Source organism: bacterium (assembly GCA_013360215.1).
Lineage (GTDB): Bacteria > CLD3 > CLD3 > SB21 > SB21 > JABWCP01.
The window spans coordinates 1-57,186 of sequence record JABWCP010000007.1; the positions used below are offsets into that span (position 1 = coordinate 1).

General features: G+C 46.4%; 67 protein-coding genes. 43 read left to right on the forward strand and 24 right to left on the reverse strand.

Translation table 11 applies throughout. From position 1 onward, the window contains the following. The 24 genes from HUU58_06295 to panB form a co-directional block, all read left to right on the forward strand. Window positions 1–309, forward strand: a 309-nt coding sequence (locus tag HUU58_06295; protein NUN45275.1) for a M24 family metallopeptidase, incomplete at its 5' end; no start/stop codon positions are given. A 94-nt stretch (window positions 310–403) separates the two neighbouring features. Beyond that, complete coding sequence (gene infA, locus HUU58_06300) at window positions 404–622, forward strand: translation initiation factor IF-1 (protein ID NUN45276.1); 219 nt, start codon at window positions 404–406, stop codon at window positions 620–622. Between the two features lie 12 nt (window positions 623–634). Further along, window positions 635–748, forward strand: coding sequence for a 50S ribosomal protein L36 (gene rpmJ / locus HUU58_06305; protein NUN45277.1), 114 nt, complete (start codon window positions 635–637; stop codon window positions 746–748). Window positions 749–773: 25 nt separating this feature from the next. Beyond that, a complete protein-coding gene (gene rpsM / locus HUU58_06310) occupies window positions 774–1,157 on the forward strand; it encodes a 30S ribosomal protein S13 (GenBank protein NUN45278.1) in 384 nt (127 codons plus the stop codon). A gap of 27 nt (window positions 1,158–1,184) precedes the next feature. Further along, window positions 1,185–1,595 (forward strand): 30S ribosomal protein S11, encoded by a 411-nt coding sequence (rpsK, locus tag HUU58_06315; GenBank protein NUN45279.1) that lies wholly within the window; start codon window positions 1,185–1,187, stop codon window positions 1,593–1,595. 35 nt (window positions 1,596–1,630) lie between these two features. Further along, on the forward strand, window positions 1,631–2,254 hold the full coding sequence (gene rpsD, locus HUU58_06320; GenBank protein ID NUN45280.1) for a 30S ribosomal protein S4: 624 nt from the start codon (window positions 1,631–1,633) through the stop codon (window positions 2,252–2,254). Between the two features lie 63 nt (window positions 2,255–2,317). Then, window positions 2,318–3,310 carry a DNA-directed RNA polymerase subunit alpha gene (locus tag HUU58_06325; GenBank protein NUN45281.1) on the forward strand — a complete coding sequence of 331 codons (993 nt, stop codon included), beginning with the start codon at window positions 2,318–2,320 and terminating at the stop codon, window positions 3,308–3,310. A 24-nt stretch (window positions 3,311–3,334) separates the two neighbouring features. Next, entirely contained in the window at window positions 3,335–3,901 is a 567-nt protein-coding gene (gene rplQ / locus HUU58_06330) for a 50S ribosomal protein L17 (GenBank protein ID NUN45282.1), read from the forward strand. A gap of 19 nt (window positions 3,902–3,920) precedes the next feature. Next, window positions 3,921–4,247, forward strand: a complete 327-nt coding sequence (locus HUU58_06335) for a hypothetical protein (GenBank protein ID NUN45283.1) — start codon at window positions 3,921–3,923, stop codon at window positions 4,245–4,247. Window positions 4,248–4,526: 279 nt separating this feature from the next. Continuing rightward, window positions 4,527–5,507, forward strand: a complete 981-nt coding sequence (locus HUU58_06340) for a family 10 glycosylhydrolase (GenBank protein ID NUN45284.1) — start codon at window positions 4,527–4,529, stop codon at window positions 5,505–5,507. Window positions 5,508–5,518: 11 nt separating this feature from the next. Next, window positions 5,519–7,408 (forward strand): histidine kinase, encoded by a 1,890-nt coding sequence (locus HUU58_06345; GenBank protein NUN45285.1) that lies wholly within the window; start codon window positions 5,519–5,521, stop codon window positions 7,406–7,408. Beyond that, window positions 7,405–8,157: a response regulator transcription factor gene (locus tag HUU58_06350; protein NUN45286.1), complete on the forward strand. Its 753-nt coding sequence runs from the start codon at window positions 7,405–7,407 to the stop codon at window positions 8,155–8,157. The genes HUU58_06345 and HUU58_06350 overlap by 4 nt, the downstream gene beginning before the upstream one ends. A gap of 126 nt (window positions 8,158–8,283) precedes the next feature. Further along, window positions 8,284–8,970, forward strand: a complete 687-nt coding sequence (locus HUU58_06355) for a hypothetical protein (GenBank protein ID NUN45287.1) — start codon at window positions 8,284–8,286, stop codon at window positions 8,968–8,970. A gap of 9 nt (window positions 8,971–8,979) precedes the next feature. Then, a complete protein-coding gene (locus HUU58_06360) occupies window positions 8,980–9,330 on the forward strand; it encodes an STAS domain-containing protein (GenBank protein NUN45288.1) in 351 nt (116 codons plus the stop codon). Next, complete coding sequence (locus tag HUU58_06365) at window positions 9,327–10,268, forward strand: histone deacetylase (protein ID NUN45289.1); 942 nt, start codon at window positions 9,327–9,329, stop codon at window positions 10,266–10,268. Before HUU58_06360 ends, HUU58_06365 begins: the two co-directional genes overlap by 4 nt. Continuing rightward, complete coding sequence (locus tag HUU58_06370) at window positions 10,261–10,929, forward strand: hypothetical protein (protein ID NUN45290.1); 669 nt, start codon at window positions 10,261–10,263, stop codon at window positions 10,927–10,929. The genes HUU58_06365 and HUU58_06370 overlap by 8 nt, the downstream gene beginning before the upstream one ends. Before the next feature lie 33 nt (window positions 10,930–10,962). Then, window positions 10,963–11,871 carry a HAMP domain-containing histidine kinase gene (locus HUU58_06375; protein ID NUN45291.1) on the forward strand — a complete coding sequence of 303 codons (909 nt, stop codon included), beginning with the start codon at window positions 10,963–10,965 and terminating at the stop codon, window positions 11,869–11,871. Next, window positions 11,868–13,088: a hybrid sensor histidine kinase/response regulator gene (locus tag HUU58_06380; protein NUN45292.1), complete on the forward strand. Its 1,221-nt coding sequence runs from the start codon at window positions 11,868–11,870 to the stop codon at window positions 13,086–13,088. The genes HUU58_06375 and HUU58_06380 overlap by 4 nt, the downstream gene beginning before the upstream one ends. A gap of 15 nt (window positions 13,089–13,103) precedes the next feature. Next, complete coding sequence (locus tag HUU58_06385; GenBank protein NUN45293.1) at window positions 13,104–14,078, forward strand: radical SAM protein; 975 nt, start codon at window positions 13,104–13,106, stop codon at window positions 14,076–14,078. A 6-nt stretch (window positions 14,079–14,084) separates the two neighbouring features. Then, window positions 14,085–14,720 (forward strand): uracil phosphoribosyltransferase, encoded by a 636-nt coding sequence (upp, locus tag HUU58_06390; protein NUN45294.1) that lies wholly within the window; start codon window positions 14,085–14,087, stop codon window positions 14,718–14,720. Between the two features lie 15 nt (window positions 14,721–14,735). After that, window positions 14,736–15,191 (forward strand): ATP-binding protein, encoded by a 456-nt coding sequence (locus HUU58_06395; GenBank protein ID NUN45295.1) that lies wholly within the window; start codon window positions 14,736–14,738, stop codon window positions 15,189–15,191. Between the two features lie 20 nt (window positions 15,192–15,211). Continuing rightward, complete coding sequence (locus HUU58_06400) at window positions 15,212–15,844, forward strand: hypothetical protein (GenBank protein ID NUN45296.1); 633 nt, start codon at window positions 15,212–15,214, stop codon at window positions 15,842–15,844. Between the two features lie 17 nt (window positions 15,845–15,861). Then, complete coding sequence (gene mnmA / locus HUU58_06405; GenBank protein NUN45297.1) at window positions 15,862–16,992, forward strand: tRNA 2-thiouridine(34) synthase MnmA; 1,131 nt, start codon at window positions 15,862–15,864, stop codon at window positions 16,990–16,992. 6 nt (window positions 16,993–16,998) lie between these two features. Further along, entirely contained in the window at window positions 16,999–17,817 is an 819-nt protein-coding gene (gene panB / locus HUU58_06410) for a 3-methyl-2-oxobutanoate hydroxymethyltransferase (GenBank protein ID NUN45298.1), read from the forward strand. Window positions 17,818–17,905: 88 nt separating this feature from the next. On the opposite strand, the gene HUU58_06415 is transcribed toward panB, so the two are convergent. The 4 genes from HUU58_06415 to HUU58_06430 form a co-directional block, all read right to left on the reverse strand. Further along, window positions 17,906–20,281, reverse strand: a complete 2,376-nt coding sequence (locus tag HUU58_06415; GenBank protein NUN45299.1) for a carboxypeptidase-like regulatory domain-containing protein — start codon at window positions 20,279–20,281, stop codon at window positions 17,906–17,908. A gap of 138 nt (window positions 20,282–20,419) precedes the next feature. Then, window positions 20,420–21,679: a hypothetical protein gene (locus HUU58_06420; protein ID NUN45300.1), complete on the reverse strand. Its 1,260-nt coding sequence runs from the start codon at window positions 21,677–21,679 to the stop codon at window positions 20,420–20,422. An 83-nt stretch (window positions 21,680–21,762) separates the two neighbouring features. Further along, window positions 21,763–22,425, reverse strand: a complete 663-nt coding sequence (locus tag HUU58_06425; GenBank protein ID NUN45301.1) for a hypothetical protein — start codon at window positions 22,423–22,425, stop codon at window positions 21,763–21,765. Window positions 22,426–22,453: 28 nt separating this feature from the next. Further along, a complete protein-coding gene (locus tag HUU58_06430) occupies window positions 22,454–22,789 on the reverse strand; it encodes a hypothetical protein (GenBank protein ID NUN45302.1) in 336 nt (111 codons plus the stop codon). A gap of 161 nt (window positions 22,790–22,950) precedes the next feature. Here HUU58_06430 and HUU58_06435 point away from each other — a divergent pair, with 161 nt between their 5' ends. Together HUU58_06435 and HUU58_06440 are read left to right on the forward strand one after the other, a co-directional pair. Next, complete coding sequence (locus HUU58_06435) at window positions 22,951–23,553, forward strand: sigma-70 family RNA polymerase sigma factor (GenBank protein ID NUN45303.1); 603 nt, start codon at window positions 22,951–22,953, stop codon at window positions 23,551–23,553. Next, the gene (locus HUU58_06440; GenBank protein NUN45304.1) at window positions 23,550–24,050 is read left to right on the forward strand and encodes a hypothetical protein; all 501 of its coding nucleotides are present in this window, start codon (window positions 23,550–23,552) and stop codon (window positions 24,048–24,050) included. Before HUU58_06435 ends, HUU58_06440 begins: the two co-directional genes overlap by 4 nt. On the opposite strand, the gene HUU58_06445 is transcribed toward HUU58_06440, so the two are convergent. Next, window positions 24,047–24,862 (reverse strand): AraC family transcriptional regulator, encoded by an 816-nt coding sequence (locus tag HUU58_06445; protein NUN45305.1) that lies wholly within the window; start codon window positions 24,860–24,862, stop codon window positions 24,047–24,049. The genes HUU58_06440 and HUU58_06445 overlap by 4 nt on opposite strands. A gap of 88 nt (window positions 24,863–24,950) precedes the next feature. Between HUU58_06445 and HUU58_06450 the strand changes: the two genes are divergently transcribed. The 9 genes from HUU58_06450 (at window position 24,951) to HUU58_06490 (ending at window position 34,787) form a co-directional block, all read left to right on the forward strand. Next, the gene (locus tag HUU58_06450) at window positions 24,951–25,391 is read left to right on the forward strand and encodes an SRPBCC domain-containing protein (protein NUN45306.1); all 441 of its coding nucleotides are present in this window, start codon (window positions 24,951–24,953) and stop codon (window positions 25,389–25,391) included. 73 nt (window positions 25,392–25,464) lie between these two features. Further along, window positions 25,465–26,253, forward strand: coding sequence for a histidinol-phosphatase (locus HUU58_06455; GenBank protein NUN45307.1), 789 nt, complete (start codon window positions 25,465–25,467; stop codon window positions 26,251–26,253). A 130-nt stretch (window positions 26,254–26,383) separates the two neighbouring features. Further along, window positions 26,384–27,745, forward strand: coding sequence for a PFL family protein (locus tag HUU58_06460; protein NUN45308.1), 1,362 nt, complete (start codon window positions 26,384–26,386; stop codon window positions 27,743–27,745). A gap of 18 nt (window positions 27,746–27,763) precedes the next feature. Beyond that, window positions 27,764–28,417, forward strand: a complete 654-nt coding sequence (locus tag HUU58_06465) for a DedA family protein (GenBank protein ID NUN45309.1) — start codon at window positions 27,764–27,766, stop codon at window positions 28,415–28,417. A 51-nt stretch (window positions 28,418–28,468) separates the two neighbouring features. Then, a complete protein-coding gene (locus HUU58_06470) occupies window positions 28,469–29,614 on the forward strand; it encodes a glycosyl hydrolase (protein NUN45310.1) in 1,146 nt (381 codons plus the stop codon). A gap of 6 nt (window positions 29,615–29,620) precedes the next feature. Further along, window positions 29,621–29,878, forward strand: a complete 258-nt coding sequence (locus tag HUU58_06475) for a MoaD/ThiS family protein (protein NUN45311.1) — start codon at window positions 29,621–29,623, stop codon at window positions 29,876–29,878. 57 nt (window positions 29,879–29,935) lie between these two features. Continuing rightward, window positions 29,936–32,092: a hypothetical protein gene (locus HUU58_06480; GenBank protein ID NUN45312.1), complete on the forward strand. Its 2,157-nt coding sequence runs from the start codon at window positions 29,936–29,938 to the stop codon at window positions 32,090–32,092. Between the two features lies 1 nt (window position 32,093). Continuing rightward, the gene (locus tag HUU58_06485) at window positions 32,094–33,008 is read left to right on the forward strand and encodes a hypothetical protein (protein NUN45313.1); all 915 of its coding nucleotides are present in this window, start codon (window positions 32,094–32,096) and stop codon (window positions 33,006–33,008) included. A gap of 120 nt (window positions 33,009–33,128) precedes the next feature. Continuing rightward, a complete protein-coding gene (locus HUU58_06490; GenBank protein NUN45314.1) occupies window positions 33,129–34,787 on the forward strand; it encodes a DUF885 family protein in 1,659 nt (552 codons plus the stop codon). A gap of 9 nt (window positions 34,788–34,796) precedes the next feature. Here the strand turns inward: HUU58_06490 and HUU58_06495 are convergent, their stop codons facing one another. Next, entirely contained in the window at window positions 34,797–36,410 is a 1,614-nt protein-coding gene (locus tag HUU58_06495) for a response regulator (protein ID NUN45315.1), read from the reverse strand. An 82-nt stretch (window positions 36,411–36,492) separates the two neighbouring features. Between HUU58_06495 and HUU58_06500 the strand changes: the two genes are divergently transcribed. Next, window positions 36,493–36,879 (forward strand): RidA family protein, encoded by a 387-nt coding sequence (locus HUU58_06500; GenBank protein ID NUN45316.1) that lies wholly within the window; start codon window positions 36,493–36,495, stop codon window positions 36,877–36,879. Here the strand turns inward: HUU58_06500 and HUU58_06505 are convergent, their stop codons facing one another. The 14 genes from HUU58_06505 to HUU58_06570 form a co-directional block, all read right to left on the reverse strand. Beyond that, complete coding sequence (locus tag HUU58_06505; protein NUN45317.1) at window positions 36,880–38,088, reverse strand: thiolase family protein; 1,209 nt, start codon at window positions 38,086–38,088, stop codon at window positions 36,880–36,882. Then, window positions 38,085–38,354 (reverse strand): hypothetical protein, encoded by a 270-nt coding sequence (locus HUU58_06510; GenBank protein ID NUN45318.1) that lies wholly within the window; start codon window positions 38,352–38,354, stop codon window positions 38,085–38,087. Before HUU58_06510 ends, HUU58_06505 begins: the two co-directional genes overlap by 4 nt. After that, complete coding sequence (locus tag HUU58_06515; GenBank protein NUN45319.1) at window positions 38,347–38,949, reverse strand: hemerythrin domain-containing protein; 603 nt, start codon at window positions 38,947–38,949, stop codon at window positions 38,347–38,349. The genes HUU58_06510 and HUU58_06515 overlap by 8 nt, the downstream gene beginning before the upstream one ends. Next, complete coding sequence (locus HUU58_06520; protein NUN45320.1) at window positions 38,946–39,764, reverse strand: 2-hydroxyglutaryl-CoA dehydratase; 819 nt, start codon at window positions 39,762–39,764, stop codon at window positions 38,946–38,948. Before HUU58_06520 ends, HUU58_06515 begins: the two co-directional genes overlap by 4 nt. Further along, window positions 39,761–40,573 carry a 2-hydroxyglutaryl-CoA dehydratase gene (locus HUU58_06525; GenBank protein NUN45321.1) on the reverse strand — a complete coding sequence of 271 codons (813 nt, stop codon included), beginning with the start codon at window positions 40,571–40,573 and terminating at the stop codon, window positions 39,761–39,763. Before HUU58_06525 ends, HUU58_06520 begins: the two co-directional genes overlap by 4 nt. Window positions 40,574–40,596: 23 nt before the next feature. Next, complete coding sequence (locus tag HUU58_06530; protein NUN45322.1) at window positions 40,597–41,877, reverse strand: 2-hydroxyacyl-CoA dehydratase; 1,281 nt, start codon at window positions 41,875–41,877, stop codon at window positions 40,597–40,599. Between the two features lie 19 nt (window positions 41,878–41,896). Beyond that, window positions 41,897–43,054, reverse strand: coding sequence for a 2-hydroxyacyl-CoA dehydratase (locus HUU58_06535; protein ID NUN45323.1), 1,158 nt, complete (start codon window positions 43,052–43,054; stop codon window positions 41,897–41,899). A gap of 13 nt (window positions 43,055–43,067) precedes the next feature. Next, window positions 43,068–43,769: an SDR family oxidoreductase gene (locus tag HUU58_06540; protein ID NUN45324.1), complete on the reverse strand. Its 702-nt coding sequence runs from the start codon at window positions 43,767–43,769 to the stop codon at window positions 43,068–43,070. Window positions 43,770–43,774: 5 nt separating this feature from the next. Further along, complete coding sequence (locus HUU58_06545; GenBank protein ID NUN45325.1) at window positions 43,775–44,536, reverse strand: enoyl-CoA hydratase/isomerase family protein; 762 nt, start codon at window positions 44,534–44,536, stop codon at window positions 43,775–43,777. A gap of 17 nt (window positions 44,537–44,553) precedes the next feature. Then, window positions 44,554–45,642, reverse strand: a complete 1,089-nt coding sequence (oah, locus tag HUU58_06550) for a 6-oxocyclohex-1-ene-1-carbonyl-CoA hydratase (protein NUN45326.1) — start codon at window positions 45,640–45,642, stop codon at window positions 44,554–44,556. A 12-nt stretch (window positions 45,643–45,654) separates the two neighbouring features. Next, entirely contained in the window at window positions 45,655–46,743 is a 1,089-nt protein-coding gene (gene had / locus HUU58_06555; protein ID NUN45327.1) for a 6-hydroxycyclohex-1-ene-1-carbonyl-CoA dehydrogenase, read from the reverse strand. Between the two features lie 416 nt (window positions 46,744–47,159). Then, complete coding sequence (locus tag HUU58_06560) at window positions 47,160–47,357, reverse strand: hypothetical protein (protein ID NUN45328.1); 198 nt, start codon at window positions 47,355–47,357, stop codon at window positions 47,160–47,162. 1 nt (window position 47,358) lies between these two features. Continuing rightward, window positions 47,359–47,664 carry a rhodanese-like domain-containing protein gene (locus tag HUU58_06565; GenBank protein ID NUN45329.1) on the reverse strand — a complete coding sequence of 102 codons (306 nt, stop codon included), beginning with the start codon at window positions 47,662–47,664 and terminating at the stop codon, window positions 47,359–47,361. Between the two features lie 92 nt (window positions 47,665–47,756). Then, window positions 47,757–49,160, reverse strand: coding sequence for an MBL fold metallo-hydrolase (locus tag HUU58_06570; protein NUN45330.1), 1,404 nt, complete (start codon window positions 49,158–49,160; stop codon window positions 47,757–47,759). A 141-nt stretch (window positions 49,161–49,301) separates the two neighbouring features. Here HUU58_06570 and HUU58_06575 point away from each other — a divergent pair, with 141 nt between their 5' ends. The 4 genes from HUU58_06575 (at window position 49,302) to HUU58_06590 (ending at window position 51,616) form a co-directional block, all read left to right on the forward strand. Further along, on the forward strand, window positions 49,302–49,643 hold the full coding sequence (locus HUU58_06575) for a winged helix-turn-helix transcriptional regulator (protein NUN45331.1): 342 nt from the start codon (window positions 49,302–49,304) through the stop codon (window positions 49,641–49,643). Beyond that, window positions 49,643–50,023, forward strand: coding sequence for a rhodanese-like domain-containing protein (locus HUU58_06580; GenBank protein ID NUN45332.1), 381 nt, complete (start codon window positions 49,643–49,645; stop codon window positions 50,021–50,023). Before HUU58_06575 ends, HUU58_06580 begins: the two co-directional genes overlap by 1 nt. A gap of 145 nt (window positions 50,024–50,168) precedes the next feature. Beyond that, a complete protein-coding gene (locus tag HUU58_06585) occupies window positions 50,169–50,609 on the forward strand; it encodes a DUF3052 family protein (protein ID NUN45333.1) in 441 nt (146 codons plus the stop codon). A 20-nt stretch (window positions 50,610–50,629) separates the two neighbouring features. Beyond that, window positions 50,630–51,616, forward strand: a complete 987-nt coding sequence (locus tag HUU58_06590; protein ID NUN45334.1) for a cytochrome c — start codon at window positions 50,630–50,632, stop codon at window positions 51,614–51,616. 126 nt (window positions 51,617–51,742) lie between these two features. Here HUU58_06590 and HUU58_06595 read toward each other — a convergent pair whose 3' ends face one another. The 4 genes from HUU58_06595 to HUU58_06610 are packed head-to-tail and all read right to left on the reverse strand — an operon-like array spanning window position 51,743 to window position 55,396. After that, on the reverse strand, window positions 51,743–52,762 hold the full coding sequence (locus HUU58_06595; protein NUN45335.1) for an NAD-dependent isocitrate dehydrogenase: 1,020 nt from the start codon (window positions 52,760–52,762) through the stop codon (window positions 51,743–51,745). Window positions 52,763–52,790: 28 nt separating this feature from the next. Further along, window positions 52,791–53,531: an NTP transferase domain-containing protein gene (locus HUU58_06600; GenBank protein NUN45336.1), complete on the reverse strand. Its 741-nt coding sequence runs from the start codon at window positions 53,529–53,531 to the stop codon at window positions 52,791–52,793. A 6-nt stretch (window positions 53,532–53,537) separates the two neighbouring features. Continuing rightward, window positions 53,538–54,389 carry a pantoate--beta-alanine ligase gene (locus HUU58_06605; protein NUN45337.1) on the reverse strand — a complete coding sequence of 284 codons (852 nt, stop codon included), beginning with the start codon at window positions 54,387–54,389 and terminating at the stop codon, window positions 53,538–53,540. Beyond that, window positions 54,386–55,396, reverse strand: coding sequence for an asparaginase (locus HUU58_06610; protein NUN45338.1), 1,011 nt, complete (start codon window positions 55,394–55,396; stop codon window positions 54,386–54,388). The genes HUU58_06605 and HUU58_06610 overlap by 4 nt, the downstream gene beginning before the upstream one ends. A 33-nt stretch (window positions 55,397–55,429) precedes the next feature. On the opposite strand from HUU58_06610, the gene HUU58_06615 reads away from it, so the two are divergent. The 3 genes from HUU58_06615 to HUU58_06625 all read left to right on the forward strand — a co-directional run bounded on the left by HUU58_06615 (window position 55,430) and on the right by HUU58_06625 (window position 57,179). Then, a complete protein-coding gene (locus HUU58_06615; protein NUN45339.1) occupies window positions 55,430–55,603 on the forward strand; it encodes a hypothetical protein in 174 nt (57 codons plus the stop codon). An 11-nt stretch (window positions 55,604–55,614) separates the two neighbouring features. Continuing rightward, a complete protein-coding gene (locus HUU58_06620; GenBank protein ID NUN45340.1) occupies window positions 55,615–55,806 on the forward strand; it encodes a 50S ribosomal protein L28 in 192 nt (63 codons plus the stop codon). A gap of 242 nt (window positions 55,807–56,048) precedes the next feature. Continuing rightward, entirely contained in the window at window positions 56,049–57,179 is a 1,131-nt protein-coding gene (locus HUU58_06625) for a hypothetical protein (GenBank protein NUN45341.1), read from the forward strand. Window positions 57,180–57,186 lie beyond the last annotated feature (7 nt).

A 57,186-nucleotide genomic window follows, 5' to 3' on the forward strand; every position in this document is an offset into this window, starting at 1 on the left:
GTTCAAACGTACGTTGAACACCATGGTTTTTCAGTTGTACGCGAATTAGTCGGTCACGGGATAGGACGCGAATTACACGAAGATCCTCAGGTTCCAAATTTCGGCAAAGCCGGTACCGGAGCGCGGCTCAAAGAAGGTATGGTATTTTGTGTTGAGCCGATGGTCAATGCTGGAACTTATGAAGTGTATACAGCAAAAGATAACTGGACTATCCATACGAAAGACGGAAAACCGTCAGCGCATTTTGAACATACGGTAGTAGTAACATCAAACGGACCGGAAATTTTAACACAGTCCGATTTATTTTAAAAATATCTATTGATTTTTTAATTTTTTTTTATATATTGGTAGCCCATTTGTGGGATTGTTTTTACAATAACTTACGTTGGAACGGAGTTAAAACTTGGCAAAAGAAGGATTGATCAAAGTTGACGGGACGATACTTGAGACTTTGCCTAATGCCACGTTTATTGTAAAGCTTGAAAATGGTCACCAGGTTCATGCGCACATCAGTGGAAAAATGCGTATGAATTTTATTCGGATTCTGCCCGGCGATAAGGTAACGATTGAATTATCACCGTACGACTTATCCCGCGGGCGCATCACGTATCGCTATAAATAATGGAGTTACGATATGAAAGTCAGATCGTCCGTTCGTAAAATTTGTGTAAAGTGTAAGATCATCCGTCGCAAAGGTGTTGTTCGCGTGATTTGCGACAATAAAAAACACAAACAGCGTCAAGGTTAATATTTAAATTTTAGGGAGAACCGCTTTGGCCCGTATAGCAGGTATAGAATTACCCAAAGACAAACGCGCATTTGTTGCGTTGACGTACATCTACGGCATCGGCCGCACTACGGCAAAAGATATTTTGAAAAAAGCCGGTGTGGATGAGATGAAAAAGATCAAAGATCTTACGCCGGATGAAGAAAACAAGATCCGTACGATCATCAATGATAATATCAAAGTTGAAGGCGCACTGCGTTCAGAAAATGCGCTCAACATCAAACGTTTGATGGACATCGGTTCCTACCGCGGTCTGCGTCACCGTCGCGGTCTGCCCGCGCGTGGTCAACGTACACGTACCAATTCCCGTACGCGTAAAGGTAAACGTAAGACGATCGGCGGTCTCAAGAAAGTCGAAGCAAAGAAGTAATTGAATTTTTGATCCAAGGAGAGAACTTTGGCCAAGCAAAATCCGCAGCAGCAACAGGCTGCCGCATTGCCGCGTAAAAAGAAGAAACTGATCGAATCCACGGGCGTTGCCGTGATTCGTGCTACGTTTAACAACACGATCGTAACTTTGACCAACAGCCACGGTGAAGTGATTTCGTGGTGTACATCCGGAAAGATGGGTTTCCGCGGTTCCAAAAAGAGCACGCCTTTCGCCGCACAGGTTGCCGCTGAAACGGCCGCTAAAACGGCAATTGATATGGGATTGAAAAAAGTCGAAGTGCGCGTCAAAGGCCCCGGTGCCGGTCGTGAGTCAGCGATTCGTTCGCTGCAAGCGGCAGGTTTGGAGATTACGGCGATTCGCGACTTGACGCCTATCCCGCACAATGGATGCCGTCCGCCGAAGAAACGCCGCGTATAAAACACGACTGAAGATACAATTTTAGGAGATATTTAATGGCCAGATATACGGATGCCGTTTGCAAACTGTGCCGCCGCGAAGGCGAAAAGCTTTTTCTCAAAGGCACAAAATGCTTGACGGATAAATGCCCGATCGAACGCCGCAACTACCCTCCGGGTGAGCACGGCGACAAACGTTCTAAACCCTCGGGTTACAGCATTCAGCTGCGTGAAAAACAAAAACTGCGTCGTATTTACGGCGTATTGGAACGCCAATTCCGTCGCTATTTTGAAAAAGCCGAACGTGCCAAAGGTGTAACCGGTACGGCGTTGCTTCAAATTCTTGAAACACGTCTTGACAACATGGTATATCGCTTTGGTTTTGCTTCTTCACGTTCGCAAGCACGTCAGCTCGTACTGCACCGTCATGTCGAAGTTAACGGCAAACTCGTAACGGCGCCTTCGTATCAGGTCAAACCCGGCGACGATGTGTCTATTCGCGAGGGCAGCAAAAAAATGGCGTTGATCCACGGATCGCTGAAACGTCAAAAAGAAACATCCCTGAACTGGATTGATGTGGATAAAGCTTCGCTCAAAGGCAAATTTTTGAATATGCCTGAACGCGAACAGATCCCTGTGGATGTCAAAGAACAACTCATCGTTGAGTTGTACTCGAAGTAATTCAATAACGAATACGACGCTTTTTATATAAAACGTCTAATCTCTAAATGAGGAGATTCTATAGTGCAGAACTGGGCAGGACTTCAGATGCCGGAGCGCATCGAACTCGACGAGTCGTCCTACACGACTACATACGGTAAGTTTATTATTCAGCCTCTCGAACGCGGATTCGGCGTCACGATCGGCAATTCGCTTCGCCGTGTACTTTTGTCGTCGCTCCCGGGTGCCGCGATCACCGCCATCAAAATCGAAGGCGTGCTTCACGAACTCTCCACAATTCCCGGCGTTGCAGAAGACGTTGCGGAAATGGTGCTTAATCTCAAGGGTGTGCGCTTTAAATTGCACAATAAAAAACCGGATAAAGTTTCGATTCGCCTCAAAGGACCGCACAAATTTACGGCGGCTGATATCCAAAAAGCTTCCAACGGCATTGATTTTGAAGTACTCAATCCGGATCACGTCATTGCGACGCTCAGCAAAGAAGCAAATGTCGAAATGGAAATCCGTATCGGTCGCGGCAAAGGCTGGGTAACTGCGGAGGAAAATAAATTCCCCGACATGCCTATCGGCACGGTACCGATTGATTCGATTTTCAATCCGATCAAAAATGTACGTTTTACTATCGACAGTACACGCGTCGGTCAGCATACCGACTATGAAAAACTGACCCTCGAAGTCACGACGGACGGCAGCATTACACCGGATGATGCACTGACTATTGCCGCACGCTTATTCCGCGACCATATTCAACTTTTCATTAACTTTGAAATGGAAGATGAAAATGCCGACGGTGAAGTCGAAGATCAAGAAGCCGCGCGCATTCGTCAGCTCCTTAAGATGAGCGTTGATGAATTGGAATTGTCGGTGCGTTCGCATAATTGTTTACGTGCAGCGGGCATCAAGACTATCGGTGATCTTGTCAGCAAAAACGAATCGGAAATGCTTAAATATCGCAATTTTGGTCGTAAGTCGCTGACCGAGTTAACCAAGATTCTCGAAGAGCGCAATATGAGTTTCGGCATGGATGTCAGCAAATACTACAACGGTGAAGAATAATTTTAATTTGGCATTAGAGGAACGATGAGACACGGTAAGAAACAAATAAAGCTGAGCAAAACGGCAAGTCACCGTCAGGCTCTGATCAAAAGTTTGTGCAACGAACTTTTCCGTCATAAACGTATTGTGACGACTATTTCCAAGGCGAAAGCGGCTCGTATGACGGCTGAACGCTTGATCATGTTTGCCAAAAAAGGTGATCTGGCAGCGCGTCGTATATTGATTAGCCGCCTCGGTAACGCCCGATTGGTAACGGCGCATAAACATGTTACCGATAAAAAAGAACTTTCCAAGACCGTAATTCATGAACTCATCAACGAAATCGCACCGAAGATGAAGGAACTGGATGCTCAGCGTAAAGCTAAAAATGCATCTTATACCGGCGGCGGCTATACACGCGTTCTGCGTTTGGGTCTGCGTAAAGGTGATGCGACGGAAATGGCTGTTTTGGAATTAGTCGGTTATGAAACGGCTTCCATTGATAAACAAAACAAAGCCATCGAAGCCAAGGAAGCTAAAGCTCAACGCGCCAAATCGCTGGCTGAACGTATCAAAGCAAAAAAAGAAGAAGCTCAAAAAGAATCCAAGTAAGTTTTAGATAGAGGTAAAAATGCCCCGTACCAAAAAAGAAGCTGCGGACGAGAAAGAAACGAAAGCCCCGAAGAAAAAAGCGGCGGCTCCGCGTAAGAAAAAAGAAGAAGTCAAAACGGAAGCTAAAGCTACCGTAAGTAAAAAAACCGAAGCGGCTAGCGAAGTATTATTGCCTAAAATTCAATGCTTTGCACCGGGCAAAAAAACTATCTGCGCGCATCTAATGACCTCCGGTCATGCACACCAGTGCGCGGCTAAACGTTTGCCTAACGGAAAACTTTCAACTGTGCGTTCAGGTAAAAAGCGTCGTTGTGAGTTTTATCAGGAAACGGCCTACAACGGTTAATTAGATCTCGGAAATTTTTATAAGGCGTTCATATTTATGAACGCCTTTTTTGTTTTTGTAGTATGTAAAATGCATTCCAATATGTATAATAAACGATCATTGGAAATTAACCAAATAGCCGAATAGCGAATGAAATTATTGAGTAAATATTTATTTATTGGCTTTGTGCTGTTGTCATATGGATTGCCGTCCAACGTAACCGTAGCACAAGAGAAGGCGAGAATAAAAGCAATATGGGTAGTCCGAGATATTTTAAAATCTAAGATTGAAATTGATCGCATGTTGTCCTTTTGTGATCAAAACGGAATCACGGATGTTTTTTTGCAAGTACGCGGTCGCGGTGATGCATATTATAATTCCGATTTTGTGGTTAAAGCCGAAGGCCTTGATCCGGCGTTTGATCCATTGCAGTACGTGATCGAAAAGAACAGATTAAAAAAAATAAAAATTCATTTATGGCTGAATGTGTTTTATTTATGGTCATCCGAAAAAAATCCGGTCCATCCCGACCATCTTTTTTACACACAACCTGATTGGGCCGCTGTCAATGCTCAAGGACAGTCCATGTCGGTTGAAGGAACAAAAAAACTAATTGCCAAGCGACTCGAAGGCGTTTTTATCTCACCTGCAATCCAGGAGTTCCAAGATTATTTTTCAGCTGTAGTAAAAGAATTGATATCTAAGTATCCTGTTGACGGTATTCATTTTGACTATATCCGTTACCCTGAGGCGGACTATGATTATTCTACATCCATGCGTAGTCGCTTTATCTTAGAATATCATTGGGATCCTTTAGCCGAAACATTAAATGCCTGGCAGGACAGTATTTGGACGCGCTTTAGGAAAGGAATTATCGAAGATTATGTTGCCTGCTTATATACACAAATCAAAAAGGCCGATTCGTCCATTGCGGTTTCAGCGGCCGTATGGGCGTCACAAGACGATGCCCAAAATCGTGTCCTTCAAGATTGGCCGGAATGGATAAAGTCAAACTGTTTAGATTTTGCTGTGCCTATGAATTATGCGACGGATAACGGAGAATTTGAAAAACGTATCCGGGATGCGGTAATAAAATTAGGCGCATCCGATACCCAAAAAATCATTATGGGTGTTTCTTTGTATAATCAACCGGTAAAAAACGCCGAAGAGAAATTGAGAATATGTCGTAAATATGGTTTTGCCGGAGTATCATTTTTTTCTTATGAGACACTCCGTACGCAGAAAGAGTATAAAGCGCTTGTCAAAAATTTTAATCATTAACTTATAACATCATGCGCATCATTAATTCCTTATTCGTTATTACGGCTTTAATCCGGTGCGATCTTACTGCACAAGAAGTTGATGCCGATTCTTTGTTGCGCAAACTGCGCGCTTATCCAATCCGTGATTCAGCACGCGTGGAAATTTTGACAGATATCTGTGCCGCGTTGACATTCAAAGAGCCGGACAGCGTTTTGATATACGCTGAAGAGGCGCTGATCATTTCCAAAGAAATCGGATACGAGTACGGGATTGCAACAGCCATCAACTGCCGCGGTATGGCATACTATCAAAAGGGCGACCTGACGAAAGCGATGGAGAATTATTTGCAAGCGTCGGATTATGTCAAACAGCATCGCATTCGTAACCCGCGTCTGGATTACGCCGATTTTGTTATCCTAAATAACATAGCAATCGTCTACAACAATAAACAACTTGTAGACGAAGCGTTGGCTATTCACTTCCAACAGATCGAACTTTTGCCGCTGATTAGCGCTAACCCTATTCATTATGCAGCATTGTATACCAATATCGGCGGGTGTTATGGTAATAAGAAAATGTTTGCCGAAGGTATCCGTTGGTTTGAAAAGGTTGATTCGATCGCCAAGGTATATAACATACCTTATGGAACATCCATCGCCATGCTCAATATCGCAGCGAATTATAATAACATGAAATTATACAGCAAGGCGATTACGAGCTTTCGTCAATCCCTCACCATAGCGCAAGCGTTGCGTATAGCGGATACAGAATCGGCATGTCATAACGGATTGGGTGTCGCCTACAGCGAAACGGGTCGTTGGGCGGAAGCTGTACTAAGCTTTGAAGCCGGTGCGGAGGTAGCCAAGCGATCCGGATTATTGAGTAATGCGATGACGGCGTATCAAGGTTTGGCACGTGCCGCGGTACAAACGGGCGATTTTCGAAAGGCATATGAGGCGCAGATGCAGTATCAGCAAATCAATGACAGCCTTTTGAGTATAGAAAAAACAAAATCCCTGCAAGAGCTCATCACGCGCTATGAAACAGAGAAAAAAGAAATAACAATTCGCGAGCAGCAAGAGCGCCTGAAAGTCCAGTCGCTGGAAAGCGATCGAAAAAATATACTGATCGTAGGAATTATATTACTGCTTGCCGTCGTCGGGGGCGCTTCATTTTTTTATATACAAACCCTACAGGCCCGCAAGAAAAATGAAATACTCAGTATGCAGATGATCGCTGCCGAAAAAAGTAAAGCAATGGAAGTGGCTATAGCTCAATCCGAATTGAAGGGGCTTAAATCCCAAATGAATCCGCACTTCATATATAACGTACTCAATTCGATACAGAGTTTCGTATATGCCAATCAAAAAAACGAAGCCAGTGAAAATCTCAGTAAATTTTCCGATCTGATGCGTAAAACACTGGAGAACAGCGGCCGACAATGGATAACACTGCACGAGGAGACCGAATATCTTTTCCGTTATTTGGAGTTGGAAGCGCTTTGTGCGGATCATGCTTTTCAATATGAAATCGTTGTTGAGCCGGGATTAGATCCTTATACAGTCGAAGTTCCGGCTATGGTCATACAACCCTTTGCCGAAAATGCGATCAAACACGGCCTGCTGCACAAATCGGGTTCCAAAAAACTCAGCATTCGTTTTGAAAAAAATTTATCGGGAAACGATCTGCGTGTTGTGATCGAAGATAACGGAATCGGTCGCGCTGCGTCAGCGGAAATCAATGCGCGTAACGGCAAAAAGCCGCGCTCATTTGCCACGCAAGCCACGGCGGAACGCATCGCGTTATTGAGTCAGCTGCAATCGCGGTCCATTGAGTGTCAATTTACTGACAAGCTGTCGGAACATGGAGCCGCAGGTACACGCGTTGATATAGTCTTTCCTTTGGAGGACAGAGCATGAGTCGCCTGCGGATAATCATCATAGATGATGCCGTCAAAGCGCGTGAAACATTGCGCCTTATGATATCGGAAAACATGACCAATATTGAAATTGTCGGTGAAGCGGGTACGCTGCCGGACGGTGTAAAGCTTATTCACAAAACGAATCCGGACGTGGTATTGCTAGATATCGAAATGCCCGGCCACAGCGGTCTAGAGATACTCGATTTTTTCTCTCCTGAACGGATGCATTTTAAAATAATTTTTGTCACGGCGTATGCCGAACATGCCGTACGTGCATTTGAACTTTCGGCCGTGGATTATATTTTAAAGCCGGTAAGTCCCAATCGCCTGAAGCAAGCACTGGATAAAGTAACCCTCGGTCAAATCAACGCAGAACAGTATCAGGTACTCAAAGAACAAACAGCAGGAACATGGAATAAAATCGCATTAAAAACCGGTGACGGTATTGTTTTTATACCGACCGATCAGATCATATATCTCAAAGCAGAAGGCGCATACACTAAATTTATATTAATGAAACAAGAGCCTATTTTAGTTTCCAAAAATCTGGCCGAATATGAAAAACTGCAATCGGCAGGCCCTTTTGTCCGTGCAGGCCGTTCCATCATCCTCAATCTGTCGCGTATCAAAAAAATAGGCAAAGCTTCTGATGGCAGTGTTACGATGGATAACGGCGATACACTGGCGATCGGCGATGAAACGTATAAACAATTAGTCGAAGCCATCAAAACCATCAAATTGGGTTAAACGTCCTCGGAAGAAATCTGATTTGGCGCATTAACCTCTTCGTACAATCAAATTGATAATCTCCGTTTATGCGGCTATATTCAACATTACTTATTAACTTATGCTCAAAACGAGTCTGAAAGGGCTATGAAGCGCATTGTATTAATATTAATTGCCGGGATTTTTACAACCGGATTTCAATCGGGAAGTACGTTGGTCGGTTATCATGCGAAGATACGCACGACGGTGTATGAAGACCTTTCGGTGGCGCGTGCGATCGAACTGAGTATGGATGCCGATTTGAAGGAAGCAGTCAAATACAAAAAAGATTTTTTCCGTAAAAACGGATACGAGCTGATCGAAAAAAATGAGAATGACCGCCTCACCATAGTCGCACAAAAAGTATTCCCGACGGCGTCGCATCGTATCGAAAAATACGAAGACGATCTGAGCGCGATCACGGTTGAAAAAGAAGGTCTGCGTTTTTCATACCGTGAGGATTTTTACACCAAAATGTTTAAGGAAGAAATCGAACGATCGGATCTACGAAACGATTTACCGGTGGCCAAGATGCTGATGGCGGATACGAAATTTGAGTTTTATATCACACTTCCCGGGAAAATTGATTCGTTGAATAGTGGTGAATTTGACAAAGCGACGGCACACTGGACATACGATATAGACGAATTGATGGAGCATAAATCCATGACGATGCGTGCGCATAGTACAGCCGATCGTGGGGACATTCAGATTTGGATGGTATTTTTGATTGGTGTTTTATTATTACTGATGGCCTATCTGCTGCGCATCAAGCTGCGGATGCGGGCATCGTGAGCGAGGGATATGACGTTTAAAGAAGAAAAAAAAGGTGATGTAACTGTCGTGTACGTGCACGGCAAACTCATGGGCGGTATGGAAACCAGCGCCGTGCATGACCGGGTACATGTATTGGCCGAAAGCGGCGTAAAAAAGTTGGTTCTCGATCTGAGTCAGGTAAAGTGGATGAACAGCTCCGGGCTTGGTGTACTGATGTCCAGCATGACTACGATGAAACTGCACGGTGGCGACTTGCGTTTGTCGGCGGTTATCGAAAAAGTGGAGAGTCTTTTGATGATCACGCAACTTCTCAAGATTTTTAAAACCTACAAAACCGTTGAAGAAGCCGTACAAAGTTTTTCTTCGCAGGAAGTATGAAAATCGGATTTGCCTACGCGCCTGTTTTTTTAGAACACCGAATGCATGCGGGGCATCATCCGGAATGCCCCGAGCGCCTCGTAGCCATTACTCAGGCTTTCGCTGAGGCCAAATTAAGTGACATACTTGAAAACTTACACGTAAAACCTGTCGATGAATCATTATTGGCGGAAGTGCATAGTGAAGCCCATGTTGATCGAATAAAAGAAGAAGCGTCCCGCGCACCGGCGATGATCGATGGCGACACCTACGTCGCGCATGCGTCGTATGAGGCGGCGCGTATGGCCGCAGGTGCCGTTGTGGCGGCCGTAGATGCCGTTTGCTCCGGTCAACTCACCCGTGCATTTTGTGCTGTGCGCCCGCCGGGCCATCATGCCGAAAAAGAAAAAGCGATGGGTTTTTGTTTGTTTAATAATGTAGCTGTCGGAGCGACGTATGCGCGCCGTGCCTACGGATTACAACGCATCGCGATCGTAGATTGGGATGTGCACCATGGTAACGGTACGCAAGCCATTTTTTATGAAGACCCGTCGGTACTTTTTATAAGTACTCACGAATCGCCCTTGTATCCCGGCACAGGTCAGCGTACCGAAATCGGCAGCGGAGCCGGTCAGGGTTACACGCTTAATATACCTATGCATGCCGGTGACGGTGATATGGAGATGGAGACCGTGTTTGATAAACAAATCATACCGGCATTGGATCAATTCAAACCGGAGCTTTTATTCATCTCTGCCGGATTTGATGCACATGACCGGGATCCCTTGGCGAATATGACGGTGACTTCGGAGGGATTTGGAAAATTAACCCGTTTAGTCGTACAGGCGGCAGAAAAACATTGTCAAGGGCGCGTGATCTCTGTATTGGAAGGTGGTTATCATCTTGAAGCATTGGGCGCATCGGTCGTCTCTCATATACGGCAGCTGACCCATGAATAAGCGCGTATCGCCGCCGTGGGCATTGCTTTTGGATGTCACTTTGTGCATATTTTTATTGTTCTTTGGCGCAACGGTATACGGTCAAACTTTAGATTCCAATGTGTCGGCTACGACCGTTTTGCCGCAGGTAAGTCGCGATTCGTTGCGGACGTTTCTTTTGGGAAAGTCGCATGGAAACGAAAAAAAATCAGTGCCGCGGATGACTTTTACGGGGGATACGTTATTCCGTTCGCCGTGGGGCGCCGTGGGGCGCAGTTTTTTGGTCAACGGCTGGGGACAGTGGTACAATGAACGGCCGATGAAAGGATTGGTTTTTCTTGGCGCCGATGCGGCGATGATCTATTTTTACCGTGTTAAAAACCGGAAAGTAGATAAAATACAAGCCCAACGAAAACGGATAGACCGTCAATTGGTAAACGATCCTTTTCTCACGGCGGAACAGAAGTCCATTTTGCGATCAAGATTTAGCAATCTGACAAGCGATTTGGATGGTGCATTGACGGATCGCAATTTATACGGATGGTTATTTGCCATTTCGCATTTGATGGGAATGATTGATGCGTATGTGGATGCGCACTTGTTTAATTTTGATGAAAAAATGGAACTTGCTTACGGGACGGATGGCCGGTATTTTAACGTGGCTATGCGTATAACATTTTAACGGGACATTGTGAAGGCCCAAAAGAAAAAAATAATGCCTGCCGCTTCCGACGCCAAAAAACGCCGGGAGCCCAAGAATGCCGAACGTATTCAGAAGATTTTGATGAATTCGGATAAAATGGCTTCACTGGGTCAACTGATAGCTGGCGTAGCGCACGAACTCAACAATCCGATCAGCTTTATTGAGAGCAATGTTATTTTTTTAGAAAAATACTGCAACGACCTTCGCACGGTAATCACTATGCTAGAATCGTCGCAAACTATGGATGCTGATGTGCGGGCTAAAGTCGAGGCATACAAAAAAGAAATGGAATGGGATTTTGCCATGGGCGACATGGAAAATATCCTCAAAAGTTTCAATGAAGGCGCTACCCGCATTCGGTCCATTCTTGCCAGCTTAAGCGCATTCTCCCGGGGCAATCGCATTGCACGGGAAGAAATGAATATACACGAAGCGATCGATAACACGATCAATCTTTTGCGATACAAATCCCGTCATGTCGTAGAATTTGAAACCAAATATAAAGCCAATCCTTACATCATCGCCAATCGCGGTGAGATCAATCAAGTGCTGATGAATCTCATCATTAATGCGATACACGCCGTCCAACATAAATTCGAAAACGGCGGTAAAGGCGCGATTTACATTCATACTCATTCGGGCGAAAACTTTGTTTACATAGATATCAAAGATAACGGCGAAGGCATCCCGGATATTTATAAAAACGAAATTTTTAAAGCATTCTTTACGACGAAAAAAGAAGGCGAAGGCACCGGTTTGGGTTTGCCGATTTCCAAAGAGATCGTCGAAAAACACGGTGGCGCGATCGAATTTGAAAGCCGTGCCGGTATCGGCACTTGTTTTACAGTAAAACTTCCTTTTGGTACGGATGAAGAAATCGACGTGCCCAAAGATACGCATAACCAAGGGAAAAAATCGTGAGTGTAGCGACGGTTGCATCTCCGTCTATGACGGAACCCAACAAGATCATGCATGATATTTTGGTGGTAGATGATGAGGTGGATAATCTTGATCTGCTGAAACGTACGTTTCGCCGGGAGTACAATGTGTACTCGGCCAACAGTGCCGCGGAGGCGTTGAAACTTTTGGATGAACGCGAATTTGCCGTGATCGTCAGCGATCAGCGTATGCCGGAAATGACGGGCGTTGAAATGTTTCAGAAAGCGCGCGAAAAATATCCGCAGACCATTCGGATTTTGCTTACCGGTTATACCGACATCAATGCGCTGGTAGATGCGATCAACATGGGTCACGTGTATCGCTATGTGACCAAACCGTGGAGTCGTGAAGAAATCGTCATGACCGTCAAGCGCGCGGTCGAGCATTACGAAACGACCAAACAAAATGCGCGGCTCTTGGATGAATTGAAAATCAAAAACGAAGAACTGGATCGTAATAACAAACAACTGAAACGCTTGGATGAACTTAAAACACGGTTCATGGTTATTTCATCGCACGAATTGCGCACACCCGCCTCCATCATTTCCGGAAATCTGGAGTTGCTTATGTCCGGTGCAATGGGTGAAGTGCCCCCGGAACATCAGGAGATCGTTACCAATGCATATAAAGGCACGACGCGTCTGATTGATTTGATCGAAGATGTTTTGTCTGTTATGCGTTCGGATTCGCATAATCTCAAACTCAATCTTTCGGCATATTCACCGCGTGAGGTGCTGGAAGAAGTCATTTCCAGTTACAGGGCTTTTTTGCATGAACGCCGGCAAACGGTACAAAACGAGTTACCGGAATTGACCATTGAGGGTGATCGTGACAGGATGTTTCATGTATTTGCCAACGCGCTCAGCAACGCGATGAAGTATTCCCGCGACGGTGAAACCATCGGGGTATCGGGGAAACTCAACGGCGATCATATGCGCATTACATTTCGCGACGCGGGTATCGGTATTCCTCCGGAAGAACTGGAGCGTATTTTTGAAAAGTTTTACCAACTCGGTGATGCGGATCAGCATCGGACGAGTAAACATAAATTTATGGGCGGCGGCAGCGGTCTGGGACTTACTATCGTACGCGGTATCGTGGAAGAACACCACGGTCGTGTATGGGCGGAAAGCGAAGGCAAAGATAAAGGTGCTGCACTTCAAATCGAATTACCTTTGCAACAACCGGTAGCCGGATAAACGAAAGAGCTCAACGTGCCGCAAAGTTTGTCTTATGTTCATAGTGTTCATCTTGCACTCACGCGCCGATGCGGGGCCCAATGCAATTATTGTACGTTCAAGCAATCGGATTCGCCGTTGATGACGTTTGACGAAATCGAACAGGTGATTCGCAAACAAAAACCAACCGGCATTTCAACGGTGGTGTTGGGCGCTGGTCAATCGCTAGAAAGCTTGGCGGACTTACCGGCGTTGTGGAATGATCAGGGGTACGCATCGTTTATACACTACGTGCAGGATGTGTGCCGCATCGTACTGGAACATCAACTTTTGCCTGTGGTGGATATTGGTCCGCTTACATATGCCCAACTGGAGATGTTGCGTCCGTTTGTTCCTACGATTCATTTAGCTTTGGAGAATATCAATACGGACTTTCGCGCGACGGTACAACAAAATAAAAGCGCCGATGACATTATGGAAACTTTTTCCGATGCGGGCATTCTCGGCATACCGGTTACGACCGGTTTACTTTTCGGCGCGGGCGAGAGTATTGATGACGGGTTGGCGACGCTCAATGCGTTGGACGAAATTCAGAAACGTTATCACAACCTGCAGTCCGTTACCCTGCAATATGTCTATGATACGAAACGCGGGAATGCGACACGAACCGACATAGAATATCTGGATATGTTGGTAAAATACAGCCGAAAGGTCATGCCGGATGTTGCCGTGATCGTGCCTATACATACTCAATTGCATTGGTTTGATGAAGGCCTTTTGCCGGATGATATCGGATTTGTGTTTGAAGGTTTTGACGGAATCAATTATGATGCGCCATTTCCTAAATTAACGGAACTGGAACGGCAGTTTGCCAAAAATCATATTACGCTTGTTCCCCGTTTGCCGGTGTTTCCGGATTTTATTGATCGCATTGATGCATCGGAAAGTTTACGCAGCGTCTTAGCCGACTGGCAATCCAAACGTATGTATGTAACCTATGCAAAGGCTTGATCTCATATGACATCATTTGCCAATCTTCATGTCATACGCCATCCGCTGGTTCAGCAAAAACTGACTTACCTGCGAGATAAAAATACATCCCATCGTGAATTTCGCAAATTGCTCAGTGAAATCACGGCATTTATGATTTTTGAAATCACACAAGATCTGAAAACCAAAGATATCCAGGTCGAAACGCCGCTTGAAACTACGACGGCGCAGGTATTGGCCGATCACGTCGTGCTTGTGCCGGTATTGCGTGCAGGTTTGGGAATGCTGGATGGCGCGCTTGATCTTATTCCGAATGCTAAAGTCGGTCACATCGGCCTTTATCGCAATGAACAAACGCTGGAGCCAGTGGAATACTATGCCAAGTTTCCGCCGACTCTGCCGGAAGCTACGGCGATCATGCTCGATCCGATGCTGGCCACCGGAGGGAGCTCTTCGGCGGCGGTGGCTTTGCTCAAACGTAAAAGAGCACGGCATATCAAATGTTTGTCTCTTGTCGCAGCACCGGAAGGTGTAGAGCGCATGCTCAAAGATCATCCCGACGTGATGATTTATACAGCCGGGCTCGATCGTCAACTCAATGAACACGGCTATATCGTACCCGGTTTGGGCGATGCCGGTGATCGTCTTTACGGAACTAAATAGGTTTAACGACGTATCTTGGATTTATCAGGAACATACATACCACCGGATCAGCAGCGATCACCTGATTTTCAGCTTACAATACCGAGTATGCTGGATAAGCTGAATGCGGTCGAAGAGATCACGGAGCGTGTGGCCGATGCGTTTCACCTTCGCGACGATGACCGTGATAATCTCGCCATAGCCGTGACCGAGCTAACGAACAATGCGATCATTCACGGCAATAAATTTGATCCTAAAAAGAATGTCATACTCAGTTTTTACAACGATGACGGCGTTCTTAAAGTGTATATTCGCGATTTTGGCAAGGGTTTTGATCCGGGTGCGGTGGATAATCCACTGGATCCTGAAAATTTATTGAAAGAAAGCGGAAGAGGAATCTTTATTTTGCGTTCTATTATGGACGACGTACAGTTTATGTTTGCCGGCGATGGTACAGTGGTCAAAATCGTAAAACGCTTTCTACCGAAATAATGAAAACGAAAGGGGTTCGTATGAAACATATATTTTTGGGACTTTGTATTTTTACGCTGAGTTTTCCTCTTTTCGCGCAGGAGGAATTTGATGAAACCGCGTATGAATCCGGTGATGCTAAACTCGGGAACGGCTGGGGTATGAATGTTCAGGTATCCACGGTCGGCTTTGTTATCGGCGGCGTGTATAACTATAAAGTCGCACAACATACGTGGTTGTCCACTTCACTTGATCTTTTTTGGGTCAATGGTGAAAACGAACAACAGGTGTGGGATCCTATTACTGGACAAACCATCAGTATTAATAGTGAAACTATTCTGATGTTGCCGCTTGTTTTTCAGATGAAGCGCAGACTTTTCCCGGAGACAATGTCCAACAATCTGAGGCCGTTTATTGTCGGCGGCGGCGGTGTGGTGTATGGCTGGTTTATTGACAGTGATGTCAGCAAAAGTAAATTACCCCCACCGCAGGAGAATACCCAATATACATACACCTTGATCGGAGGTATTGGCGCAGACATTGGCAAACCGGGTTCGACAGGATACGGACTTGATGTCAAATACCAATGGCTTCGGTATTCGAATTACCTCGGCGCCCGCAAAAAATTTGATAATATCCAGGTCGGGTTTCACGTTAACTTTCGCTCCAACTAAACAGTATGGAAATACAGATCAAACAAAAAAAACGCGTCGTCGTCGCGATGAGCGGCGGTGTGGATAGTACGGCTTCTGCCGCCTTGCTCAAGGAGCAGGGATACGAAGTCATCGGCGTAACGATGAAGTTGTGGAATTACGATGAGGTAGGCGGCGGCGAGATCAATCGGGAAAGCGGGTGTTGCTCCATTGACACCATGCACGATGCGCGTGTGGTATGCGAACAGTTAGGCGTACCGCATTATGTGTGGGATTTGAGCGACGAATTTGGTCGCGCCGTGATTGATAACTTTGTCAATGAATACCTTGAAGGTCGTACGCCCAATCCCTGTGTGATGTGCAATAAACATATCAAATGGGGAACGTTTCTCACCAAAGCTTTACATCTCGGCGCCGATTTTGTAGCAACCGGGCATTACGCGCGATCAGTTTACGATCCCGTCAGCGGCAAATATACTTTGCGTAAAAGTTACAACCGCAAAAAAGATCAATCCTATGCTTTATGGGGTATTCGTCAAAAGGCGCTGGCGATGACACTTTTTCCCGTCGGTGAAATGTCGGACAAAGAAGAGGTTCGCGAAGTCGCATCACGCCTACATTTGCGAACGGCGAAGAAAAAAGAAAGTCAGGAAATTTGTTTTATCACGGATAATAATTACAACCGTTTTCTCAAAGAGAAAATAAGCGGCCTTTCTGAGAAACTCGCACACGGAATGATCAAAACCCATGACGGGCAAGTCGTCGGTGAACACGACGGATATGCTTTTTATACGATCGGTCAGCGTCGTGGTGTGGGTGTCGCGATGAATGAACCTGTGTATGTCACGGAGATCAGCGCCAAAGATAACACCATTTACGTCGGTCGTAAGGATGATCTTTTGGCAACGGGGCTTACTGCGACACAAGTCAATCTTTGTCGGCATGAAGCGATCACGGAAGCCATGCCTATTACGGCCAAAATCCGATATAACGACGTCGGCCACGAAGGCGTTCTCACACTCAACGAAATCGGCGAAACCCAGGTGATTTTTAATCAACCCCAACGCGCCATTACACCGGGCCAATCGGTCGTATTTTATGACGGTGATGAAGTGATCGGCGGCGGGATCATAGATCGTGTACTCAAAGAAACACTGCAACCGGTTTAAGATAGCATGTCCACCCATCATACCATAACCAAAGTCACGACAGAACAGCTGCGCCGCATGAAACAAAGCGGCGAAAAAATCAGTGCATTGACGGCTTACGACGCGATCATGGCTTCGCTTTTGGATGAATCGGGAATTGATATGATCTTAGTCGGCGACTCCGCCAGTACGGTATTTGCCGGCAATGATACGACATTGCCTATGACGGTGGAGCAGATGCTATACCATGTGCGTGTCGTTACCAAGTCGGTCAAACGCGCATTGGTCGTAGCCGATATGCCGTTTATGAGTTACCATGTGAGCGTCGAAGAAGCTATTCGTAATGCGGGTCGTTTTATGCAGGAAGGCCACGCGGAGGCCATCAAACTGGAAGGTGGGATCGAATTTTTACCAACGATACAACGATTGGTCGAAATCGGCATACCCGTGATGGGTCACCTCGGGCTTACGCCGCAGTCTATTCATAAATTTGGCACGTATCGTACGCGCGGCAAACAACCGGATGAAGCTAAAAAAATCATCAGTGACGCCAAAGCGCTGGAAAAAGCCGGCGTGTTTGCGCTTGTTCTCGAAAAAGTTCCAGTTACTTTAGCCAAAAAAATATCGGCATCTATTACTATACCGACCATAGGTATCGGCGCCGGGCCGCATTGTGACGGACAGATATTGGTCACGCATGATATGCTTGGGCTGTATGAAAAATTTCATCCGCGGTTTGTGCGCCGCTATGCCGAGCTTGGTAAAGCTATGCGCAAAGCCTTTGCTTCCTATCATCAGGATGTAAAGAGTAACCGATTTCCCACTGACAAAGAAAGCTATTCGTAGTAGTTTTTTTAAATCCGTTATTTTTTTCAAAAAAAAGAGTGAAAACGATTAATTTTCACTCTGCTAATTTTTGTTATGTATTGATTGTTTAAAACAAGCGCGCCATGCTCATCCCAAGATAAAAGTTCTTTTTATCCAAACGTTGTGCGGCATCTATGCGGAATAAACCGAATAAGCCGTTGATTGAAGCGCCGACTTCCTGATGCCAACGCGTCGTATAAACCGGTGCATAGCCCAATCCTGCTAAACGATTTTTATCAATCCATGTGCGGCCGGCTGATCCGAAAACGGCGATCCCTATATTTTTACGAGCAAACCAATCCAATCCTATCAATTCAAACGGTAGTGAGCGAAAATTATGTTCCGCAAAAACAGCAGCGTATTTTTCACCTTCGTATCCGCGTGTGCGTAATGTTTTGAACGTACCAAATGGGGTAAAATATCCGAGCGACCCGTCAACCACACCAAACCGTTGAACGGGAAGTTTGCCGGTGTAGGTACCTGCGGTAGCATATACATCCAGCGTATTGGGGATGAAACGGCGGCGGAGAAACGTTTTAATGCGTGCGTTTCCGGAAACTTTATACGTAGTAAAACCGAAATCACTGGAGAGTATTTTTTTATCCGAATGTTCGATGGAGAGCGTAAGTCCGTTGTTTCCGACTACGCCCATGGGCACATATTTTTCACCCCAGGTACCTGTAAAAATAAAACTGCGCAGTGTGCCGTTATCAATGGCAGGATTTTTTCGTTGATCGTATTTCCGTCCGATGATGTCCCAATCCGTGGTTTTGGAAACGGATTTTTGGAAATCCTGCAGTAATCCTGCAGAAAAATCCAAATCCTGAAAAGCAAAATTGTAACCACCGGTGACTTTGACGCGGTGTGACTTGTAGTAATCAAAATAATCGCGATATCCGAAGAGCGGTTGCCCGCTGGTCATCAGGAGATTATAGTTTTCCGAGTTTTGGCGCATATCTACACCGTTATAATATTCGGCTTCGAGGTGACCGCGGCGGCGATAACCAAAGCGGTGTTCACCACCGGCGCCATAGAACGCTTTTTCCAATGTTGTCGTATAGCCGCCTTTGATGTATGCCGACCAATGTTTGGAAAATTCATGTTCGTATTTCACGCCAAGCCGTCCGCCTTCGACACGATCAAAACCGACAACGGGTGAAAGATCGCTAAGGAATTTTTGGAACGCTGTTTTTTTCTTTTTCTCCGTATCCACGCTGTCATTGTAATCATCTTCCATTTTGACGTATCGCGCCAACGCACCTTTGGGTTTGAATGCTTTGGTGAAGGAGTCCCCGCGTTTGATATTGGTGAATGCTGAATCTTCCGCTTCGGTACGGGGAATAATAATAGCGGAGGAATCAAATTGATTGGGTTTTGCCAACGCGACGGAATCTACAAAAAAAGATTTACGCGATTTGTAGAGTGAATCCGGTAATTCGATGTTGATCTGATAATTATTAACGCCCATCAGGCTGCTGTATATGATTTTTGGAAATTCCAAACCGGGCATTGCGACTTTAATATTGCCGTGCATACGAATATCCACCGGTAACCAGTAGGCTTGACCGAAATTGGAGAATTGCTGTTTATAGTTTACATTCCATTGCTGAATGGGGATAGGAAAAATCACATGCTCCGTCGGTTTGAGATCTACGGCTACCATCGCAGAGTCTTCCTCGATAACGGAAATACTGCCGACGAAGGTAGGTTGTAATTTAGTTTTGGAACGTACGGCAATGTCGTAAACAAGATAATCGTCCAGATAGCGACGTCCGGTGATTTTGAAATCATAGTAGTCCAATGCATCGGGGTGCGTAGGTCCGACAAAACGCGATCCTTGGATTTCGATATCATCGTCATAAAAATTAACCATGCCTTCTTCGCCCACGAAAATATTATCCTGCGGTCGGACGTTTTTGGTCATACGTTTGGATTTGATGACAACTTTGAGTCCTTTGTCTCTGTCCCAGTAGGTATCGGCTAAAGATTCGGAAATCATCACGATACCTGAATCGTTTTCCATGACCATCCTATTATACCCGTCGGCTTTAAAATTATTGATCAGTTTATGCCAGCGTTTTTTCTTGGCGATGACATTGCGCATGATACGAATGCCGGGATCTTCCCCGATGACGACCATTTCCTCCATCTGAACCGAGGAGGGTGTCAGGCTGATGTTTTGTTCGGTAGGGCTGTTTTCCGTAATGACTAATTTTTGAGACTCATAACCGATATAACGTACGACGATCGTAGCAGGTAGGGATTCGATCCGCAATGCGTATCGTCCTTCGACACTGGCGACAACCCCGCGCAGCGTGCCCTCGATTTGTATATTGGCCGATGGTAAAGGTTCACCGTTACTTTTGTCGGTGATCGTTCCGGTGATATTTTTTTGTGCATAGGAAAAGGAACCCAACAGCAGAAGGAAAATCAATCTATACATGTAATAAACCCCTCATAATAAGTAATACAAACGCCGACCCCATGTACGTGCAAGTCGGCGTGAAGTTTCCAATACGAAGTTTTATAAATCAAAAGAAATCACAAATAAGCACTTCTTTTTATTTTGAGTGATGGATACTTATTCCATCAAGCGATCACGTACCAAACCTTCGATATAACGTTGGACGGAAGAACTCGAAACCGAATTATCCACGCATTGTAAAGTGCGCTTGAGAACGGATTTGCTCAAGCCCTGACGACGCAGCATGGCGGAAAGAGCGGTTTCTTGGGCGGAACTTGAGCTTACGGTTCCGACGGTTTCAAGAAAAGTAAACCAAATCATATCATCGTTAGGGCAGACTTCTGCGCTACGGCTTAGCACACGCGCTTGTGCGCTGGACGAACTGACCGATTCGGTTACTTTAAAAAGCTGAATCCACGCGTCGCGAGTAAGTGTGCGTTGTGTAAGCGCGAGTAACGCTTCGGATTGTGCGCTGGATGAACTTACCGCGCGTACGGCATGCAGGTATGCCAAAAACGCTTCTTCATGCGGAGGCGCTAATTCGGCAAGCGTTTCCAATGCATTTTTTTGCGCCGAACTGGAGCTGATATCTTCGATCGTGCGGGCCATCTCGATAGCCGATTCACGATCTAAGCCACGGCGGCGCGCTATCGTGATAGCTGTCTCACTTTGACGTGAACTGGAGGATATTTCCCGAACGGCACGCATCAGCGTTAACGTAAAGGTTGAATCTTGCGGAAATTTAGTCGTGGCGTCCGTTAATAAATCACCGAGGCGCGAACTGCTTGAGATTTCTTTGGCCGTCACAATAACGGTGCGCTGAAGCTGAGCAGAGGTCAAATTTTCATGTGCCATAATGGACTCACAAAAAATCTGCCGCGCGTAATTATTTTCCTGAAATTCGATTTCATTGATTGCCGCATCAACGCCGCGCTGAGCGATAAGCCGCTGGACCCGACCCGCAGCGCCGAGTCCTGTTTTTCGTGCAATTTCAGGCAACTCGGCAGCGAGCCATGATTGGCCGTATTCATTCCAATCCATCTCGCGGCCATTAGCATAAAAAGTTCTTTCCAACTGACCGTCACGTAACCCGCGAACCCGGACTTCGCGATACGTAAACCAATTGCGGGTTTTGATCTGTACCGTAGCATTTTCTGCTAGAAATTTGAAATCACGGTCATCATCGGATAATTCGACCACACCGATAGCTTTGACCTCAAGACTGTGCAGCATGTCATTGTAATAAGCATCAATATGGTTGAGGCGGCTATTATTGTTTTGAACAAAACCGATATGGAAATTGTTCTGTGCTGTCAATTGCGAATTTTGAATTAGAGAAAAGAAACTTACTATTAAAAGGGTAATAAATGTTTTCATATATTTTCCATAATTTAGAATATCACATATCTCAAGACTTGGTTTCTAAACAAATCTCCAGTATGGTAAACATTTCCCGATGATTAATGATCGGCTTCTGGTGCAGATCGTTTATTCATCCGAATTGCGATTCCTATCATGCGTACGTGAATAGCTATCATGAACAAGCCACAAAACGGTCCGACATCAAATAATCCCATTTCCGAAGGAGGCCACGGAAATGTTGCGGCGTTCAACACGATCAGCAGAATGGCCAACAACCCAAAGGGCAATGTCCAAATCCAGCCGAAATAGGGATGACGTCGCATCACTATAGCGTAACATAAAAAACTTGTACCGATGAACATATCCCATACTACATCGAGGCCCATGTCGATCAGTCGTACCGCACGTTGGACAAGTCGGGAAGTATTTGGATCTACGGACAGTTCTTTGATAAACGAATCTTCAAATCCGGCCTGAATAGCAATTTGTGCCGCTAGAAAGACAGCTAATACCAAAAAGGCCAATGCGCCCATATAAAACCCAATTACCGAGAGATGGTCGTCCATGTCTCCTTTAAGGAGAATATGTAAAGCGTACCAACTTATGATTCCTAAAATTGAGAATAACATCACACCGACAAAGGTCAGTGCCGGGTTTAGCGAAACGGTAATGATACACAAATAGGATATAACCGACAGGACACCCGCAATGCCGCCGTAAAGAAAAAGTTTTTTGAATTGAGAATACACGCGATGATCCATGATTAAGTTCATTCCTATGTTTTTCTTATTATTCTTGTGGTGTTTGTTTTTTAGCAAGGACATAATAGATCACGAAAGCGATACCGGCGAAAATAAACATCAGACCCATCAGCGCGGGGCCTTCCATCATCGGGAAAATCTGGCCGATGGCCAATGCAATACCGATACCGACAAGAACAATGCCCCATTTGAGCGATTGCAGCGGGTTTTCTCGGAGATCACGGGCATAAAGATATTTTACTTTTTCATCGACTAGCCCTTTGTCTATCAGTTTTTGGCGCGTACGATTGTCCGTGACGATTTTTACGATCATGGCAACCATCCAAAAAAATGCGATAGGAATGATGAATTCGAGGTTTTGCATAATCTGGTTCCTTTCAATATGGTGTAATACGTGTTTTTGATTTCATAAGTTCTACCCGATAAGACCGGTCAAAAAGCAAAAGGTTGCACTTGTTAGCTAATTATTTTATTGCAACATTTGTTCGCTTCGTCGGTCTAATACCCTGTATGATAAGACCATTTATGGAAAATGAGCGCTTAACTATAGAAAAAATAATTGCCGGCGATGCTAAGGCATTTAAGCAGTTAGTCGAAGACCACCAAAAATTGGTCGCGCATATCGTATTTAAAATGGTATCCAATCCATCCGATCAACAGGAGATTTGTCAGGAAGTTTTTATCAAAGTGTATGAAAATCTCCGGACCTTTCAGTTTAATGCTAAACTTTCGACATGGATTGCCCGCATCGCTTATAATACGACGCTAAATCACATCGCGAAGAAAAAAACGCCGCTGTATGAAGATTATCTAACCTCGCCGACGGAGGAAGAAAATTACGAATCGGCCGATCAGAATCTTTCGGAAAGCCTGTGGGACGAACCCGACATGCCGGATGCCGTAACACAAAACCGGGAAACAGCGAGAGTTTTAAAAGAAGCGATCCAATCATTAGCGCCGCAGTATCGGACCATCGTAACGCTTTTTCATATGGACGACATGTCGTATGTGGAAATCAGTGAAATCATGCAGATGCCGGAGGGTACGGTAAAAAGTTACCTTTTCCGGGCGCGCAAAATGCTCAAAGCGCGGTTACTTGAAAATTTTAGTACGGAGGAATTAATATGAATCATCTCAGTGATGCGATGATGCAGGCGTATCTGGACGGGACCGCCGGTATAACCAAACAAAACATGGAAACGCATCTGTCGGTATGCGAGGAATGCCGCGAGTCTATGGCTATATATCGGATGATGCACCACACCATACGTCAGGAAGAATTTATATTACCGGCACATTTTGCGGATATAGTGGCGGAAAAAGTGGGTTTGGTTTCCGCTGATGAGTCGGAAACATCTGTTTTACGTGAGTGGTGGTGGCTGTTGCCGGTCGTCGTAGCGGGCATCGGCATCTCCGCGTATTATTTGCCTTCTACGATGACCGGAGCACCGGTAGAGCGCGTTTTACAGGAAAATATCCGGCAGACGCAAACTTATTTTACGATAGCTGAACAAATGGGCGGTTGGATCGGTTCCAATTTTCAGTATCTTATTTTTGGGTTATTTCTCGTATTGCTTTTTGATATGATCGAGCGGAAATTTTTGAGATTGAGGGTGCAGCACTAAACGGTTTTGCCCGTCGCATTTCGTAAAAAATGTGACGGTGTCATGCCGATTAGCGCTTTAAAATCACGGATGAAATGTGCCTGATCATGATATCCCAGATCCAAGGCCAGTTTGGTCAATGAAATTTCTGCGTTAGATTTTATCATTTCTACAGCCTCGTGTAAGCGGTAACGTTGAATCACCCACTTCGGTGTCACACCAATATAATTTTCAAACAATCTTTCAAGCGAACGAGCGGTTATATTAAACCGCGCTAAAAGCTGGCGCACGTGAACGATATCACGTTCAATCATGATCGTTGCCACGATGGTTTGTGCAAGGATAGCACGCGGGTCATGTTTGATCGGTATGGATGTAAAAAATGACTCAGCGGCTTTTTCCATTGCATCAAATCGCGTCATGCGCAGTATCGAATGTTCTAATTGCAGAATGGATTCACCGAAAACGGATTCGATGTTTACTTTGTGATTGGCCAGGTTAGCTATAGACGGTTTATAAAATGCCGAAAAAGCACCGGGAAGAAATTTAACACCAAAAACAAAACCTTTACCATTCAGCGTTCGTTTAAATTTTCCGGTAACCGGTCCGCCAATCGAGGAGCCATCTTTCTCGAAAACCAAATGCACAGAAGGATGCGGCAGAGTTTCAGCTATATACGGGCGGTTTTTCGGAAAATCCCATCGTACCATCCAAAAATGTTCGATCGTAGATTGGAGCGTTTTCGTAGGTTTGTCACGGTAATAACGAATACGGGGATTTGGAATAGAACTTAAAATGCCTCGCGGTTTACCGGCGCTATTTGTCTTCGTCATTTGTCGTGTTTTTACAATTATGATGAGTTTCTTATGAGTATATTGGCCGCGAACGAAAATTGAAACAAAGAAATTGAAGGATCAATTTATGTCGGCTAAAACAATTACTTCAGAAATAACGATATATGCCCAAGCCGAGCGGGTGTGGGCAGTATTGACTGAACCGTCGTTGACGCGGCAGTACATGTTTGACTGCGAAGCGCAGAGCGATTGGAAACCGGGCAGTCGTTTAGAATGGAAAAGCGCAAAGGACGGCGTCGTATATGTGCGCGGTCATATCGTTCGTAATGAATATCCTCGTATTTTGGAGTACACGGTTTTCGATCCATTTGGAGGATATGCGGATATCCCTGCAAATTATCTGACGGTGAGCATCACACTGAGTGAAAAAGAATTCGCAACCGACGTGTCCGTCGTACAAGGGGATTTTTCGACGGTCGCTAACGGTGAAAAGCGTTATCAGGATTCCCACGGGGGTTGGTCGTATATTTTAGAAAAAATAAAAACGCTGGCCGAAGCCGGCGCGTGAATACGTTTGATTATCATTTCGTTTTTCAGTAAAATCAACGCGTAAAATCGTTCATTTTTCAGCGTTGTTCTCCATGTCTTCCGAAATCCGTGAGTTGCTTCAGGCGGCTACACATGCCGCGTATGAAGCAGGAAAACTCACACTGCGTTATTATCAGACAGCCTCCTTGGATGTGATCGCCAAGCCGGACGCCTCGCCCGTCACGATCGCCGACCGTTCTGCGGAGGAATGGTTGCGCGCATTCATCAGTAAAGAATTTCCGGATCATGGGATTTTGGGAGAAGAATTCGGCGAAACTATCGGTAGCGGCCGGTATCGCTGGATATTGGATCCTATTGACGGCACCAAATCATTTATTCACGGTGTACCTTTTTACGGGACAATGGTTGCTATCGAAGATGTGCAAAAAAAAGATGCCATCGTCGGTGTGATACATTTTCCGGCACTGGGCGAAATCCTTTCCGCGGCTACTAATGAAGGTGCCACTATCAACGGTCGCAGAGTCAAAGCGCGCACAACGGAATATCTGGCTGAAGCGACGCTTCTCACTACGGATATGAAAAGTTCTCACCAAGGAGACTACGCACCCATTCTTCAAACACTCATCAAAGAAACTAAAATCGTTCGCACGTGGGGCGATTGTTATGGGCATGCTTTGGTGGCGTGCGGTCGGGCCGATATTATGGTGGACCCTAAGCTCAATCTTTGGGATATCGCCGCACTCAAACCGATCATCGAAGAATCCGGCGCTGTGATTTTTGATCGAAATGGCGTTACGTCTATGTATATTGACAACGCGATTGCGTGCGGACCGGCGCTCCAAAAGGAAATATGGACGAAACTGAATATATCCCATGCGTAAGCCCTTGAATCGCAATGCTTGAGCGAAAACGCCTCCGGGTTTGATCTCGTCATGACTATTCGCATGAATTCTCAGTTGATCCGTGTAATAAAGAAAAAATAGTTTTCTAATGTTCTTATATTGAGGTCATATGTCATTTGAAATTCAAGAAATTTTAGAAACCATCCGCATGACGGAGGTAGAGCATTTTGATATTCGCACGACGACGATGGGTATCAGTTTACGGGATTGCGGACGCGGCAATGCGCCGGCGACGATCCAGGCGATCTACGATAAAATCTGTCGTTACGCGGAGCGTCATGTAGCGACGGCGCGTGAGGTCGAACAAAAATACGGGATAGCCATTGCCAATAAACGTATTTCCATCACACCGGCATCCATTGCTTGTGACGGATTTACGCGCAGTGAATTTGTTCAGTTGGCGAAAAAATTAGATGAAGCGGCCGAACGGGTCGGTGTAGATTTTTTGGCCGGATTTTCAGCGCTCGTACAAAAGGGTTTTACCAAAGGTGATCGGGCATTGATCGAATCCATTCCCGAAGCCATAGGTAGTACCAAACGCGTATGTTCGTCCATCAATGTCGGTTCTACCAAAGCCGGTATCAATATGGATGCCATTATTGCGGTATCCAAAGTCATCAAAGATTTGGCGCAGGTCACGGCGTCCGAGGGCGCGATCGGTTGTGCTAAGTTTGTCGTGTTTTGTAATGCGGTTGAAGACAATCCGTTTGTAGCCGGGGCATTTCACGGAGTGACGGAAGCCGAATGTACGATCAATGTCGGAATCAGCGGACCGGGTGTCGTACTGCACGCGATCAAACAAGCGCCGGATGCGGATCTTGGCGAACTCTCGGAAATCATCAAACGTATGACGTTTAAAATTACCCGTGCGGGGGAATTGATCGGCCGAGAAGTGGCGCGTCAGCAGAATATTGATTTCGGTATTGTTGATTTGTCTTTGGCTCCTACACCAGCGCCGGGCGACAGTATCGCGGATATTCTTGTTGCGATGGGACTTGAAGATGTCGGCGCATGCGGTACGACAGCGGCACTGGCGATGCTCAACGACGCCGTTAAAAAAGGCGGTCTCATGGCGTCGTCGTATGTCGGCGGTTTGAGCGGCGCTTTTATCCCGGTGAGCGAAGATCAAGGTATGATCGCTGCCGTAGAAAAAGGAAATTTGTCGTTGGAAAAATTAGAAGCGATGACCTGTGTGTGTTCGGTCGGTTTGGATATGGTTGCCGTGCCCGGTGATACGACGTGGGAAACAATCGCCGGTCTGATTGCGGACGAATCAGCTATCGGAATGATCAACAGCAAAACGACGGCAGTTCGCATCATTCCCGTACCCGGAAAAAAAGTCGGCGAATCCGTTGATTATGGCGGACTGCTGGGCAAAGCGCCGATCATGCCGATTCGTAATTTATCACCTAAAAAATTTATCGGGCGCGGAGGCCGCATTCCTGCACCTACGGTAGCCCTTTCAAACTAACAAACGAGGACCGATACATTGGAATTGATTGCGCAGTTTATAGATTTTTTTATTCATCTGGATGTCCACTTAGGCGAACTCATTCAGAATTACGGTACATGGACATATCTGATTTTATTTCTCATCATTTTTGCAGAGACCGGATTGGTGGTCACACCGATTTTACCGGGTGATTCGCTTCTTTTTGCGGCGGGTGCATTTGCCGGCTTGGGTTATCTTGATCCGTGGTGGTTATTTATTTTACTCACGGTAGCCGGCATTATCGGTGATTCGGTCAATTATGCCGTGGGTTTACGCATCGGACCTAAAATTTTTCATAAAGAAAATGTACGTTTTCTCAATAAAGAATATTTACAACAAGCGCATATGTTTTACGAAAAACATGGCGGTAAAACGATTATTTTTGCGCGCTTTATTCCCATCATTCGCACGTTTGCTCCTTTTGTTGCCGGTATTGGTCAAATGACGTACCGTCACTTCATTTTTTATAATATCATCGGTTCTATCGTGTGGGTCGGACTGTTCATTTCAAGCGGTTATTTTTTCGGTAATATCCCGACCGTGCGTGAAAATTTTACCCTCGTGATTGTGGCGATCATCATCATATCGGTGATTCCTGCCGTGATCGAATTCATTCGTGCCCGTCGCAAGTCCGGTATAAACGAAGCATAATTTTAGCTATATATTTTAGAGAACGCAAAGCACGCCGTGCAAGGAGGTTGTATGAAATCTTCACGTTCAAAAAATTCGCCCGTAACTTTGCTTATCGGTACGCGTAAGGGTGCGTTTACGCTCAAAAGCGATGCGCGGCGTCGCACGTGGAAAGTATCGGCACCGATTTTTTTGGGGCATATCGTACATCATCTGATGCAGGATCCGCGCGAATCCAAACGTTGGCTGATGGCTTGCAAAACAGGGCATCTCGGGCCTACGGTATTTCAATCTGATGATCGCGGTAAAACCTGGAAAGAATCCAAACAACCGCCGGCGTTTCATAAAACAGATTCTGCCAAACGTGCGCGCGCGGTAGATCATGTCTTTTGGTTGACGCCCGGCCATGCCAGTGAACCCGGGGTGTGGTATGCCGGTACATCGCCTCAGGGTTTATTTCGCAGCGAAGATCATGGTGTGACGTGGAAAAATGTAGACGGCTTCAATGAAAATCCGATGTATGAAAAATGGACTGGTGGTGATAAAGACGGCACCCCGGACGGCCCCAAACTTCATTCGATTATTGTGGATCCGCGTAATGCACGTCATATGTATCTTGGTTGCTCCAGCGGAGGCGTTTTTGAAACCGCAGATCAAGGCAAAACGTGGACGCCTTTGAATAAAGGATGTGATGCAGAATTTTTACCGCAACCTGATCCGGAGTACGGTCACGATCCGCACTGCATACAACTTCATCCGCTCATGCCGGACCGCTTGTATCAGCAGAATCATTGCGGAGTGTATCGTATGGATCGCACGGAGGGTCGCTGGCATCGGATTGGGAAAAATTTGCCCAAACATATCGGCGATATCGGTTTTTCGATTACGCTGCATCCTACGGATCCGGACGTGGCCTGGGTTTTTCCGATGGACGGGACGTCGGTTTGGCCGCGAACTTCACCCGGCGGTAAACCGGCAGTCTATGCAACGTACAATGCGGGAAAAACGTGGAAACGTTTAGATAAAGGATTTCCGAAAAAAGATGCTTACTGGACGGTGTTTCGTCAAGCGATGGCATGCGACCAGAAAAGTAAAGTCGGTTTATATCTTGGAACGACCTCCGGAGAGGTGTGGGGCAGTACCGATGAAGGGCGATCCTGGTCGTGTTTAGTTCGGCACTTGCCGGAGATTTTTTCACTTGAAGTTTTAACCCGGTGATGATGTATGGTAATACACATTCCCAATCCTTTGCGTTCATATACATCGGACGAAAAAGTTCAAGCTGAAGGTCATACGATAGCGGAAGTTCTAAAGAATTTGGATGCACAATTTCCGGGAATACGTTTTCGCGTGATAGACGAACAAGACCGTATACGAAGGCACATCAAAATTTTTCTTAATGAAGAGATGGTAGATAACCTTAAAGAACCGATTGAATCCAAAGATACATTGCACATCATTTGCGCGTTAAGCGGAGGTTAACAGCTCTACTGTTAGCCCAGGCATTATAAAACGCATCATTTAATCTTAATCTTACTCATGCGACAATTATTTTTATGGCAGCGCATTACGCTATGTGTATTTGTTTTGCATATCGCATGTTCTGATCTAAAAGCACAAAGCTCTCTGCCGGTCATTGAGTTGACAGCACAATCCACGGTAATGGATGTGACCACAAAGATGGAGATTTTTGAAGATGCGAGCGGACAAAGTCAAATTGAGGATGTTATCCGTGATGATGTTTTGTTTAAAATAAACGATCAGGCTATGCCTAATTTTGGATTTACAAAATCCGCTTATTGGGTTCGTTTTGTCGTCCGGTCATCATCGGAGGCACATTGGTTTTTGCATCTCGATTTTCCTCTGATGGATGAATTGGTGATATACAGATTATCGAACGGGTTGCCGGAACCAATCCGAATAACCGGAAGAATGCGTGAATTTTCTTCGCGTGCTATTCCGCATCGTACCTTTGCAGTTCATTTACCTCTGCATGCAGGTTCGACGGATACCTTGTACGCGCGGTTTCGTACGGATGATACGATGACGTTGCCCTTGTATCTTATTCGGGCGGATGTTTTCCGCGAAAGAGACCATACGCAGCAGTTTGGTTTCGGTTTGTACTACGGTATTATGCTCGTGATGGCATTGTATAATGTTTTTATTTTTTTCAAACTTCGCGATCGATCCTACCTCTATTATGTTTTATATATTGTCAGTTTTGGGATGCTCCTGATGTATCAAAACGGCATTAGCTATGAACTTTTTCCGTGGGCTCAATGGCGAATGGATCCGTTTTGGAGTTCGATGGCAAGTTTGTGGGGCATTCAGTTTTCGAGGCATTACCTGCTTAGTCATCGTTTTACGCCGCGCCTGGATCGCGTGCTAAAGATTTTGCTAATGATGTCTGTCGTATCCGTTGTGATTTCTGTTGTCGCTCCTTATCGGTTTTCGATTTGGCCCGGTGTAGTGATCGGGATACTGATTTTTCCTTTAATGATTTCTACAGCGATTATAGCGATTCGTAAAAATTATACGCCCGGAAAGATATTTCTCACGGCATGGATTGTTTTACTTACAGGTATTGTTCTTAACGCTTTTATGAGCATGGGATTGCTTCCGGCCAACGATATCACTCTTTACGGCATTCAGGTGGGTTCAGCGTTAGAAACGGTTTTACTTTCACTCGGCCTTGCCAACCGTATCAGTGTACTCAAACATGAAAAAGAGGAAGCTGAAAAAAAATTATTCGAAACGGAACTTCGTATGAAAGCCGCAGTCGTTCAACAACTTGAAGAAAAAGTGCGTGAACGAACGGCCCTTTTGGAAGCGCAAAAACAAGAACTGGCGCAGACACTAGAAGTTCTCAAAAACACGGAAGTCCAATTGGTACAAAGCGCTAAGATGTCGGCTTTGGGTCAGCTTATTGCCGGAGTGGCACATGAGATCAATAATCCGATAACCTTTATTTACTCCAATCTGTACCCTCTGGAAGATTATATCGAACAGTTCAAACAACTTGCCAAAGCGGCGATTCAGCACGGACTGCACACGCAATTGCAAGATGAAGGTGTAAACAAAAAACTAAATAATCTGGATGAATTATTTGATGATTCGGATCGCATACTCAAAAGTTTTCGTTTAGGTACGCAGCGCATACGAAACATCGTGCAGGATTTACAAAAATTTGAACATGCGGATGAGAGTGAAAAAATACCGGTTGATATGAACGATGAGATCCGCAGCGTTCTGAAGCTCATAACACCGCAATACCGCGATCAGATAGAAATCAACACGCAATGGGGTCCTATTCCTGAGTTCTATTGCACGCCTTCGCATTTTCATCAGATCTTTATGGATATTTTTATTAATGCGGCCCAGGCCATCATCCAGCGTAATAAAGACGATAAAAGACCTAAGGGCAATCTTCACGTTGCTACGTATGTAGATGAAAGCCAGGCATGGATCGGAATAGATATCCGTGATGACGGAACAGGTGTCGCGCAGGAGCATATTACAAAAATTTTCGATCCTTTTTTTACGACCAAACCGGTCGGGGAGGGAACAGGGCTGGGTTTGGCCATAGCGTACCGATTGATCGAAAAAAATCGAGGCACGATTCAAGTGCAATCCAAAGTAAGGGACTTTACTCAATTTACTATTCGATTACCTATCAACTCATTAATAAAGGAGTGACGTGAAACGCTATCGTTGGCTGGTGATAACAGGGTCGGTTATTTTAAGTTTGGCGGCGTGTGAAGTAATGGTGCGGTACACTTTTTTACCTCTTTCAAGTCTGCACAATGGCGCTGTCAATGTTCCGGATGCAAGGGGTTATGCGTTGCGTCCCGGGGCTTCCGTCGAATTTCGCGGTATACACGAGCCGTTGCCACAACCGGTGCAATGGATCATTAATAAACAAGGTTTGCGTGCTGATCGTACGGACTCACTGCCGCGGATATCCGCCAAAAAACGTATTGCCGTATTTGGTGACAGTGAAGTATTCGGTTGGTCGGTAAATTACGAAAATACATTTGAATCGATAATGATGCATGAGGAGCCGTCGCTGGAGGTGCTCAATTTCGGTGTGCCCGGATACAACGCTGAAAATATAGCGGATCATGTGGAACGCATGGCGCCGGGTTTTTCGTTAGACGGTATGATTTATTTGATCAATCCCAATGATCTTGATCCGCCATTGGCTTACCGTGAAGCAACGATTGATTCGGAATTATTGCGTCGGATTGCATTTGCCTATATGAGTCTGACGGAAACGGACTATGTAGAACACCGAAAATCCGACAGCGTTCGCATCGGATTTCTCAAACAGGTAGATCGCATCGCGCAATATGCTCAAACGCATCACATTCCTTTGATGTTAGTTTGTATGAATGAAGATGAGCTTCGTTTATTATCGGATAAACGGCCTTTGACCGGAGCAGCCGCGGTGACGGCGATTTCCGTGCACGATGTATTTACCCAATCGCCGAAATGGGATGTTCATCTTTCAGTGAGCGGTCATCATACATTGGGTCAACGCATGCTTAGCGAATGGCGAAATTTTGCATCCGGATTACCGATGAAAGATTCAAAGACATTAGCGAACAACTAAAAGCAGAATCGAATGGTTTTTAGTGCCATGTGCGGAACATGTTTCATTATTTCTTCGTTCTCAAGTATACGATAAGTTTTTTGTATATATAACATTTCAACTATCAGGGATGTGAAAATTATGAGAACACATCGGTTTGTTTTAAAGGCCATACTCATGGCGTTGTGCGCGTCATCCTACGTTTTTGCCCAATCTAAAGTCAAGTTACAATACAACGATCTTCAAAATATTCTTACGGAACTTCGATCGCTGGAGCGTATCGAAACACCGGAGGGTGTGCCGGACCATTCCGCTTCGTCGGTAGCGCATTCTTTGGAGCGATTGAGCGCGTTGCGTCTGCGGTATTCGAAAATAGATACGACCGGGTGGCCGATCGAACAGCGTATTGATCATGCCTTGTTCGGTGCCGAAATCAACGGCCTGGAGTTTCATCTGCGGGTTCTTCGTCCCTGGTCACGCGACCCGGCGTATTATGCATTGATCTGGATGGAAGAAAGTGATACACCGGACCACGAAGGCCCGCTGTGCCATGCGTCGATTGATGTGTGGCGTTACACTTTTCCGCTGTCGTCAATGGATGAAAAAAAACTCACTCGCCAACTGCAAGTCATTCCGCCGCTGTTGCGGCAAGCTCAATCCAATCTGACTGAAAATGCGCGTGATCTCTGGATCGCCGGTACGGCACAAGTACGCGAACAAATCAGCTTTCTGGATGAAATCAAATCGCAATCGCAAACCGCCGGTGCGGAACTCCATACCGCCATCAGCAATGCTACCGGTGCATATCGTGATTTTGTATCATGGCTCGAAAAAGAAGCACCCTCTAAAAACGGACCATCGGGCATCGGTAAAGAAAATTATACGTGGTATTTACGCCACGTTTTGATGGTGCCGCTGTCGTGGGAGGAAGAGGTGACACTGCTCAAACGCGAATTGGATCGGGCGTATGCTTCGCTGGCTTTGGAACGGCAGCGTAATCGCGATCTTCCGGAGATTATTCCTTTTGGGGATGCGGCGTCGTTTCAAAAAGGTACCGATGCGGCCGTAAAAAAATTAGTACGCTTTCTGGAAGAGAAGAAAATATTGCATGTAAAACCGTACATGGAAAAAGAATTGCGTAAACATACGGGGCGATTCCAACCTGAATCGCAACGTCATTTTTTTGCAAATATCGTTCATCGTGCACCGAATGTTTTGTATTCGCATCTCACCCATTGGTTTGAGACAGCATGGCTTCGTGAAGAGCCGCATGCCAGCGCATTTCGTAAAACGGCACTGCCATACAATATCTGGGTTAGCCGTTCCGAAGGCATGGCTACGGGAATGGAAGAACTTCTGATGCATGCCGGTTTGTACGACGATGAGCCGCGTGCCCGTGAACTGGTGTGGATCATGCTGGCCCAACGTTGTGCGCGGGGCTTGGCTTCGCTGTATGCCCATGCCAATATGATAGACTACGATGCCGCACGGCAATTTCAGGTAACGTGGACGCCGCAAGGCTGGACGGGTGATCCTGCGTTGGTAGGATTTGAACAGCATCTGTATCTGCGCATGCCGGGTTATGGTACAAGTTATGTAAGCGGAAAGTATATGTTGGAGCGCCTTATGATGGAGCGCAGCCGTCAGGTCGGTTCATCCTATAGTGTCTATCAGTATTTTACAGAACTGTACTCCGCCGGTATGATCCCCGTGTCATTGATACGATGGCAATTGACAGGATTAGATGATGAAGTGCGGGGTCTGATGATGATATCAAACGAAAAAAATCAGGGGAAATGATTTTTATAATTAGCTTTTTAGAGGCAAACCGAAATCGGTCACTGCGCGAACGATCTCGTCAAATGAAACAGGTTTAGGTAGGATACGCTGAATGCCCGTTTGTTCTGCTTTTTCTTTATCGAGCTGAGAGCCCCAGCCGGTGATCATAACGATATTCGTTTGTGGTGCACGTTTCTTAATTTCTTGCGAAACTTCCCAACCCGACATACCCGGCATACCCAGATCGGTAAAGACAATATCAAAACTGCGCTCTTCGATCATGCGAATGGCTTCTTTACCGGAACTGGCTTGGTGTACTTCATGGTCCTGTATCTCAAGCATTTCAACCAACGTAGTGCGCACGGCCTCGTCGTCATCTACTACAAGTACAGATAGAGGTTTCGGCGGGCCGACTTCTTTAGCCCGCGCGACATCCGGTGCAAGTTGCTGTACAAAAAGAGCCGCCATGAGCTTGACATAAAATGTCGTACCTTCTCCCGGCGTGCTTTTAAATGAAAGATGTCCGCGATGCCGCTGTACGATACCGTAAGCGGTGCTCATACCCAAGCCGCTGCCATGCTGATTTTTGGTCGTAAAGAAAGGATCAAAAACTTTGGATTGAATATTTTCAGGAATCCCGCAGCCCGTATCGCTTAATTCCGTCACGACCCACAACGTGTTTTCGATCTGTTCGGTGTAGGTACGAATCGAAAGCGTACCGCCTTCGCGCATCGCGTCAACGGAATTGAAAATGATATTAATAAAAACGTCTTTGAGTTCCGAAGCGTCGCCTGAAACGAGCGGTACATCGCCGAATTGACTTTGCAAATTGATCGTAACACCCAAACTGTTGGATTCATCCTGCCAACGTGTTTTGGTCATTTCGATCACTTCTTCCAGCATGCTATTGAGCGCTATGGATTCGAAACGTTCATCTTTACGAATGCGTGTGTAATCCTGCATGCGTTTGATCGTGGCTGATCCTTTGAGCGCCGATCGCGTAATCATATCCAGATCTTTGGACACATCCGTATCGTGGATTTTCTGAGAGAGCAGTTGCGAACGTCCCAATATGACAGCGAGGATATTATTAAAATCGTGAGCGACACCACTGGTGATGACACCCAACGAACGCAAACGTTCGGATTGAACCAACTGGTCCTGCGTCGCTTTCAGTTCTTGCGTCCGCTCATCCACCATTTGTTCAAGGTGAGTCTGGTAGTCAAATATTTTTTTCTGAAGTTTGGCGCGTTCAAGAGCACGTCGGATACGGATGATAAATTCGTCCCGCTCGCGGTCACCGCTGGCTTTAAAAATATAATCTTCCGCGCCTTCTTTGAGCGCCTGGATGGCTGATTCACGATCGCCGAATGCCGTCATAATCACGACCGGCATGGTGGGGCGTTTGGATTTGGAAACGCGCAGTAATCCGATACCGTCCATATCGGGCATGATAAGATCGCACAGCAAAAGGTCGTAACCTTTTTGCTCGATCATGTTTTTTGCGGTAAGCGGTTCGTGCGTACTCTCGACATCAAAGCCTTCTTTTTTGAGCATCGTGCTCATCGCAAAAAGTTGAACTTTACTGTCGTCGACTACCAAGATACGCTCGCCGGATGAGATAGTGGCGGCTGGTTCACTCATAGCGCTTGTAATGTATAAAAAACATACTGGAATAGAAAATAAAAAAATTGTTCTTTGTCTCACATAAGATCAAGGAAACGCTATGGAAAAACAACGCTTCAGTTCAGGTGCACCGTGGGAACCGATTGTCGGTTATTCGCGGGTCGTTCGCGCCGGTCAATTCATCTATGTATCCGGTACCACCGCGACGGATGAAAACGGTAAGCTGATCGGAAAAAATGACGCGCATGCACAAACTGTGCAAACGATCATTAATATCGAAAAAGCATTGCACAAAGCCGGCGCCAATCTTACCGATGTCGTGCGAACACGTATCTATGTTGTCCATATTGAGCGCGATTGGGAAATCATCGGGCGGGTGCATGGCGAATTTTTTAAAAACATTCGCCCGGCTACAGCGATGATTGAAGTGCGGAAATTGATAGATCCGGACATGTTGGTGGAAATCGAAGCAGAAGCAGTAGTGTGATCAAAGCGTAATGCGCTCCCAAACCGTAGCCATGCCTTGCCCCAGACCGACGCACATCGTTGCCAATCCGTAACGCGATTGACGGCGTTTCATCTCGTTGGTAAGTGAACCGATGATGCGTGCACCCGAACAGCCCAACGGGTGCCCCAAAGCGATCGCGCCGCCATTGACATTGACGCGGGCATCGTCCAATCCCAAAGCCTGCATACAAGCCAAAACTTGGATTGCAAAGGCTTCATTGATTTCGATCAAATCTATATCGTTGAGAGATACATGAGCGTATTGCAAAGCGCGACGTGTTGCTTCGACCGGTCCTAATCCCATGATGTCGGGATGAATCCCCGTGACCGCATATCCGCGCAGTACAAATCCTTCGCGATGCCCGTTTTCCCTCGCTACGTCAGGCGAAACAAGCAGAAGCAGTGACGCGCCGTCGTTCATCGGACAGCTGTTTCCTGCCGTGACAGTACCGTCATCCCGAAATGCCGGTTTAAGTTTGGATAATGTTTCCATAGAAGCGTCTTCGCGCGGGCATTCATCGGTATCTATGAGGACTTCGTTTTTTCCTTGGCGTACGCGTAGCGCGATGATTTCTTCTTTCCACGACCCCTTATTCCGTGCCGCGATAGCTTTGCGATGACTGGCTACGGCAAAAGCGTCCTGCGTTTCACGAGTGATGGCAAATTGTTTGATAATTTCCTCGGCCGTTTCGCCCATAGACAAAGGGCGCACACGTTTGGTAATACGCGGATTGATAAATCGCCAACCCAGCGCGGTATCGTGCATCGTCATCGACCCGTTGGGAAAAGCTTTTTCGGCTTTGGCGACAGCGTAGGGCGCTCGGGACATGCTCTCAACGCCGCCGGCCAATAGCGTGCGGGCAAATCCGCTTTGGATCGTCATTGCGGCCGAAGCGACGGCCTGCATGGATGAACTGCATAAGCGGTTGATCGTTTGCCCGGGTATTTCAAAAGGTAAGTTCGAACTCAAAATAGCCATACGTGCGATATTGCGTCCGTCTTCGCCAGCCTGATTGGCGCAGCCGACGATCACGTCATCGCATTGGTGGGTCAGCCACGGATGCCGATCGGACATAGCATTGAGCAAATTTCCCATCATGTCGTCGGGACGAACTGAGGATAAATATCCACCTATTTTTCCGATGGGTGTACGAATCGCATCAATAAGTACGGCTTGGGGTGCATTCATAACGATTTGCGGGTATAAATGATTTGGTGTTTTTCGATGGCTGCACGGCAACCGTTGCATTCAGCGCTTACGGACTGTACATCAATCGGCAGCAACTGCACTTCAAAACCCATTTCTTCATAATTGAGTTTAGCTTCCTGAGCCGCACGCGGATCAGCGACATAGCGGCGTTGCCAACCATGACCGATCAGACGGGTTTCATCCGCGTTGATGCACCCGCCGTTGGAACTGATCTGAATGACGGTCAATGGTTTGAAATCAGACATGATTGTTATAGATAAAAGTCTTGGATAGTTCGGGAATAATGGAGACATCAAAATCCGGCATATTCATCTGATGGCCGATATCCTTCGCCAGAGCCAACGCTTTTTGATGGCGTCGCCCGTCGCGCTCCGTGATCAAATAATCCCCAATCAACCGTACATCATCCGCCGCTTCGATGTGTGCCTCCGCCATAGCGAAAACGCCGTGATCTTCTTTGTGGATATGGTCACGTAGCATAACGACAAAGGTATTAGCATCATCTGCAAAAGAACCGGTCGTTTTATTTCTATCAAAATCATCCAACGCACGTTGCATACGTCCGACGAGATCACGTCCGGTGACGTGTTCATCTTCGAGCATTGCGACAGCATCCATGCCAATATGGCGCGCGTTTAGCCATTTGAATAAAATAGCTTCCTCTTTGCCGTGGTGACATTGATCGGCAAACTCGCGTAAAAACGTAATCACTTTGCGACCGATCTCTACATCTACGGTATGGTCCTTAGCGGCTTTATTGGCCATACGTTCTAATGCGTTCAAGACGTATTCGATGATGCGGTGCTCTTCGGTTAAGATGGCAATATTGCGTGCGATCATGCCGTCACCGAAGCTGAACGTTCCCGTGTCTGACTCTGACGAATGTGCGCTAATAATGCACATCCGAGTGCGGCTGTAAATTGCGGCATATCGCCTTCCGGAACATTGACTGTACCGGTAAGCTTTTCGCGGATACTGCTCACCATTTTTTCCCAACGTAAAATGCCACCGATGAGCGTAAATTCACTCTCGGCTTTGATGCGTTTCAAAAGTTGTACGGAACGATCGGTAAGTGAAAGGATGGCGCCGAACATAATGTCTTCCGGAGGAACGCCTTCCGACAAGTGGCTGATCACTTCCGATTCTGCAAAAACGGCACACACACCAGAGATACCAACTTCGGAACGGGATAAATTGAGCAATGATCCGATATCCGTGGTGCTATAGCCCATATAGCGTGCGGTTTTTTCGATGAATGCGCCCGTACCTGCCGCACATTTATCGTTGAGGCGAAAGGTAAGCACTTTGGAGCGATCATCTACGCGACTGGCTTTCATTGTTTGTCCACCGATATCAAGTATGGTGCGCGTTTTCGGATATAAGAATTGCGCGCCGCGTGCAGCGGCCGTAAGGTCAGTAACTTGCATATCCCGCGTATCTACGAGATGACGACCATATCCCGTAGTCATTGTGTAGTGAATATTTTCTCTTAGAATACCGCCATCCCTACAGGCTTGAGTGATGACTTCCTCGGCCACTTCATTGAGCCGGGAGCCTGTTGCCGCCATATATTTACCGCGAATTTTTTTCTCATCATCGAGGATGATAGCTTTGGTGTAGGTAGAGCCTACGTCGAGTCCGAGTGTGCAGTTCATGCGACAGCCTCCTTTTGCGGTTGACGGGCGGCGACGATATGATCCATCGCAAAAAGTGCTGCACCGAGTGCGCCCATGAAGTGGGAATCGGCGCCGACATTGATTTTACGTTGCAGCGAATCTTCAAGCGCCTTGATCATGCCAACATTGCGGGCAACACCGCCGGTAAAAGTGATTTCATCTTCGATACCGACACGACGCAAAAGGCCGATGGATCGCGCCGCGATAGATTGATGTACACCCCAGAGTATATCTTCGACTTTTTTTCCTTTGCCCAACCATGATAAAATTTCCGATTCCGCAAAAACGGTGCACGTCGTTGTGATACGAACGGCCTTCATCGCTTCGAGCGCCGTTTGTCCGAGGTTGTCCAACGGGATGTGCAATGTCATTGCCGCCGCGCCAAGAAAACGTCCTGTGCCGGCGGCACATTTATCATTCATACAAAAATCAATGATCTCACCTTTATCGCTCACGCGAATCGCTTTGCTGTCTTGCCCGCCCATATCAAGCACCGTGCGCGTTTTGGGAAACATGTGCACTGCGCCGCGCCCATGGCAACTGATTTCAGTGATTTGTTTATTGCCGAATGTCACTTTATAACGACCGTATCCGGTACCGATGACGTATTCGATTTCTTCTTCGGAAACCTGAGCGGCTTCGGCCGCTTGTCGAAATGCTTTTTGCGCCGCTAAAGTTACATTGGCGCCGGTATCGATCAGTGCGCGTTGTACAATCTGGCGTTGTTCGTTGATGATCACGGCTTTGGTTTGGGTGGAACCTACATCCACGCCTGCAGAATAAGCCATAAGGATTCTCCTTGGTTATTTTGTCATACCGCGGCCGCCGCTATCTGGCGCCGTGAAATGAGTCCTTCAAAAAAAGCATCTACACGATTTTTCATTTGGGCTTCGGACACGACACGTTTGTCCATCATATCCGATTCTAAAAATAAAGTGGCTACGTCGGAATGAGCCATTAGATGTTTGCGCCCGTCGGCCAATCCGGTGGATACGGTACGGCAGCTTTTGATCGGATGGTACACTACGCCCTCGATCGCATAATCATCAATCATCGAAAGCAGCACCTGATCCTGATGAAACATGCTGTCCATCGCATCGCGTACGCTGAAAAGCACGCCTTCCGCCAAACTATCAATCGGATTTTGCAGATCATATTGGAAGCCGAGATTGGCGCCGCCGGCAGCAAAATACAGATAAGTTGACTGAACAAACGTACCGCCCCAATCAGAAAAGAAATCGTTAAAACGACGGAAAATCGGATAACACGGCACACCGACAAAAGCTAAGCGAAATTTTTCATCCGTTACGGTGCCGATGCCGTTGGCGGTTTTGTATTTCATTTCTTCTTCGAGTTCTTTGAAATACACGCTGCCTTCTTTACTGCCGCGGAAACCGTTAGCTACGCCGAGATAAATCGTTCCGTCGGTGAGTGCGTTGAGCACCGAGGGTTTGGATTTATTGCAATCGAGAATATTTTTCCATGACACCGACATGTCATTGGCATACTGCATCGTTTCGCGCAGCTTATCGATATCAAATTTTTTTCCGGTGATCTGTTCGCATGTCGTGATCAATTCTTTGAGTTGCGCCGCGATATATTTGCGGTCATTTTCAAAGTGGCTGCCTTTAGCGAAAGGGTCTTCGCGACGACCGCGCGTTCCTGGTACATCAATCGTGACGACCGGTATTTTGTACATGCGTTCCCATATTTCAGCCCATTTGATATAGGTATTACAGGCGTTGGTAAGAACGGCTACCGAAGGCTGGGGAATGCGCCCCATCGGGTGCTGACCTTTGCGCAGTTGGACGGTGACATCCGCTTTGACGTAGCCGCAGATATCGGGTGAATAACCGTAATCTTCGGCTTCGGCCAAAAACTCCGGTGCGACGCGGCGAACGGCGGTTTGTAGCGAATTGATTTCCGGAAAAACCACCGGCATATCAAAGGATTTTAAAATTTCATTGAGGCTGCCCATGACAAAAACATAGGCCGAAGGTTTTCCCGTCTCGGCTGCGTGTCCGAGTTCGTCAAACCACTCGCGAAAGAGAGCGGCTCCGCGTTGCGTGCCTCTACCGACTAATGTATCCATAGCCATTCCTTCCGATGGGTTACTGGAAAATAAGATTTTCTACAAAGGTCTCGAGTTGTATGCCGATGTGATCAAACGTCGTTTGATTCTCTTCAAATTCACTGACGAAATACGGTACGCCGGCCTGATCCAGCGCTTTGGTATAAGCCACTTGTTCTTCTAAACCCGGTTCGCACATTTTAGCCGCCGTGATGATGGCCGCTTCCGCGCGGGAGTGGCGAATGCGCTCCAAGAGCATTTCTTCTTTGGGTTTACGAAGATCGTGTTGTACCGGAGAGTAGGATGATCGTTCGATATACGATTCTGCGAGGTTGGCCAAAGGATCGCCAGTCGAGGGGACGTCCTCTAGGATGTAACGAAGTCCGATCAAAAGATCGTCGTCCACGATGTAACAAGACTGACCGATCACCTGAATGAGATCCAGCGGCGGCTGTTCGCAAAATCCGCCTTCAAATACGATGCGCATTTTATCTTTGGGTTGTAAACGGCGTTCGCGAATCTGCGGTAAAACGCGTTGCATTAAGGCGTTGTACGTGTCGCGCGGGAGGCAACCGGCAATCGCGATCAGCGCATACGCATCTTCTGCAGCGATAAGCCATGGCGTTTCGCGTTTGATGTCGTACAGTTCGCGCATCAGACGACGGCTTTCATTGTATACCCCGATCGCATTGGCGATATCTTCATCACGGACTTTATGCCCGACAATAGTTTCGATATCCGTGAGTAAACGATGGTATTCACCGCGCAGATATTCCGCCGAATGGCGTGAATTGGGATTTTGTGGCAGATATAAAATCTGGCAAGGGTATGAAAAATTACGCCCCCATATAGCCGCAAGATTACGTGCGGCATCGCAGATCGGATGCGTTACAAACATGTCCAGCGTGATCTGTTTGGTGAGCGCCAGTTCGAGCGAAGTTTTGATAACGGAGCAAAGGTATGAACCGAAATGCGATTCGGCTTCCATGCCTTCGACTTGCGCACCACAAACTTTAAAAGGCAACATCCCTGCGGCATACGCAAGTTCTTCCGGAAAATATACCTGAAAATGGCCGAGTACTTTTCCGCCGTTCTCCCGCCATGCTTTGACTGTAGGAAATGACGGATCTTCCGCAAGTTCGCGGCAGTTATAAAGTGTTTCTTCGAGCGTTTTTCCTTCAAGGGGGACGTGGATCATAATTTCCTCCGGATTACATGTATTGGCCGCCGTCCACACGCAGCGTTTCGCCTGTGATGTGACGTGCCCATTCGGATGATAAAAAAAGTACGGCGTAGGCGATGTCTTCAGGTTTCCCCGGATGACCTAAGCAAATTTCCTGTACGGATTGTTTGAGTGATTCGGGCGGCATTTTTTCGACCATCGGTGTGCCAATGAGCCCGGGTGCGATGGCGTTGACCGTCACCTGATGCTTCGCCAATTCACGCGCGACACTTTTTGTAAGCGCGATCAGACCGGCTTTACTGGCAGCATAATTAGATTGGCCAAATTTTCCGCGCATGCCGTTGATGGACGTGATATTGATAATGCGTCCCGCGTTTTGATGACGCATCGTAGGGGATATGTGATGAATCAAGTTAAATGCACCTTTGAGGTTGATGCGCATAACGTCATCCCAAGCCGATTCGTTCATTTTCCAGATAACGGCGTCCCGTGTAATACCGGCGTTATTGATCAGAATGTCAATGCGGCTTGCCTCTTTCAAAATCTCTTCGACGCATCGGTCGCTTTCATCAAAACTTCCGACATCGGTTTTTTTCCAAGTGCCATGCGGAGGCTGCATCATATCTATGGCATAAACTTTTGCGCCGGCTTTCTCAAGCTGTTGCGCAATGACCGAGCCGATACCTCCCGCCGCTCCAGTGAGTACGGCGATTTTATTTGATAGATCAATTCCGATCATCGGTTTTGCCATTCCGGTTTTCGTTTTTGCATGAACGCGTTGATTCCCTCATTGGCGTCATGCGTGCCCATCAGTTCCTGCAAATACATCGCTTCCAAAGCATCAATGTGTTTCAAAAATTGTTCGTGATAGATGCGTCGGCTGGCGGCCGTAGCGATACGCAAAGAAGAAGCGCTTTTGGGGATAATGTGCTGGCGAATAAATTCCGACGCGGCCGTATCGGGATCGTCGGAAATATGTTGTACCAATCCGATGCGATAGGCTTCTTCTGCACCGATGCTTCTTCCGGTAAGATTGATATCGTCAGACATCGGTTGACCGATACGCAGCGGCAAAGCCAGTGAAGCGACCGGAGGAAATACGGCTAACTGAATTTCCGGTTGACCGAATTGCGCTTTTTCGTGAGCGAATATCCAATGACAAAACGCAGCTAATTCCATTCCCCCGCCGAGACATTGGCCGCGCACGATCGCGACCGTTGGGCGTGAAAAAGAAATCAAGGTACGGAAAAGTTTATGAAACGAAGCGAGCATCTCCGCGACGCGATCTTTCTGATGTTCCGGCACACTGGCGCCAAACGAAAAATGATCGCCTTCGCCGCGAAATGTGATGGTTTTGATGTGTGGATCGCGGGTTGCTCCCTCGATCGCCGAGGTGATTTCACCCATCATTTCCCCGTCCAAAATGTTTCCGCGCGTATTGCAAAGCGTCAGATGGAGAATACCGTCTGTGATTTGTTCTTTTATTTTATTGGGCATGGATTGTCGTGTGTAAATTAATTTTTGTTTTTGGGATGAATTTTTTCGATCAGTTCGTCGGACCATTTTTCTCCGGCGGCCAAAAGCTGGCGCATTTTGATGAAGTCCACCTCGCGGCTTTCTTTGGTACCTTCGTTGAATGCGCGGAAACCTGCTTTAGCTTCGGTCATCATATTGAGACCCAGCCATGAACGGTTGGTCTCACGGTTTTTATCCCAATGCGACAGTTTGTGTTTACGCAACGACTCAATCGTCTTGCTTACGCAACCCGGGAACATCATGAGCAGTGACGTGATCAGTTGGTCAACTGTCGCATCCAGTTTGGAAAAATCGGTTGCGCAGGATTTCATGATCTCTTTGGCTTTATCTTTTTCCGAACCGATGTGAAATTCACCATGCACGATACGTCCCATGCTGTCGGCGTAACGATCCGTGATCACAAGGGGATTGGGTATAAATTGCCCGTCCTTTTTCAAAACAGGAACGATGTCGGTTAAAATGCCAAGGCGCAAGGCCTTGTGAGCAGACCATAGTTGACACAAGGTTCCGGAGATCATGGCGTTTTCTATGCCGACGAAAAGCGGAAGAAAATCGGTGGAACCGCCGTCCGGTGCGGAGCCGTGTTTGGGACCGGCCTGACCGAATACGGCAAGATCGCTGGCGATGGAAAAATCACAGGCCATGCCGATTTCCTGACCGCCTGCAACTCGCATACCGTTAACACGGCAGATCACCGGTTTATCACAGTGAAGGATGGATGTCACCATGTCATTAAACAAACGCATATATTGTTTGTACTCTTCGGGTTGACCGGAATAATACTCGGCGTATTCTTTGGTATTGCCGCCCGTACAAAATGCGCGATCGCCTTCACCCGTAAATACGGCAGCGATGACATTACGGGAATTGGAAGCTTTGCGAAAGGCTAGGATCACTTCTTTGACCATCGTGGTCGTGTAGGAATTAAGCTGCGACGGATTATTGAGTGTAATCCATGCACTGAAAAGATCCGGCAAAACATGCCCCGAAGGATCTTTGCAAGGTTTCAATTCATATCGGATTTCTTTGAACTCATAATCCGGGACAAGGTCATGATTTTTGAACATGGAATCTCCTGATTAACTAAAGTCGGGTATAAGTATCGGCCGCCTGTCAATCTGACGATGATGTAAGCGATCAAATACAGAATTGATTTCACTCATTGGAAATTTTTGCACGAAGGGTGCGATCTGAATGCGTCCCTCTTTGACCCATTGCAGTACTTCGGGATACAGACCCGGTTCGCAGCCCCAGTTACCGATAGCTTTGGCATCAAACGCCATCAGATTGCTGAGTCGGAGTTGGACCGCATCCAGCGTAAATCCGATTACCCCCATCACGGAGCCGAAGGTGAGTAGTCCGAACGCAAGTTCCTGACCTTTGGCTGTACCTGACGTTTCGTAGATTTTCCATCCGTAGGAGCGGTATTTTTTTTGTTGAATCCACGCCTGAATACTTTTGCGCATTTCTTTAGGTTCGACGGTTTTTGGATTAAATGTCAGTTCCGCGCCGAAATTTTTATAAGTTTCTAATTTTTTGTCGTCCACGTCGATGACGACGACATGCGCACCTATAGATTGGGCGATCTGAATACCAAATCCACCCACGCCGCCCGCACCCACAAAAATAGCCACATCATCTTTGATCAAACCCGTTTGTTTGATGGATTGAAAAGGTGTCGTGATCGCATCTGCGATGGCGCACAATTCACGCAAGGTGACTCCGGATTTCCCAAAGAGTTCATCCGCTCCGCCGACTTCGATCGGACATAAAAATTGCGCCGGTACGACGATGTGTGAAGCAAAACCGCCGTGGATGTGGTTGCCCGGCATTTTTTGATGACGGCAGATGCGTGTTTGACCGGCTTGGCACATTTCGCAAGTTCCGCACGGAAGTACGGCCGGAATAAGAACGAATTTGTTTTTCCATACTGTCGCTGATAAACCGGTATCCACGACCTGCCCGCTGATTTCATGGCCGAGCGTCAAAGGCAAGGGACTGACTGTGCGGACGCCGTCGTAATAAAAGCCCAAGTCCGTATGACATACGCCGCATGCGGCGACCCGAATCAGGGCCTCGTCCGAACCTAAAGAAGGTATGGCCGATGCGACGCGGTTCATCGGTTGCCCCGAAGTCGTCATTTGCCATGCGTCTATTTGTGTTGACATAGTCCAATGCCTCTCGTAAGAGATTTTTCGAACGTTCGTTCGAATACCGGTGTAAAAAAATAAGCCGAATCGGCTGTTCAGAAATGAAAAAGAAAACAGAACAAATGTTAAGATAAACGTAGCGGCTGGAAAGATAGGGGAGGTATGGTTATCTCAAAATGACTGTAGTCAATGGATTGATGTTATGCCATACAGGATGTTGCTATGCATACGGTGACTTTCATGTTTCAAAAAAGCATTCAAATCTCATAAATGTAAATAGATAACAAACCTCAAGTTTTATCTAAAACATGAGTAAGGTCATATTAATGTCGGTTATTTATTTTCGGATTAACAAAAAAAAGAACAGTTTTTTTGAACTGCTCTTTAAAAAAGAAAATGTATTTTAAATTTTTACTTTTGACGGTCGAGTCAAATTAGGATTTTTCGGGTAGAGTACGTAGGGTGTCGGCGATCGTATAACCGATCAAAGCGCCAATCAAAAGATTGACCCACAAGCTGGATTGCAGCGGGCACGCACCGGAAAGACAACCGACGTATTTCCAATAAAAGAATCCCGCGATAATTCCTGCCAACGGCCCGATCCAAAAACGATGTTTTTTTATATATTCCATATTAACGCTCGACCGGCCCGTTCCAACCCATGATGCCATTGTCTAAATTGAAAACCTGAAACCCGCGGCTGGCCATGATTTCGCAAGCGCCGCGTGAACGACTGCCGCTACGGCAATATACGAGGTATGTTTTAGATTTATCCAAAGCATCCACTTTGCCGCTGAAACTTGCATCCATTACGTTGATAAGTTTGGCTTTGGGCAGGTGACCCGAGGCGTATTCGGCATCGGTGCGTACATCCAAGACCACATGATCAGCATTTTTCATTTTTTCACTAAATGCGTCATTACCTAGATTTTGAAACATAGCATTTTTTCCTGATTTAAATTTTTTATATAAAAACCATAAAATGGCGCCAGTAAGTAACCAAAGCATCCACGTCGGCATTTTCTGCTCCTTTATTTTTCTTTGACAACCGGCAAACCGGCTTTTTGCCATGCGGCTATTCCGCCGATCAGGTTATAAATATTACTAAATCCATTTTTGAGCAAAAGGCTGGTAGCGGTACTGGAGCGGTCCCCGCCCTGGCATTGGATAATTAGCGTTTTGTTTTTTGGAAGATCGGCAAGCCGTCGCGACAAATGACCGCCATGGATATGTACGGCTCCTGCGATATGACCGGTCTCGTATTCCGATACGCCACGAACATCAATGACGGCAACATTCGGGTCCGATAATTTCGCAGATAAATCCGTAGCAGAAATTTGCCGGAGACTGTGGAGCGTGCCGCCGCGTTCTTCCCAGAAACGATTTTCGGTGATATAGCCGGTGCAGTGATCAAGGCCAATGCGAATTAATTTATGGTATACATCCTGCGCATCATTTTCCGACACAAGAATCAGAAACGGTTTATCGTAAGACAATATCCATCCGGCCCATGTTGAAAAGGAATTGTTGTTTTGAATGTTGATAGCGCCGGATATATGTTTTTCAGCAAACGCGGTTTTGGGGCGCGTGTCGATCAGAGTTTGACCGTTGCGTATAGCCTGCGTTGCGTCGTCAGTTGTCAGGTGTTTTAACCCGGAGGAAGTGCCTAAAATCGGAGGGCCTTCCTTATTCAGTTTTTTCATCATCGCAAAATAATACGGCGGTTCCGGTTGTCCGCTAAGGAGTTCTTTGACAAATTCATTTTCGTCGGTATAACGCAACGCCCAATTGACCAGTTTTTCGTAACCGACCGTAGTACCCGGAACTGCGCCCAGTGCTTTACCACAGGCCGAACCGGCGCCGTGACCGGGCCACACCTGAACGTGGTCGGGAAGGGATTTGAATTTTTTTAACGAATGAAACATTTGTTGCGCACCGCGTTCCATCGTACCCGTAACACCCGCGGCTTTTTCTAGTAAGTCCGGACGACCGATGTCGCCTACAAAAACAAAATCGCCTGAAAAAAACATAATCGGGTAGTCGCCGGCCGGCACGTCCGTGAGTACGAAGGCGATATGCTCCGGCGTATGTCCCGGCGTATGCATGACTTCAAATTTCAGATTGCCAACTTTAAAAACCGAACCGTCGCGAAGACCAGTATGCGGAAAAGCATATTGCCAATCTGCACCGCCTTCGTCCGACAATAACAGCTCAGCGCCTGTCGCAGCCGCCAATTCGCGCGCGCCGCTCAGAAAGTCAGCATGGATGTGTGTTTCGGTGACGTGCGTGATTGTAAATTTTTCACGCGCAGCAGCTTCCAGATAAACATGGATATCCCGGCGCGGATCAATGACGATCGCTGTTCCCGTTGCCTGACAGCCGATGAGATAACTGGCCTGTGCGAGCCCTTTTTCATAAATATTCTGGAAGTACATGCTTCACTCCAAACCGATTGACTTTTAGTTGGAATATCATTATATAACTACATAGTAGTATAGAGATATTTTAATAGGAAGTCAAGTATTTTGGCATTTTGACTTTATTTTGAGTAACCATTTTACGAAGTTAACCAACCTATGGCAAAAAAATTATTTGATAAAGAAAAAATGAGCGAAGAATCGCTGGCTTTGATAGCCAAGCGTTTCAAAGCGCTATCAGAGCCCATGCGGCTTAAAATCATACAAACGATTTGGCACAGCGAAATGAGCGTTCAAGATATTGTGGCAAAAGTGCAGACCAGCCAAGTCAATGTTTCCAAACATCTCGCCGTTTTGCATGAATGCGGCTTTCTCAAACGCCGGAAAGAAGGATTGTTCACATTTTACAGTGTGGCCGATACGTCCGTATTTACGTTGTGTGACATGATGTGTTCCGTCGTCAAAGACAAACTCAACGATCAAATCAGGAGTTTTTCATAATGATGTATCGCGTCGGTATTATCATTTTCATGCTAGCAACGGCGTGCGGAGCGCAGGATAGTTTTCGTTCTGTCAATTCGGATACGCTCAACCAATTGCTAAAAGACAAACCGGGCGTTTTGCTGGATGTGCGCACAGCCGGTGAATTCTCAGCCGGCCATTTGAAGGAGGCTGTGTTATTGGACTTTATGAAGCCGGAATTTGAATCCGAATTGGAAAAATTGGATAAATCCGCGACGTATTATGTGTATTGCCGGAGCGGAAACCGCAGCGCTAAAGCGGCTTTGCTTATGAATCAAAAAGGATTTCAATCGGTATATAATGTCGCTGACGGAATGATCGGTATTGTGAAAACGATGCCGGATCAGGTTGTTCGTTGAATCCGGGTATAAAAATTTAGACTGCACAGTTCTCAAAAAAGATAGTTTTGATATTTTCTTTCGATTTAATTTTGGCTTCGTGTAACACGTCAGACAAGTCCGTTTTTTATTTTAAACATTATCTCTTAACACGGAGAAGTTTTCTTTGGCCGGATATTCAGGTACGCCTTTAGTAAAAAAAATAGGTATCAAAGAAGGCTATTCAGTTGCCTGGGTTGATGCGCCTGCGACATTGAAGACGTTAATTGAACCGCTTCCGGAAAAAGTTCGCCTGACACGTAAAGTCGTAGCGGACCATGATTGCGTCCATTGGTTTACCAAGTCGGCCGATAGTTTGGAGATTGAACTTCCAAAGCTTAAGAAAAAAATCAAAGATTCGGGGATGATATGGGTTTCTTGGCCTAAAAAATCATCCGGTGTTCGTACCGATATTACGGAGGATATGATTCGTGAATGTGCACGCCGCAACGGATTGGTCGATGTCAAAGTGTGCGCGGTGGACGATGTGTGGTCCGGTCTGAAATTGGTCATTCCGGTGAAAGACAGAACGTCGCTGACGAAAAAAAACAAATCACCTAAATTGTAAACCCATTTTCGGAGAAAGCCATGAAACTTGTATTGCGTATTGTCGCCGGTTTGTTTGGGCTATTTATTTTGGCAATCATTGGCGGATATGTATATCTCAAAACTGCGCTGCCGAATGCGGGTCCCGTGCCGCAGATCACGATCGCATCGTCATCGGAGCAAATTGAACGCGGAAAATATTTAGCCAATCACGTAGCGGTATGTACGGATTGCCATTCGCAACGCGACTATTCATTTTTCGCAGGGCCGCTCAAACCGGAAACATTTGGCGCCGGCGGCGAAGAATTTCCCGAATCTATGGGTTTTCCCGGTACATTATACGCGCACAATATTACGCCGGCCGGTTTAAAAAGTTGGACGGACGGAGAAATCTTTCATGCGCTCACGACAGGTATTCGGAAAAACGGAGAACCGATTTTTCCGCTAATGCCGTGGCATCGTTATGCGACGAGCGATAAAGAAGATATTCTTTCGATCATTGCGTACATCAAAACATTGAAGCCGATCGAAAATCAAGTGCCGGAAACGCGGCTCAACTTCCCTCTCAACCTGATCGTTCGCACCATGCCCAAAGCACCTGCATTCGTGACGCGTCCGGACACGACAGATGAAGTCGCATACGGTAAGTATTTGGCCAATATGGCAGCCTGCGCGGATTGTCATACGATGACCAAAAAAGGTGAACCGTTGCCCGGAATGGATTTCGCGGGCGGATTTCAATTTAAAATGCCGCAAGGAGTTTTGCGTTCTGCCAATATCACGCCCGACGAAAAAACAGGCATAGGTTCATGGACGCGGGAACAATTCATTAATCGTTTTAAAACGTATACTCAGGAATCAGCCCAACGTATTCCGGTACCTGAGCCTTATACGGAAACCCAGTTTCAAACGATCATGCCGTGGATCATGTATGCCGGGATGACGGAAAAAGATTTGGGTGCAATTTATGCATATCTTCGCTCGGTCAAAGCGGTTGATCATCCCGTGAAGAAATTTACGGTGAACTAACGAAGGGGCAATCGTTTCTAAAAATTGATTGATCGCTGAGACGACGAAACAAAAAACCGGAAAAGATTTATTCTTTTCCGGTTTATTTTTTTTATTTGAGATCAGTAAAGTATTAAAACATCGAAACTACCCGCGCACGCGTCGCGCCACTTCTTTTCCAAATTCTTTTGTGCCGTATGTCGTATCTTTGCGAATGTCCGGCGTGACGATTTTTCCTTCTTTGATCACGTTTTTGACGGCCGTTTCCACGCGGCGTGCGGCCTCAAATTCGCCCAGATATTCCAGCATCATCATACCGGCCATGATCACGGCCGTCGGATTGGCGATATTTTTTCCGGCGATGTCCGGAGCGCTACCGTGCACGGCTTCAAAGATGGCGGCGCTTTTTCCGATATTGGCACCGGGGGTCAGGCCCAGTCCGCCCACGAGACCTGCGGCGAGATCGGAGAGAATATCACCGAAAAGGTTAGTCGTCACGAACACATCGAATTGCGTCGGATCCATCACCATTTTCATCGCGCATGCGTCAATAATCACATCATTAAATTCGACATCGGGATATTCTTTGGCGATTTCTTTTCCGATTTCAAGAAATAAACCCGTCGTTGCTTTGAGGATGTTGGCTTTATGAACGAGCGTGACACGTTTGCGTTTGTTTTTTCGTGCGTATTCGAATGCATAACGAATACAACGCTCCGATTCGTGACGGGTAATAATAGCCGTACTTTCTGCGGCAATCACTTTGCCGTCCACCTTGATGGAGTGCTCGACACCGGCGTAGAGACCTTCGGTGTTTTCACGCACCATGAGGATATTGACATTCTGATAGCGGGTTTCAATGCCTTCGAAAGATACTGCCGGGCGAACGTTGGCGTAGAGTTCAAATTCCTGACGCATAGCCACATTGACGCTGCGATAACCGCCGCCGACGGGTGTGGTGAGCGGACCTTTGAAAGCAACGCGATTTTTGCGAATGGAATCCAGCGTTTCAAACGGAATGGGCGAATCAAATTTTTCTACGGCCGCCATGCCGGCAAGGCGCGTATCCCAATTAAATTTAACGCCCGTCGCTTCGACGACTTCAACGGCGGCTTCCATGATCGACGGGCCGATGCCATCGCCCGGAATAAGTGTCACATGATACATTTATAATTCTCCTGATTTATGATAGGTTTTAAGATTGGGGCTGCATGATCGCTTCGGCTTCACGCAGTTGTTCGATGGTGTTAATCCCGGAAATTTCACGAAAATTATCCGTCGGATAAGCGCAGACTTTTTGCCCTGCATCAATAAAAATTTTGATTACATCCGGAAGATAATATTCGTTTTGCGCATTACTATTGGTGATTTTTTTGAGCGCGGCAAAGAGTGCCTGCGACTGGAACATATATATACCGGAGTTGATTTCGTTGATGCGTCGCTCTTCGTCCGATGCATCTTTGTGTTCGACGATTTTACGAACGCGACCATCTTCGTGACGGAGCACACGTCCGTATCCCGTCGGATCGGGCATGGTCGCGGTGAGCACGGAAGCCACCGCACTTTCGGATTGGTGCAATCGGATCAGTTTTCGCATCGTCGCTTCGGTCAAAACAGGGACATCACCGGACAAAACTAAAACATCGCCGTGATCATTTTGCAGTAACGATTCCGTTTGCATCACGGCATGACCCGTACCAAGTTGCGGCTCCTGCACCGCAAATTCGATCTTTTCATCCGCGAGCGCTTCGCGCACCCGTTCTTTTTGATGTCCGATGATGGCGATCACGCGATCGGAGCCCAAGGTACGCGCTAAAGCGATCACATAATGAATCATCGGCCGACCGTGCAAGGGGTGCAACACTTTGGCAAGATCGGATTTCATGCGTGTGCCTTTTCCCGCGGCCATAATAACGGTTGTAAATCGGCTGTTCATAATTCCTTATACGGTAATAATGATATTATCAATCAGTCTTGTTTTACCAAGGTACGCGGCCACGGCGATCAATGTACGACCTTGGATAACCTCACGTTTAGCGAGCGACCCCGCCTCGACCATGGCGATATAATCTTTTCGCACCAGAGGATAACGTGCAAAAATGGATTCCATATGCGTACGGATAACATCCACATTTCTTTCACCGTTACGAATCAAGGATTCGGCTTCGCGTAAGGCTTCATTCAGAGCCAAAGCCTGACGGCGTTCATCGGCGTTGAGGTAAACATTGCGGCTGCTCATCGCAAGGCCGTCTTGTTCACGGCGTATTGGCGCCATGATCAGAGCGACATCCATGTGGAGATCGCGCGTCATTCGCTCAATGATAAAAAATTGTTGTGCGTCTTTCTGACCAAAGACGGCCGTATCGGGTCGTACGATCGAAAAAAGTTTTGCTACGACGGTCGTCACTCCGCGAAAATGAGTAGGGCGAGAAATGCCACACATAACCGTACCCATCGCGCCGACATCCACCATCGTCGTCGCGTCCGCGGAATACATAGCATCGACCGATGGAAAAAATAATACATCCACGCCGGCCGTTTCGGCCATCGCTCGGTCGCGTTCCAGATCGCGCGGGTATTTTTCAAAATCTTCGTTGGGACCAAATTGGGTAGGATTGACAAAAATACTCATGACCACGCGATCGCATTTTCCTTCGGTGCGTGCCAGCGAGACCAAACTTAAATGCCCTTGGTGCAGATAACCCATCGTCGGCACAAAACCGACGCGGTGATTTTCTGATTTTTGTTGAGCTGTCCATGCGCGCATGGCCGACGGTGATGTAATGATCGTCATGAGTTGGAATCGGATTCCGTGATTTCACCGGCAATGGACGTATTAAAATTACTCCGTACACGTCCGACATGACCGTCAAATTGGCCGAGCAAATACATTGCTTTGATAATAGCGGCTTCCGATGTCATATCGCCGCACGAAACGGCGCCGGCCATCAACGCTTCTTTACCGCAATCATAAAGATTGAGATCTATACCGCCGCTGATGCATTGACTTGCGATGGCTACCATTTTACCGGTTTCGGTTGTTTTTTTAATAAAGGGGATGACGGAATTTTCGAGCGTAGGTACGTTACCGGAACCAAAGGCTTCGAGAATAAATACTTTCGCTGATGTTTGAGCCAATCCGTCCAAAAGTGCTGCATTCATACCCGGAAAGAGGCGGATACTGATCACGTCCCGGCCAAAAGCCGTATCAAATCGTAACATACCTGAAGGTGAACGTAAAAGGTTTTCATGAATTTCGATATGAAGGCCTACGTCCGCCAACGTACCAAAGTTCGGAGAAACGAAAGCATCGAATTCATCAATTGAAATTTTTTTAGATCGGTTACCGCGAAAAAGTTTGTAATCAAAAAAAACGCATACTTCGGGGATAGGATAGGTTGCCAATTCAATCGCATTGATCAGATTGTTTTTGGCGTCCGTGCGAATGGCGGATAACGGGCGCTGGGATCCCGTGAGTATCACGGGTTTGGCAAGATTGGACAGCATATAGGACAAAGCGCTGGCCGTATAACTCATGGTATCCGTGCCGTGAATAATGACGAACCCGTCGTACGCGTCCATGTTGTCCCAAATAATGCGACCGAGCGTCACCCAATGTTCCGGTGAAAGATTGGAACTGTCCATGCTAAAGGAGCTGAAAAAATCTACATCAGCGATGTCCCGTACGCCGGGGATATGCCGAAATACTTCATCCGCAAATTGTTCGTGCGGCAACGGAGCGGGATATCCGAATTTCATTCCCATCGTTCCGCCGGTATGTATTAATAATATCTTTTTCATAAAAGCCCGCGAATCTAAGTGAAATCGGAGACTTTGGCAAACGAATTTGAGCATGTGATCCAAAAAAAGCGGTTAGCCCATGCTGCCGGATTTGGCGGAAAAAGGGTATGTAAAAAAATATTAAGTTTTTCCTTGCATTTACTTGCCATTTTGTATAGTATCGCTGCGCTTAAAGAAGAAATTGTTTTTAATACGATTGAGCCATAAAGGAGCGAGTCATGAAACGTTGTGATGTGTGCGGCAAAAGCCCGATGTACGGCAACAATGTGAGCCATGCCAATAACCGTACCAAACGCCGTTGGCTTCCGAATCTTCAGGAAGTACGCGCTAAAATGAATAACGGTGCTGTTAAACGCGTTAAAGTTTGCACCCAATGCATCAAATCAGGAAAAGTAGCTAAAGCAGCGTAATTTTCTCGATTTCGGGTTTATCCCAAAAAATGTAAAAGCGTCGTCCCCATCACGGCGCTTTTTTATTTTTATTGAAAAAAAACGTTTCATCGTTTAGTTTCGTCACGTTCATTATCAAGTTTTCATAGTAACCCTTTCATAAAAATTTACTTCATTGTGCCGTCATACTCGGTTCGGTGTGTCGGTGCGAAAAATCGTCTGTCAGTTACATAAATTATCAATTCAATCGAAGGGAGTGCCTGATGTACCGATGGCTCTTTTTGTTGGTGTGGTGTGCGCCGATGGCGGCTTTCACACAAGCTTTTGTGCCGGTCACCCGTATGCCCCAAACATGGATCAATACGCTATCGCTATCAAGCGGGTTTGAATACAATACGTGGAGCCCCTATAAAGCGGACGAACTTCGTTATACGATTGAAGGCTTTCAAATCGGATACTTGCGCGGCGAGATAGATCATAATGTGCCGATGGTGCCAAATCTGAATTTTTCGTGGGAAACCAATTTTGGCGGAAAAAAACAAAATGAGCTGATGCAGGCTCAGAATAGCACGTCCAAGCTGGAGCAAGGGTATGAGAAATTGCACACGGCATTGGAATTTGGAAAAAAGAAAATCTACAACGATGCCGGCCAAGTTATCAATACAATGGCTAATTGGGAGTTGACCTATACTAAAGAAACATTTTACATAGCTGTCAGCCCCAAGTCGTCGGATTTGAGATATGCGGCGTACTACTCCGATGCTGTTTATAATTTTCCTCAGGGTACGAAGTATTCGATGTTTACCAAATTTCAGGAAATTGGTTTGACGGCGTACACCGGCGGAGAATCGTATTTTATGATGATATTTACCGGTCTATTTGGCGGCGGCTCCGGCAGTGTGCAGAAATTTGGTAAAGACACGGAGACGCGTTTTGGTTTTTATTACGCCACATTTCAAAAGCCGTATATGGTTTCTCAAGTTCTTTCCGGGGGTACGAATAACGGAGAATCGGCGACGGTTTATAATACGCGGTTTAAGTCGTATGGTATTAAAGAAGAAATAAAGTTTGACGGCAAAGGGGGGTATTTTAATTTCACACAAAAATTGGGACTGGTGACAGTCAATCTCCGTAAGGGAACGGAATTGGAAGATTCGGAGAGTCCGTTGTTTTTCCATTATGCGATCGGTTTGGAAGGCGGGCTACGCATACAGATGGATCGTTTTCACCTGTTGTTGGGTGCGTCGGGGGAATACGGGTTCATGCTTGGCGGTACGTACAATGAAGAAGAGGAAAATGATACCACCGGAGAAGAGGGCAAAATAAAAACGACAAGTTTTATTAATAACGATCTTCTGATCAAATACCGCGGCGTAATACAATATTATTTCTAAAGGATCC

What these genes read in the sequence shown, in the direction of transcription:
- rpmJ (NUN45277.1), top strand. Translation starts at nt 635, where the DNA reads ATGAAAGTCAGATCGTCCGTTCGTAAAATTTGTGTAAAGTGTAAGATC.
- rpsD (NUN45280.1), top strand. Translation starts at nt 1,631, where the DNA reads ATGGCCAGATATACGGATGCCGTTTGCAAACTGTGCCGCCGCGAAGGC.
- rplQ (NUN45282.1), top strand. Translation starts at nt 3,335, where the DNA reads ATGAGACACGGTAAGAAACAAATAAAGCTGAGCAAAACGGCAAGTCAC.
- HUU58_06335 (NUN45283.1), top strand. Translation starts at nt 3,921, where the DNA reads ATGCCCCGTACCAAAAAAGAAGCTGCGGACGAGAAAGAAACGAAAGCC.
- HUU58_06340 (NUN45284.1), top strand. Translation starts at nt 4,527, where the DNA reads ATGTTGTCCTTTTGTGATCAAAACGGAATCACGGATGTTTTTTTGCAA.
- HUU58_06345 (NUN45285.1), top strand. Translation starts at nt 5,519, where the DNA reads ATGCGCATCATTAATTCCTTATTCGTTATTACGGCTTTAATCCGGTGC.
- HUU58_06350 (NUN45286.1), top strand. Translation starts at nt 7,405, where the DNA reads ATGAGTCGCCTGCGGATAATCATCATAGATGATGCCGTCAAAGCGCGT.
- HUU58_06355 (NUN45287.1), top strand. Translation starts at nt 8,284, where the DNA reads ATGAAGCGCATTGTATTAATATTAATTGCCGGGATTTTTACAACCGGA.
- HUU58_06360 (NUN45288.1), top strand. Translation starts at nt 8,980, where the DNA reads ATGACGTTTAAAGAAGAAAAAAAAGGTGATGTAACTGTCGTGTACGTG.
- HUU58_06365 (NUN45289.1), top strand. Translation starts at nt 9,327, where the DNA reads ATGAAAATCGGATTTGCCTACGCGCCTGTTTTTTTAGAACACCGAATG.
- HUU58_06370 (NUN45290.1), top strand. Translation starts at nt 10,261, where the DNA reads ATGAATAAGCGCGTATCGCCGCCGTGGGCATTGCTTTTGGATGTCACT.
- HUU58_06375 (NUN45291.1), top strand. Translation starts at nt 10,963, where the DNA reads ATGCCTGCCGCTTCCGACGCCAAAAAACGCCGGGAGCCCAAGAATGCC.
- upp (NUN45294.1), top strand. Translation starts at nt 14,085, where the DNA reads ATGACATCATTTGCCAATCTTCATGTCATACGCCATCCGCTGGTTCAG.
- HUU58_06400 (NUN45296.1), top strand. Translation starts at nt 15,212, where the DNA reads ATGAAACATATATTTTTGGGACTTTGTATTTTTACGCTGAGTTTTCCT.
- panB (NUN45298.1), top strand. Translation starts at nt 16,999, where the DNA reads ATGTCCACCCATCATACCATAACCAAAGTCACGACAGAACAGCTGCGC.
- HUU58_06415 (NUN45299.1), bottom strand. Translation starts at nt 20,281, where the DNA reads ATGTATAGATTGATTTTCCTTCTGCTGTTGGGTTCCTTTTCCTATGCA.
- HUU58_06420 (NUN45300.1), bottom strand. Translation starts at nt 21,679, where the DNA reads ATGAAAACATTTATTACCCTTTTAATAGTAAGTTTCTTTTCTCTAATT.
- HUU58_06425 (NUN45301.1), bottom strand. Translation starts at nt 22,425, where the DNA reads ATGGATCATCGCGTGTATTCTCAATTCAAAAAACTTTTTCTTTACGGC.
- HUU58_06430 (NUN45302.1), bottom strand. Translation starts at nt 22,789, where the DNA reads ATGCAAAACCTCGAATTCATCATTCCTATCGCATTTTTTTGGATGGTT.
- HUU58_06435 (NUN45303.1), top strand. Translation starts at nt 22,951, where the DNA reads ATGGAAAATGAGCGCTTAACTATAGAAAAAATAATTGCCGGCGATGCT.
- HUU58_06440 (NUN45304.1), top strand. Translation starts at nt 23,550, where the DNA reads ATGAATCATCTCAGTGATGCGATGATGCAGGCGTATCTGGACGGGACC.
- HUU58_06445 (NUN45305.1), bottom strand. Translation starts at nt 24,862, where the DNA reads ATGACGAAGACAAATAGCGCCGGTAAACCGCGAGGCATTTTAAGTTCT.
- HUU58_06450 (NUN45306.1), top strand. Translation starts at nt 24,951, where the DNA reads ATGTCGGCTAAAACAATTACTTCAGAAATAACGATATATGCCCAAGCC.
- HUU58_06455 (NUN45307.1), top strand. Translation starts at nt 25,465, where the DNA reads ATGTCTTCCGAAATCCGTGAGTTGCTTCAGGCGGCTACACATGCCGCG.
- HUU58_06460 (NUN45308.1), top strand. Translation starts at nt 26,384, where the DNA reads ATGTCATTTGAAATTCAAGAAATTTTAGAAACCATCCGCATGACGGAG.
- HUU58_06470 (NUN45310.1), top strand. Translation starts at nt 28,469, where the DNA reads ATGAAATCTTCACGTTCAAAAAATTCGCCCGTAACTTTGCTTATCGGT.
- HUU58_06475 (NUN45311.1), top strand. Translation starts at nt 29,621, where the DNA reads ATGGTAATACACATTCCCAATCCTTTGCGTTCATATACATCGGACGAA.
- HUU58_06480 (NUN45312.1), top strand. Translation starts at nt 29,936, where the DNA reads ATGCGACAATTATTTTTATGGCAGCGCATTACGCTATGTGTATTTGTT.
- HUU58_06490 (NUN45314.1), top strand. Translation starts at nt 33,129, where the DNA reads ATGAGAACACATCGGTTTGTTTTAAAGGCCATACTCATGGCGTTGTGC.
- HUU58_06495 (NUN45315.1), bottom strand. Translation starts at nt 36,410, where the DNA reads ATGAGTGAACCAGCCGCCACTATCTCATCCGGCGAGCGTATCTTGGTA.
- HUU58_06500 (NUN45316.1), top strand. Translation starts at nt 36,493, where the DNA reads ATGGAAAAACAACGCTTCAGTTCAGGTGCACCGTGGGAACCGATTGTC.
- HUU58_06505 (NUN45317.1), bottom strand. Translation starts at nt 38,088, where the DNA reads ATGAATGCACCCCAAGCCGTACTTATTGATGCGATTCGTACACCCATC.
- HUU58_06510 (NUN45318.1), bottom strand. Translation starts at nt 38,354, where the DNA reads ATGTCTGATTTCAAACCATTGACCGTCATTCAGATCAGTTCCAACGGC.
- HUU58_06515 (NUN45319.1), bottom strand. Translation starts at nt 38,949, where the DNA reads ATGATCGCACGCAATATTGCCATCTTAACCGAAGAGCACCGCATCATC.
- HUU58_06520 (NUN45320.1), bottom strand. Translation starts at nt 39,764, where the DNA reads ATGAACTGCACACTCGGACTCGACGTAGGCTCTACCTACACCAAAGCT.
- HUU58_06525 (NUN45321.1), bottom strand. Translation starts at nt 40,573, where the DNA reads ATGGCTTATTCTGCAGGCGTGGATGTAGGTTCCACCCAAACCAAAGCC.
- HUU58_06530 (NUN45322.1), bottom strand. Translation starts at nt 41,877, where the DNA reads ATGGATACATTAGTCGGTAGAGGCACGCAACGCGGAGCCGCTCTCTTT.
- HUU58_06535 (NUN45323.1), bottom strand. Translation starts at nt 43,054, where the DNA reads ATGATCCACGTCCCCCTTGAAGGAAAAACGCTCGAAGAAACACTTTAT.
- HUU58_06545 (NUN45325.1), bottom strand. Translation starts at nt 44,536, where the DNA reads ATGCCCAATAAAATAAAAGAACAAATCACAGACGGTATTCTCCATCTG.
- oah (NUN45326.1), bottom strand. Translation starts at nt 45,642, where the DNA reads ATGTTCAAAAATCATGACCTTGTCCCGGATTATGAGTTCAAAGAAATC.
- had (NUN45327.1), bottom strand. Translation starts at nt 46,743, where the DNA reads ATGTCAACACAAATAGACGCATGGCAAATGACGACTTCGGGGCAACCG.
- HUU58_06560 (NUN45328.1), bottom strand. Translation starts at nt 47,357, where the DNA reads ATGGAATATATAAAAAAACATCGTTTTTGGATCGGGCCGTTGGCAGGA.
- HUU58_06565 (NUN45329.1), bottom strand. Translation starts at nt 47,664, where the DNA reads ATGTTTCAAAATCTAGGTAATGACGCATTTAGTGAAAAAATGAAAAAT.
- HUU58_06570 (NUN45330.1), bottom strand. Translation starts at nt 49,160, where the DNA reads ATGTACTTCCAGAATATTTATGAAAAAGGGCTCGCACAGGCCAGTTAT.
- HUU58_06575 (NUN45331.1), top strand. Translation starts at nt 49,302, where the DNA reads ATGGCAAAAAAATTATTTGATAAAGAAAAAATGAGCGAAGAATCGCTG.
- HUU58_06580 (NUN45332.1), top strand. Translation starts at nt 49,643, where the DNA reads ATGATGTATCGCGTCGGTATTATCATTTTCATGCTAGCAACGGCGTGC.
- HUU58_06590 (NUN45334.1), top strand. Translation starts at nt 50,630, where the DNA reads ATGAAACTTGTATTGCGTATTGTCGCCGGTTTGTTTGGGCTATTTATT.
- HUU58_06595 (NUN45335.1), bottom strand. Translation starts at nt 52,762, where the DNA reads ATGTATCATGTGACACTTATTCCGGGCGATGGCATCGGCCCGTCGATC.
- HUU58_06600 (NUN45336.1), bottom strand. Translation starts at nt 53,531, where the DNA reads ATGAACAGCCGATTTACAACCGTTATTATGGCCGCGGGAAAAGGCACA.
- HUU58_06605 (NUN45337.1), bottom strand. Translation starts at nt 54,389, where the DNA reads ATGACGATCATTACATCACCGTCGGCCATGCGCGCATGGACAGCTCAA.
- HUU58_06610 (NUN45338.1), bottom strand. Translation starts at nt 55,396, where the DNA reads ATGAAAAAGATATTATTAATACATACCGGCGGAACGATGGGAATGAAA.
- HUU58_06620 (NUN45340.1), top strand. Translation starts at nt 55,615, where the DNA reads ATGAAACGTTGTGATGTGTGCGGCAAAAGCCCGATGTACGGCAACAAT.
- HUU58_06625 (NUN45341.1), top strand. Translation starts at nt 56,049, where the DNA reads ATGTACCGATGGCTCTTTTTGTTGGTGTGGTGTGCGCCGATGGCGGCT.